Source organism: Winogradskyella haliclonae, assembly GCF_014635865.1.
Taxonomy (GTDB): domain Bacteria; phylum Bacteroidota; class Bacteroidia; order Flavobacteriales; family Flavobacteriaceae; genus Winogradskyella; species Winogradskyella haliclonae.
On the sequence record NZ_BMDQ01000003.1, the window covers coordinates 1 to 57671 of the forward strand.

The 57671-nt window shown below is 33.1% G+C and carries 61 protein-coding genes and 1 other RNA gene; 29 read left to right on the forward strand and 33 right to left on the reverse strand.

The annotated features are described in order from the left end of the window. The 8 genes from IEV10_RS10400 to IEV10_RS10435 form a co-directional block, all read left to right on the forward strand. A partial coding sequence (locus IEV10_RS10400) for a T9SS type B sorting domain-containing protein (protein WP_188374669.1) occupies nucleotides 1-1182 on the forward strand: 1182 nt, incomplete at its 5' end. 23 nt (nucleotides 1183-1205) lie between these two features. Continuing rightward, complete coding sequence (locus IEV10_RS10405; protein ID WP_188374670.1) at nucleotides 1206-2123, forward strand: PorP/SprF family type IX secretion system membrane protein; 918 nt, start codon at nucleotides 1206-1208, stop codon at nucleotides 2121-2123. Nucleotides 2124-2136: 13 nt separating this feature from the next. Further along, nucleotides 2137-4056: an OmpA family protein gene (locus tag IEV10_RS10410; RefSeq protein ID WP_188374671.1), complete on the forward strand. Its 1920-nt coding sequence runs from the start codon at nucleotides 2137-2139 to the stop codon at nucleotides 4054-4056. Between the two features lie 207 nt (nucleotides 4057-4263). After that, a complete protein-coding gene (locus tag IEV10_RS10415; RefSeq protein WP_188374672.1) occupies nucleotides 4264-4821 on the forward strand; it encodes a Crp/Fnr family transcriptional regulator in 558 nt (185 codons plus the stop codon). Between the two features lie 287 nt (nucleotides 4822-5108). Beyond that, a complete protein-coding gene (locus IEV10_RS10420; protein ID WP_188374673.1) occupies nucleotides 5109-5627 on the forward strand; it encodes a hypothetical protein in 519 nt (172 codons plus the stop codon). A 2-nt stretch (nucleotides 5628-5629) separates the two neighbouring features. Beyond that, nucleotides 5630-6541, forward strand: a complete 912-nt coding sequence (locus IEV10_RS10425) for a sterol desaturase family protein (protein WP_188374674.1) — start codon at nucleotides 5630-5632, stop codon at nucleotides 6539-6541. Continuing rightward, nucleotides 6534-6785 (forward strand): hypothetical protein, encoded by a 252-nt coding sequence (locus IEV10_RS10430; RefSeq protein WP_188374675.1) that lies wholly within the window; start codon nucleotides 6534-6536, stop codon nucleotides 6783-6785. Before IEV10_RS10425 ends, IEV10_RS10430 begins: the two co-directional genes overlap by 8 nt. Nucleotides 6786-6789: 4 nt before the next feature. Beyond that, on the forward strand, nucleotides 6790-7515 hold the full coding sequence (locus IEV10_RS10435) for a VOC family protein (protein WP_188374676.1): 726 nt from the start codon (nucleotides 6790-6792) through the stop codon (nucleotides 7513-7515). Between the two features lie 62 nt (nucleotides 7516-7577). On the opposite strand, the gene IEV10_RS10440 is transcribed toward IEV10_RS10435, so the two are convergent. From IEV10_RS10440 to rpsA, 7 genes are all read right to left on the reverse strand, one after another. Further along, entirely contained in the window at nucleotides 7578-8075 is a 498-nt protein-coding gene (locus tag IEV10_RS10440) for a CAP domain-containing protein (protein WP_188374677.1), read from the reverse strand. A 202-nt stretch (nucleotides 8076-8277) separates the two neighbouring features. Beyond that, nucleotides 8278-8925, reverse strand: a complete 648-nt coding sequence (pdxH, locus tag IEV10_RS10445; protein WP_188374678.1) for a pyridoxamine 5'-phosphate oxidase — start codon at nucleotides 8923-8925, stop codon at nucleotides 8278-8280. A gap of 60 nt (nucleotides 8926-8985) precedes the next feature. Further along, nucleotides 8986-9891, reverse strand: a complete 906-nt coding sequence (locus IEV10_RS10450; RefSeq protein ID WP_188374679.1) for a ribonuclease Z — start codon at nucleotides 9889-9891, stop codon at nucleotides 8986-8988. Between the two features lies 1 nt (nucleotide 9892). Then, the gene (locus IEV10_RS10455; RefSeq protein ID WP_188374680.1) at nucleotides 9893-10225 is read right to left on the reverse strand and encodes a ribonuclease Z; all 333 of its coding nucleotides are present in this window, start codon (nucleotides 10223-10225) and stop codon (nucleotides 9893-9895) included. Nucleotides 10226-10230: 5 nt separating this feature from the next. Further along, nucleotides 10231-11157: an aspartate carbamoyltransferase catalytic subunit gene (locus IEV10_RS10460; RefSeq protein ID WP_188374681.1), complete on the reverse strand. Its 927-nt coding sequence runs from the start codon at nucleotides 11155-11157 to the stop codon at nucleotides 10231-10233. Nucleotides 11158-11161: 4 nt separating this feature from the next. Then, a complete protein-coding gene (gene pyrR / locus IEV10_RS10465; RefSeq protein ID WP_188374682.1) occupies nucleotides 11162-11701 on the reverse strand; it encodes a bifunctional pyr operon transcriptional regulator/uracil phosphoribosyltransferase PyrR in 540 nt (179 codons plus the stop codon). A 126-nt stretch (nucleotides 11702-11827) separates the two neighbouring features. Further along, nucleotides 11828-13669, reverse strand: a complete 1842-nt coding sequence (rpsA, locus tag IEV10_RS10470; protein WP_188374683.1) for a 30S ribosomal protein S1 — start codon at nucleotides 13667-13669, stop codon at nucleotides 11828-11830. A gap of 273 nt (nucleotides 13670-13942) precedes the next feature. On the opposite strand from rpsA, the gene IEV10_RS10475 reads away from it, so the two are divergent. Then, complete coding sequence (locus tag IEV10_RS10475; RefSeq protein WP_188374684.1) at nucleotides 13943-14320, forward strand: LysM peptidoglycan-binding domain-containing protein; 378 nt, start codon at nucleotides 13943-13945, stop codon at nucleotides 14318-14320. Between the two features lie 44 nt (nucleotides 14321-14364). Here the strand turns inward: IEV10_RS10475 and cmk are convergent, their stop codons facing one another. The 3 genes from cmk to lon all read right to left on the reverse strand — a co-directional run bounded on the left by cmk (nucleotide 14365) and on the right by lon (nucleotide 18624). After that, the gene (gene cmk / locus IEV10_RS10480; protein WP_188374685.1) at nucleotides 14365-15054 is read right to left on the reverse strand and encodes a (d)CMP kinase; all 690 of its coding nucleotides are present in this window, start codon (nucleotides 15052-15054) and stop codon (nucleotides 14365-14367) included. Beyond that, entirely contained in the window at nucleotides 15051-16073 is a 1023-nt protein-coding gene (porQ, locus tag IEV10_RS10485; protein WP_188374686.1) for a type IX secretion system protein PorQ, read from the reverse strand. The genes cmk and porQ overlap by 4 nt, the downstream gene beginning before the upstream one ends. A gap of 97 nt (nucleotides 16074-16170) precedes the next feature. Beyond that, nucleotides 16171-18624 carry an endopeptidase La gene (gene lon / locus IEV10_RS10490; RefSeq protein WP_188374687.1) on the reverse strand — a complete coding sequence of 818 codons (2454 nt, stop codon included), beginning with the start codon at nucleotides 18622-18624 and terminating at the stop codon, nucleotides 16171-16173. Between the two features lie 228 nt (nucleotides 18625-18852). Between lon and IEV10_RS10495 the strand changes: the two genes are divergently transcribed. The 4 genes from IEV10_RS10495 to IEV10_RS14465 are packed head-to-tail and all read left to right on the forward strand — an operon-like array spanning nucleotide 18853 to nucleotide 21809. Further along, entirely contained in the window at nucleotides 18853-19404 is a 552-nt protein-coding gene (locus IEV10_RS10495) for an RNA polymerase sigma factor (protein ID WP_188374688.1), read from the forward strand. Nucleotides 19405-19407: 3 nt separating this feature from the next. Then, the gene (locus IEV10_RS10500) at nucleotides 19408-19959 is read left to right on the forward strand and encodes a hypothetical protein (protein WP_188374689.1); all 552 of its coding nucleotides are present in this window, start codon (nucleotides 19408-19410) and stop codon (nucleotides 19957-19959) included. Continuing rightward, entirely contained in the window at nucleotides 19937-21028 is a 1092-nt protein-coding gene (locus tag IEV10_RS10505) for a hypothetical protein (RefSeq protein WP_188374690.1), read from the forward strand. Before IEV10_RS10500 ends, IEV10_RS10505 begins: the two co-directional genes overlap by 23 nt. A 49-nt stretch (nucleotides 21029-21077) precedes the next feature. Further along, nucleotides 21078-21809, forward strand: a complete 732-nt coding sequence (locus tag IEV10_RS14465) for a head GIN domain-containing protein (RefSeq protein ID WP_443098487.1) — start codon at nucleotides 21078-21080, stop codon at nucleotides 21807-21809. A 60-nt stretch (nucleotides 21810-21869) separates the two neighbouring features. Here the strand turns inward: IEV10_RS14465 and IEV10_RS10510 are convergent, their stop codons facing one another. From IEV10_RS10510 to IEV10_RS10520, 3 genes are all read right to left on the reverse strand, one after another. Then, on the reverse strand, nucleotides 21870-22607 hold the full coding sequence (locus IEV10_RS10510) for a DUF5004 domain-containing protein (protein ID WP_188374691.1): 738 nt from the start codon (nucleotides 22605-22607) through the stop codon (nucleotides 21870-21872). A gap of 41 nt (nucleotides 22608-22648) precedes the next feature. After that, the gene (locus IEV10_RS10515) at nucleotides 22649-23974 is read right to left on the reverse strand and encodes an MFS transporter (protein WP_188374692.1); all 1326 of its coding nucleotides are present in this window, start codon (nucleotides 23972-23974) and stop codon (nucleotides 22649-22651) included. A 67-nt stretch (nucleotides 23975-24041) separates the two neighbouring features. Then, the gene (locus tag IEV10_RS10520) at nucleotides 24042-24869 is read right to left on the reverse strand and encodes a M48 family metallopeptidase (RefSeq protein ID WP_188374693.1); all 828 of its coding nucleotides are present in this window, start codon (nucleotides 24867-24869) and stop codon (nucleotides 24042-24044) included. A 121-nt stretch (nucleotides 24870-24990) separates the two neighbouring features. On the opposite strand from IEV10_RS10520, the gene msrB reads away from it, so the two are divergent. Together msrB and IEV10_RS10530 are read left to right on the forward strand one after the other, a co-directional pair. After that, nucleotides 24991-25476: a peptide-methionine (R)-S-oxide reductase MsrB gene (gene msrB, locus IEV10_RS10525; protein WP_188374694.1), complete on the forward strand. Its 486-nt coding sequence runs from the start codon at nucleotides 24991-24993 to the stop codon at nucleotides 25474-25476. Continuing rightward, entirely contained in the window at nucleotides 25473-26024 is a 552-nt protein-coding gene (locus tag IEV10_RS10530) for a DUF1572 family protein (protein WP_188374695.1), read from the forward strand. The genes msrB and IEV10_RS10530 overlap by 4 nt, the downstream gene beginning before the upstream one ends. Here the strand turns inward: IEV10_RS10530 and IEV10_RS10535 are convergent, their stop codons facing one another. Next, complete coding sequence (locus IEV10_RS10535; RefSeq protein ID WP_188374696.1) at nucleotides 26025-27308, reverse strand: NAD(P)/FAD-dependent oxidoreductase; 1284 nt, start codon at nucleotides 27306-27308, stop codon at nucleotides 26025-26027. A 106-nt stretch (nucleotides 27309-27414) separates the two neighbouring features. Between IEV10_RS10535 and lpdA the strand changes: the two genes are divergently transcribed. Then, entirely contained in the window at nucleotides 27415-28791 is a 1377-nt protein-coding gene (lpdA, locus tag IEV10_RS10540) for a dihydrolipoyl dehydrogenase (RefSeq protein WP_188374697.1), read from the forward strand. 51 nt (nucleotides 28792-28842) lie between these two features. Here lpdA and IEV10_RS10545 read toward each other — a convergent pair whose 3' ends face one another. From IEV10_RS10545 to IEV10_RS10555, 3 genes are all read right to left on the reverse strand, one after another. Further along, nucleotides 28843-29322, reverse strand: coding sequence for a hypothetical protein (locus tag IEV10_RS10545; protein ID WP_188374698.1), 480 nt, complete (start codon nucleotides 29320-29322; stop codon nucleotides 28843-28845). Between the two features lie 10 nt (nucleotides 29323-29332). Then, nucleotides 29333-29749 (reverse strand): type II 3-dehydroquinate dehydratase, encoded by a 417-nt coding sequence (gene aroQ, locus IEV10_RS10550; protein ID WP_188374699.1) that lies wholly within the window; start codon nucleotides 29747-29749, stop codon nucleotides 29333-29335. A gap of 77 nt (nucleotides 29750-29826) precedes the next feature. Further along, nucleotides 29827-30369, reverse strand: coding sequence for a hypothetical protein (locus tag IEV10_RS10555; protein WP_188374700.1), 543 nt, complete (start codon nucleotides 30367-30369; stop codon nucleotides 29827-29829). 214 nt (nucleotides 30370-30583) lie between these two features. Between IEV10_RS10555 and xerD the strand changes: the two genes are divergently transcribed. Then, nucleotides 30584-31504 carry a site-specific tyrosine recombinase XerD gene (gene xerD, locus IEV10_RS10560; protein WP_188374701.1) on the forward strand — a complete coding sequence of 307 codons (921 nt, stop codon included), beginning with the start codon at nucleotides 30584-30586 and terminating at the stop codon, nucleotides 31502-31504. 38 nt (nucleotides 31505-31542) lie between these two features. On the opposite strand, the gene rny is transcribed toward xerD, so the two are convergent. The 4 genes from rny to IEV10_RS10580 all read right to left on the reverse strand — a co-directional run bounded on the left by rny (nucleotide 31543) and on the right by IEV10_RS10580 (nucleotide 33957). Beyond that, nucleotides 31543-33120: a ribonuclease Y gene (gene rny / locus IEV10_RS10565; RefSeq protein WP_188374702.1), complete on the reverse strand. Its 1578-nt coding sequence runs from the start codon at nucleotides 33118-33120 to the stop codon at nucleotides 31543-31545. A gap of 57 nt (nucleotides 33121-33177) precedes the next feature. Beyond that, nucleotides 33178-33303: non-coding RNA, 6S RNA (gene ssrS / locus IEV10_RS10570), on the reverse strand. A gap of 60 nt (nucleotides 33304-33363) precedes the next feature. Then, complete coding sequence (locus IEV10_RS10575; RefSeq protein WP_188374703.1) at nucleotides 33364-33651, reverse strand: cell division protein ZapA; 288 nt, start codon at nucleotides 33649-33651, stop codon at nucleotides 33364-33366. Between the two features lie 15 nt (nucleotides 33652-33666). Continuing rightward, nucleotides 33667-33957 carry a coiled-coil domain-containing protein gene (locus tag IEV10_RS10580; protein ID WP_188374704.1) on the reverse strand — a complete coding sequence of 97 codons (291 nt, stop codon included), beginning with the start codon at nucleotides 33955-33957 and terminating at the stop codon, nucleotides 33667-33669. Nucleotides 33958-34234: 277 nt separating this feature from the next. On the opposite strand from IEV10_RS10580, the gene IEV10_RS10585 reads away from it, so the two are divergent. Beyond that, nucleotides 34235-35923: a M23 family metallopeptidase gene (locus IEV10_RS10585; protein WP_188374705.1), complete on the forward strand. Its 1689-nt coding sequence runs from the start codon at nucleotides 34235-34237 to the stop codon at nucleotides 35921-35923. Between the two features lie 11 nt (nucleotides 35924-35934). Continuing rightward, nucleotides 35935-38403, forward strand: coding sequence for a TonB-dependent receptor (locus tag IEV10_RS10590; RefSeq protein WP_188374706.1), 2469 nt, complete (start codon nucleotides 35935-35937; stop codon nucleotides 38401-38403). Here the strand turns inward: IEV10_RS10590 and IEV10_RS10595 are convergent. After that, the gene (locus tag IEV10_RS10595; protein ID WP_188374707.1) at nucleotides 38400-39545 is read right to left on the reverse strand and encodes a cysteine desulfurase family protein; all 1146 of its coding nucleotides are present in this window, start codon (nucleotides 39543-39545) and stop codon (nucleotides 38400-38402) included. The two genes, IEV10_RS10590 and IEV10_RS10595, sit on opposite strands and share 4 nt — an antisense overlap. A gap of 87 nt (nucleotides 39546-39632) precedes the next feature. On the opposite strand from IEV10_RS10595, the gene IEV10_RS10600 reads away from it, so the two are divergent. Continuing rightward, nucleotides 39633-40577: a hypothetical protein gene (locus tag IEV10_RS10600; protein ID WP_188374708.1), complete on the forward strand. Its 945-nt coding sequence runs from the start codon at nucleotides 39633-39635 to the stop codon at nucleotides 40575-40577. Here the strand turns inward: IEV10_RS10600 and IEV10_RS10605 are convergent, their stop codons facing one another. Continuing rightward, complete coding sequence (locus IEV10_RS10605; RefSeq protein WP_188374709.1) at nucleotides 40578-41138, reverse strand: DUF8465 domain-containing protein; 561 nt, start codon at nucleotides 41136-41138, stop codon at nucleotides 40578-40580. After that, complete coding sequence (locus IEV10_RS10610) at nucleotides 41128-41343, reverse strand: hypothetical protein (RefSeq protein ID WP_188374710.1); 216 nt, start codon at nucleotides 41341-41343, stop codon at nucleotides 41128-41130. The genes IEV10_RS10605 and IEV10_RS10610 overlap by 11 nt, the downstream gene beginning before the upstream one ends. A gap of 43 nt (nucleotides 41344-41386) precedes the next feature. On the opposite strand from IEV10_RS10610, the gene IEV10_RS10615 reads away from it, so the two are divergent. Both IEV10_RS10615 and IEV10_RS10620 read left to right on the forward strand, forming a co-directional pair. Beyond that, nucleotides 41387-41686, forward strand: a complete 300-nt coding sequence (locus tag IEV10_RS10615; protein WP_188374711.1) for a DUF2752 domain-containing protein — start codon at nucleotides 41387-41389, stop codon at nucleotides 41684-41686. Nucleotides 41687-41698: 12 nt separating this feature from the next. Beyond that, nucleotides 41699-42034 (forward strand): CCC motif membrane protein, encoded by a 336-nt coding sequence (locus tag IEV10_RS10620; protein ID WP_188374712.1) that lies wholly within the window; start codon nucleotides 41699-41701, stop codon nucleotides 42032-42034. Nucleotides 42035-42103: 69 nt separating this feature from the next. Here the strand turns inward: IEV10_RS10620 and rocD are convergent, their stop codons facing one another. The 3 genes from rocD to IEV10_RS10635 form a co-directional block, all read right to left on the reverse strand. Beyond that, complete coding sequence (rocD, locus tag IEV10_RS10625) at nucleotides 42104-43384, reverse strand: ornithine--oxo-acid transaminase (protein WP_188374713.1); 1281 nt, start codon at nucleotides 43382-43384, stop codon at nucleotides 42104-42106. A 177-nt stretch (nucleotides 43385-43561) separates the two neighbouring features. Beyond that, a complete protein-coding gene (locus tag IEV10_RS10630) occupies nucleotides 43562-43948 on the reverse strand; it encodes a DUF6768 family protein (RefSeq protein ID WP_188374714.1) in 387 nt (128 codons plus the stop codon). Further along, nucleotides 43938-44492, reverse strand: a complete 555-nt coding sequence (locus IEV10_RS10635; protein ID WP_188374715.1) for an RNA polymerase sigma factor — start codon at nucleotides 44490-44492, stop codon at nucleotides 43938-43940. Before IEV10_RS10635 ends, IEV10_RS10630 begins: the two co-directional genes overlap by 11 nt. A 150-nt stretch (nucleotides 44493-44642) precedes the next feature. Here IEV10_RS10635 and rlmD point away from each other — a divergent pair, with 150 nt between their 5' ends. The 3 genes from rlmD to IEV10_RS10650 are packed head-to-tail and all read left to right on the forward strand — an operon-like array spanning nucleotide 44643 to nucleotide 47411. Next, nucleotides 44643-46094, forward strand: a complete 1452-nt coding sequence (gene rlmD / locus IEV10_RS10640) for a 23S rRNA (uracil(1939)-C(5))-methyltransferase RlmD (RefSeq protein ID WP_188374716.1) — start codon at nucleotides 44643-44645, stop codon at nucleotides 46092-46094. A 2-nt stretch (nucleotides 46095-46096) separates the two neighbouring features. After that, nucleotides 46097-46672: a DUF6452 family protein gene (locus IEV10_RS10645; RefSeq protein ID WP_188374717.1), complete on the forward strand. Its 576-nt coding sequence runs from the start codon at nucleotides 46097-46099 to the stop codon at nucleotides 46670-46672. Continuing rightward, nucleotides 46653-47411 carry a DUF6048 family protein gene (locus IEV10_RS10650; RefSeq protein ID WP_188374718.1) on the forward strand — a complete coding sequence of 253 codons (759 nt, stop codon included), beginning with the start codon at nucleotides 46653-46655 and terminating at the stop codon, nucleotides 47409-47411. Before IEV10_RS10645 ends, IEV10_RS10650 begins: the two co-directional genes overlap by 20 nt. Here IEV10_RS10650 and holA read toward each other — a convergent pair. Continuing rightward, entirely contained in the window at nucleotides 47408-48412 is a 1005-nt protein-coding gene (gene holA / locus IEV10_RS10655; protein ID WP_188374719.1) for a DNA polymerase III subunit delta, read from the reverse strand. The genes IEV10_RS10650 and holA overlap by 4 nt on opposite strands. 83 nt (nucleotides 48413-48495) lie before the next feature. On the opposite strand from holA, the gene IEV10_RS10660 reads away from it, so the two are divergent. The 4 genes from IEV10_RS10660 (at nucleotide 48496) to IEV10_RS10675 (ending at nucleotide 51442) form a co-directional block, all read left to right on the forward strand. Then, the gene (locus IEV10_RS10660; RefSeq protein WP_188374720.1) at nucleotides 48496-48942 is read left to right on the forward strand and encodes a type I restriction enzyme HsdR N-terminal domain-containing protein; all 447 of its coding nucleotides are present in this window, start codon (nucleotides 48496-48498) and stop codon (nucleotides 48940-48942) included. After that, on the forward strand, nucleotides 48939-49487 hold the full coding sequence (locus IEV10_RS10665; RefSeq protein WP_188374721.1) for a hypothetical protein: 549 nt from the start codon (nucleotides 48939-48941) through the stop codon (nucleotides 49485-49487). The genes IEV10_RS10660 and IEV10_RS10665 overlap by 4 nt, the downstream gene beginning before the upstream one ends. 3 nt (nucleotides 49488-49490) lie before the next feature. Further along, nucleotides 49491-50495: a glycosyltransferase family 2 protein gene (locus IEV10_RS10670; protein ID WP_188374722.1), complete on the forward strand. Its 1005-nt coding sequence runs from the start codon at nucleotides 49491-49493 to the stop codon at nucleotides 50493-50495. An 89-nt stretch (nucleotides 50496-50584) separates the two neighbouring features. After that, entirely contained in the window at nucleotides 50585-51442 is an 858-nt protein-coding gene (locus tag IEV10_RS10675) for an OmpA/MotB family protein (protein ID WP_188374723.1), read from the forward strand. Between the two features lie 72 nt (nucleotides 51443-51514). On the opposite strand, the gene IEV10_RS10680 is transcribed toward IEV10_RS10675, so the two are convergent. The 5 genes from IEV10_RS10680 to IEV10_RS10700 form a co-directional block, all read right to left on the reverse strand. Further along, nucleotides 51515-53830, reverse strand: a complete 2316-nt coding sequence (locus IEV10_RS10680; protein ID WP_188374724.1) for a vWA domain-containing protein — start codon at nucleotides 53828-53830, stop codon at nucleotides 51515-51517. Between the two features lie 22 nt (nucleotides 53831-53852). Continuing rightward, nucleotides 53853-54449, reverse strand: a complete 597-nt coding sequence (locus tag IEV10_RS10685) for a vWA domain-containing protein (RefSeq protein ID WP_188374725.1) — start codon at nucleotides 54447-54449, stop codon at nucleotides 53853-53855. 91 nt (nucleotides 54450-54540) lie between these two features. Further along, complete coding sequence (locus IEV10_RS10690; protein ID WP_188374726.1) at nucleotides 54541-55623, reverse strand: AMP-binding protein; 1083 nt, start codon at nucleotides 55621-55623, stop codon at nucleotides 54541-54543. Further along, nucleotides 55623-56558, reverse strand: a complete 936-nt coding sequence (locus IEV10_RS10695) for a CPBP family intramembrane glutamic endopeptidase (RefSeq protein ID WP_188374727.1) — start codon at nucleotides 56556-56558, stop codon at nucleotides 55623-55625. Before IEV10_RS10695 ends, IEV10_RS10690 begins: the two co-directional genes overlap by 1 nt. Continuing rightward, complete coding sequence (locus tag IEV10_RS10700) at nucleotides 56558-57595, reverse strand: o-succinylbenzoate synthase (protein WP_188374728.1); 1038 nt, start codon at nucleotides 57593-57595, stop codon at nucleotides 56558-56560. The genes IEV10_RS10695 and IEV10_RS10700 overlap by 1 nt, the downstream gene beginning before the upstream one ends. Nucleotides 57596-57671 lie beyond the last annotated feature (76 nt).

The following is a 57671-nucleotide window of genomic DNA, read 5'->3' on the forward strand; positions in this document are numbered from 1 at the left end:
CCTGGTGATTGTCCTGGTAACTTTACAATTACTCGTACATGGACAGCTACAGATGAGTGTGGTAACGCAACATCTTTAGACCAAGTGATTACTGTTCAAGATACCACGGCTCCAGAGATTACAACGCCTGATGGTGACTTAGATGTAACTATAGAATGCTCAGATACTGATGCATTAGATAATGCACTTAATTTAGTACCAACAGTTACAGACAATTGCTCTAATAATATCATAACTACATTAGTTAGTGATGATACTGTTCAAGATTCAGATTGTGCTAATGCTTCAGTTAGAACAAGAACATGGACATTTGATGATGGATGTGGTAATATTTCTGAAGAATTCACTCAAATAATTACTATAGTAGACACTACTGCTCCAGTATTAATTACTACGGATTTTGATGAAAATATCAGTGCTTCATGTGACGCCATACCTGAAATACCTGAGTTAATGTTCGAAGACAATTGTTCTGCAGATGTTAATGTTGTATTTGATGAGCAAATAAACTTCTTCCCAAATACTGATGATTATGAAATTATTAGAGATTGGACAGTTGATGACGGTTGTGGTAATACCGTGACATTTACTCAGTTAATTTCTGTTAGTACCCCAACTATTGATGCAATTGATGGTGATAGATGTATTGACGATGGTGTAATTAACTTATTCGATTTCTTACAAGGCAATGTAGATACAAGTGGTACATGGTCTATAGTAATAGGAAATGGAATTAATCTTAACGGAAGCTTATTCGATCCTCAAGATGGTGGTGAAGTAAATGGTATATATACATTTAGATATACTATTGATGGTACTTGTAATACTCAAGTAGATGTAAATGTAACCTTAAATGACGATTGTATAGTTCTTCCTTGTGGAGAAGAAGATGTAAATATCTCTAAAACAGTTACTGCTAATGGTGATGGTGTAAATGAATTCTTCCGAATTACAGGTGTTGAAACTTGTGGATTTGTGACTGAAGTACAAATATTCAACCGTTGGGGTGCTGTAGTATACAAAAACAATAACTACCAAAATGATTGGAGTGGACAAACAATACGCTCATCAGTTGGTAGCTCTGGAAATGTCCCAACTGGAACATACTATTATGTAGTAACACTAAGAAATAGTGGTTTAGAACCATTTGCTGGTCCTATTTATGTAGTAACTGGCAATTAATTAAAAAGTAAAAACTGATACCTATGAAGTTAAATAAATTTTACGGCATTGCATTCATGTTACTGTTAACATCAGTAACCTTTGCTCAGCAGCTTCCGCAGTTTACGCAGTATATGTTTAATACCATTTCTATAAATCCTGCTTATGCTGGATCTAGAGAAACGTTAAGCGCTGTTGGATTGCACAGAAGTCAATGGGTAGGTCTTGAGGGTGGTCCCCAAACTCAGACACTATCTATACACGCGCCGTTGCGAAATGAAAAAGTTGGTCTTGGACTATCTGTAATTAATGACGAACTTGGATTTGAAAATTTCCAATATGTTTATGCGGATTTTTCATATACTATTCAAACTGGTGTAAATACCAAATTGGCCTTTGGATTAAAAGGTGGTATTACTGCTTATAACCTTGATGGTGACTATCAGGCATCAGAATCTCAAGATCCATTAATTTTTGGATTCGAAGACCGTCTTGATTTTAATATAGGTGCTGGTGTGTATTGGCATAGTGATAGATGGTACGTAGGACTTTCTGCTCCAAGAATTTTTACTAACGAATATACTGGCCAAGGTACTTTTGAAGCTCTAGAAAGAGTAAGTTATTACTTTACCGGTGGTTATGTTTTTGATTTAAGCGAAAGCGTAAAACTAAAGCCTTCTACCCTATTAAAAGCGACAAACGGTGCACCTTTATCATTCGATATTTCTGCTAACTTCTTATTCAACGAAAAATTTTGGATTGGTGGCGGATACCGAATTAATGAACAAGCAGCAGCTATTGGCGGAATTGCAGACTTTCAAGTCTCAAAACAATTGCGCATTGGTTATGCTTACGAATACCCAATTTCTGATATAAGACCATTTACGAGTGGTACTCATGAAATTTTGTTAATGTTCGAAATATTTAAGAGTCGTAGAATTAAATCACCTAGATACTTCTAAAATGCAGTTTACTATGAAAACAAGACTAATTTTAATACTATTTACACTCTGTTTTTCTTCAAGCTTTGCACAGTTGAAGTTAGCTGATAAGTTTTTTAAAGGCTATAGTTATATCAAAGCTATCGAGCTTTACGAAATAGCTGTGGAAAAAGGTGATAGTTCAATGCATGTCTTAACAAGGTTAGGTGATGCATATTACAACAATTCTAACACTGAAAAATCTGTTATATGGTATGGCCTTGCGGCAGATAAGTATGAAGACAAACTAGATTCTGAATACTTGTTTAAGTATATTCAATCTTTAGTAAGCACCAAGCAATATGACAAAGCTAAATTATGGGTGCAAAAGCTAAAAGATAAGCAAATTGAAGGTTCAGAAACCAATAAATACATTACGGAAAACTTTGATGTCTATACCGTTACTGGTATTGTAGACGAAAGACGTATAATTAAACTTAATAATCTAAACTTCAATACCGAATTTTCAGATTTTGGTGCTTATGTAAAAGATAATACGCTTTATTTTGCATCCTCAAGAGATGCATCTTCTGGAGTTTATGATTGGAATAAAGAACCTTTCTTAGACCTTTATCAAGTTGAAATTAATCGAGGAAACAAATCAATTAGCTTTGATGCGCCTCAAAAAATTTCGGCTAGCAAGATAAATACTGACTACCATGAAGCAAATGTTGCTATTACCAATGATGGTAAAACATTATACTTTACAAGAGATAATTTAACAAAAAGAAACAGATTAGAGTACACAAAAGATGGTACGACGCATTTAGAGTTATACAAAGCAACTTTAAATGCAGAAAACAATCAATGGGAAAACCTTGAAGCGCTTCCATTTAATGACGATGTGTTTTCTACTGGTCACCCAGCTTTAAGTCCAGATAACAAACAGTTATACTTTGCATCTGATCGCGAAGGTGGCTATGGTGCTTCAGATATCTATGTTGTAGATATTAATGAAGACGGTACATACTCAGAGCCTCGTAATCTAGGTGAAAATATCAATACTGCTGGTCGTGAGTTATTCCCATCTATTGACAATGAAGGTACGTTTTATTATTCTTCTGATGGCTTAATTAACTATGGACTTTTAGATATCTATAAATCAGATATTTTAAACAATCCTGATGCAAAAAGTGAAAACATCGGTGAGCCATTTAATACGGGTTATGATGATTTTGGTTATGTGTTTAATTCTGAGACAAAAGAAGGTTACTTATCGTCTAATAGAGAAGGCGGAAAAGGTGGAGATGACATCTATAGCTTTAATTCTTATGTATGTGAGCAAACCATAGAAGGTGTTGTAAGAGATGAATTAACTAATGAAGTAATGCCAGGAGCTACTGTACGATTAATTGATGAAACTGGTAAAGTAATTTCTGAGCTTACAACTGATGACCAAGGAAGTTACAAATTTGAGAAAACACTATGTGAAAAAACATTCACTGTAGTGGGGTCTAAATCCGATTATAAAGATGACCAAAAAACGGTGACGACTTCTGATGAAAATGAAAAAGTAAATGTGGCCGACTTACTATTAACGCCATTAATTATAGACAACCAAATTGTAATAAACCCTATTTTCTTTGATTTCGATAAATGGAACATAAGAACTGATGCGCAATTTGAGTTAGAAAACATTGTAGATGTGATGCGTAGACACCCAACAATGGTGATTAAAATAGAATCGCATACAGATAGCCGTGGTGGAGAGCGTTATAATATGAGGCTCTCAGACAGACGTGCAAAATCTACAAGAGATTATATCATATCTCGAGGCATTGAAGCAAATAGAATAGAGAGTGCTATTGGTTATGGTGAGTCTCAGCTATTAAACAGATGTTCTAACGGTGTAAAATGTAGCAAAGAAGAACACCAACTTAACAGACGTTCTTACTTCTATATATTACAAGATTAATGATACCTATAATTAATCCGCTTACAATAAAAAAGCTCAGCAAATTGCTGGGCTTTTTTGTTACAATTATCGTATAAGAAAAAGCATTAACTTTACAATTAATAGCAACACATTTATCTTCTATTCACATATTTTAGGAATAACAGAAGTATAAATTACCAAATAATAATTTCTGAAAAACCTTCAGACAAGAGCTAAGAAATCAACATGCAAAGTTTACTTCAGGAAATAAGTCAAAGATGTTTTTTAAGCCCAGAATTACAACAGCGAATTACAAAAGATTTTAAGGAGAAGAATACAAAAAAAGGAGAGAAAATTTTAATCCAAGGTAATAAAGCCAATTACCTCTATTTCGTAAAAAGTGGTGTGTTACATAATTACTACTATCATGATGGAAAGCAAATATCCTCATGGTTCTATAGCGTGAATCAGTTTATAACATCATGGTTTAGTTTTTATGCTCAAAAACCAAGCTTTGAGGAAATTGAATGTTTAGAAAATTGTGTTTTATTTAAAATAAGTTATAAAGATTATCAGAAACTAATAGCGGACTTTCCCGAATTTGGGAATTTTGCTCGCCTAATAGCCGAAGAAATGCTTACGTTTTTAGATGAATTCTCTAAAGGCTGGTCTTTTCTTACTGCCAAAGAGAAATACAACTTATTACTAACTTATTTCCCAAATATTGAATTAAGAGTGAAACTTGGACATATTGCCTCTTTTCTTGGTATTTCACAAGAGACATTTAGTAGAATTAGAAAATAATATTTTAGTAAATTCCAATCAGGAAACACTAGAAAACTATTTTAGCTCTTATGTTTATGGCCCTGGTCATTTACTTTGATAAGCAATAGTCTAGCTATCATTATTTTGCTAGGACTGTACATTTCGTTGAAAAGATTTCTAGTAGTGGTTCTCCAAAATTGTATTGATTTATGATTTTCATTTGGTCTTTGCTTACCCTCTATTCTATTTTAAGTTATTTGAAGATTTTGATATAAGTCAAAAAATGCAATTACAAACATTTCCATTTTTGTATAAATATTTATTTCATGAAAGACTCAACATTATTATTTAGAAGTTTAGCAGCTATAATTTTTATTACAGGAATTGCTCATTTAGCAAGTTATGCATCACAAAAAGATGATATAAATTATAGTTATGATGAATCAATTGATTCCAATCAAAAAAAAATATTTCCTGAAGAGGAAAAAACAAAATCAAATAATAATCCTGATACTGATTATATTGTTGGAAAATGGAAAGTAAATTATAACGTCGAAGATTTTAATGGGGCTATTTTTTATAACATTAAAAAAGAAGGGGAATATTTTAATGCTTATACTTATGAATATCAAGATAAAAATGGTAATTCAGAAAAAGCTATAGGTCTTAAAACTTTAGTCATTAAAAGTTTTGACGGTTACCAAGGTAAAGGTGTTTATTCAATTGAGTATGAACATCAGCAATATCAAGTTGATTGCCAAATTGATATGGTAGATAAAAATGCTTTTAAGTTGAGTTATGATTATTATGGTTATAGTGATGTAGAAACTTGGCAAAGACAATAATTATGATTGAATTCTTATCAAAAAAACTCGATTGGATAGATGTAGAATATTGGTTTTACATCTTAAATGACTTAAGCTTAGTATATATTATTGTTCCTTTTTTTGTATTGGAGTTAGTTCGGTATGCATATTTAAAAAGGCTAAATAAAGATTTGATTTTTGATAGTTTAGCAAACCTTATAACATTTGGAGCATTTTTCTTAATAGAAATTATTCTAGGATTTTTAGCCATAACTAAAGTTTATTTTTGGATCTATAATAACTTCAGTCTACCACATTTAGAATTAAACTGGATTACTATCATCACATGTATATTATTAGCAGATTTCGCCTACTATTGGGAACATAGAATGATGCATAGAATAGGCATTGGTTGGGCCACTCATACTGTACACCATAGTTCGCCTCATTTTAATATGTCTGTAGCATACAGGTTTGGACCTTTAGATGCAATTATGCCAATAATATTTTCTTTACCTATTGTTATGTTAGGTTATGATCCTATTTTAGTATTACTAGCTGAAGTATTCGTTCAAGTTTTCCAAACCTTATTACATACGGAAATAATAGGTAAGCTTATAAAACCTGTAGAATATATTTTCAATACGCCTTCGCATCATCGTGTTCATCATGGATCAAACAGGCAATATTGGGATAAAAACTATGCTGGTATTTTAATAATCTGGGATAGGATGTTTGGCACTTTCGAGCCCGAAGTTGAAAAAGTTCGTTACGGAATTTCAGAGCCTCTAAATAGTAATAATCCGATAAAGGTGTTTTTTCATGGAATCTCCCGTCTTATCATCAAATTGAAAAAAGTAGACGGAATTAAAAATAAACTATTGGTCTTTATAAAACCTCCAGATTGGATGCCAAACAGTTCTGACCTATTAAATGCCAAGAAGAATGACTGATTTAGCAACAAAAAAAGACTGGTTCAAGTTTGTTTTTGTGATGATTGTATTCATCATCGGAATGATAATTATGATGCTTCATGAGGTAAAAGGCTTTTGGATTTGGACTGCTTACGTAGCTATTTGGTGGTGGACAGAAATGATCATTGCAAAAAACATACATTTAAAATGGTATGTTTGGGTACTTATTTTACTAGGATTGACTATTATTGATGTAATAATTATTGCACTTATAAACAGTTAATAGTATGAAAATCAATGACATAATCTTTGCAGACTTATCGACGTATGCCCCAAAAGTGAGTATTGCTTTTTATGAACGTATTTTTGGATGGAAGTACTACAAGACTGAAGATTATTATACTGCATTTATAGGCAATAAAGAGGTATCTGGTTTATACGAAACTCCTGAAAAATTCAAACAAATGCGCATGCCTCATTTTTGGATGACTTATATTAAAGTAGCCTGTTTGAATACTACAATTAACAAGGCAATACATCTTGGTGGCATTATAGAAATGACCTACGAAATAGACGATATCGGTAAAGTTGCTTTAATTCGAGACCCTCAAGGTGCCGGTTTTACTATTTATGAAGGCGACAAACTAAAAAACACTAGAACAAAAAACACAGAAAATACACTCATCTGGAACGAATTACACGTTTCTGATGTAACAAAAATTATCCCATTTTATGAAGGAATTTTTAAATGGGATATTGTACAACGTGACGATGTATCGTATGATATATTAAATTCAAAAGGAAATTATATCGCAGATATAGTGAAAATACAAAACCAATTCAAAGGAAATTTTGAATATTGGGTATGTACCTTTGGAGTTAAGAATATCTCTACAGCTAAAAAACTAATATTGGAAAATGATGGTCATCTCATCAACGATGAAAGCAGCCGTATCCTATTTACTGACAACTCTAATGAAGCATTTTTTTTCATTAAACAGATTAAAAATTAATATCTAGGACAAAAAAAGACCGCATCATTGCGGCCTTAATTACATTATATAATTAAACTACTTTACTTTTTAATAAATATATTGGTGTAATACCAATCACCATCTGCATTTTGCTCTGCAGAAATATCAAAATCTGTATAATTACCTTCGATATTACTTCTATGAGATGCGCTATTCAGCCATGCGTTAACAAGTGACTCAGCTGAAGTATAGCCATAAGCTACATTCTCTGACACCACTTGTGCGTTTTGGTGTGTTTGTAAACTCTGCTTACGCGAGTAAAAATTATCGTGAGATACGTTATCAACGTCACGCATGTAATCCGTATGTGAGTAAGCAACAGCTTTTACGGTATTGTTATTTGTCAAAGCATTTAATCCTTGACTAATTCTATAATCGTTAATAAGCTCTAATACTTCAATTTCTAAAGGTTTAGCTTGAGGAGGATTTGTGATATCAACTGATAATACATCTTCTTCTGTTAAGTTCTCAGTAGAACAAGACGTAAACGATAGAAACGCACAAATTGCCAATACTGGCACTAATGTAGAAACTTTCATAAGTAGGTATTTTTATTGTTTGGGATTACTAAAGTAACCTACCTATGGCGTTAATATGTTAATAAAATGTTAAAATCGATAAAAAACATGCTTTTTATCGATTTTATATGTTTTTAATCGTTAAAAATAGAATTTGAAGTGCATTTTTTTGTTTTTAATCGAATATTTAATGCTTTTTAACGAATTAGAGATTTTGAATTTATTAGGGTGCTAGTCGCTCAATTTTCCAGGTAAAATCTTTCTCTAGTTTATAACGTATTCTATCGTGCAATCTATTTGGTCTACCTTGCCAAAACTCTAACTCAACGGGCTTCACAATAAAACCGCCCCAATGACTAGGTCTTTCTATCTCTCTGCCTTCATAGGCTTTTTCAAGTGCTTTGAGTTTATGTTCTAATTCTGCCCTGTCTTTAACTACTTCGCTTTGATTAGATACTATGGCACCTAACTGACTTCCTCTAGGACGAGATTCAAAATAACCATCACTTAAATTTTCTGCTATTTTCTCAGCCTTGCCTTTAATTATCACTTGACGCTCTGCAGCTGGCCAAAAGAAAGATAAACAAACACTTGGGTTATCTAATATGGCTTTACCTTTTTCGCTATTATAGTTGGTGTAAAAGATAAAACCTTCATGTGTATACTTTTTTAGTAGTACTACTCTACTCTTAGGGTAACCATCTAGACCATGTGTAGAAATGGTCATAGCATTTGTTTCACCTTGATTAAAATGTGTATCTACCTCTAAAAACCAATCTCTAAAAAGTTCAATAGGATTATCCGAAATATGTTTTAAAAGTAATTCTCCTTTCTCGTAGGACTCTCTATAATCGCTTAAATCGTTTTCCATATTTACTTTTTTGCAAAGTTAGTGCTTTAAATACATAGATATTTTAAAGAACCCATAAAATTAAAACTCAAAGATTTTCCCATCATCGGCTAACTCGACATGACTAAAAACTGTTTCAGCTTCGGTTTTAAATAGTGAGATATCGTCGTAACGTGTTGAGTAATGCCCTAATATTAACTTTCCTGCATTGGCTTTTTTTGCAATGGTAGCTGCTTGTATCGCAGAACTATGTTTTGTCTTCTCACAAAGATTTGCATTCTTTTCTAAAAATGTAGATTCATGATACAATACATCTACACCTTTAATTAAGGGAATTTTGGCTTCGTCATAAGCAGTGTCACTACAAAACGCATAACTCTTAGGTTTAGGTGGTGGCAATGTAACCGCATCATTTTTTACAAGCTTTCCCTTATTGTTTTCAACATCAAAACCTTGCTTTAGCTTTCTATAATAAGCTTGATTAATATCTTCGTTGCGTACAGCATTCATATCTAACTTACGTTCTCCTTCTTTTTCTTTAAACAAAAATCCGTTGGTATAGACACGATGCTGAAGCGGAATAGTGTAGACTTCAACCTTATCGTCTTCAAAAATTAATTCAGAGTCTTTGGAAGTTAATTCATGGAATATTAATTGGTAATTGGTCCATGAATCCGAAAGCTTCATTTGAAGTGTAATCACTTCTTTTAATCCTTTAGGGCCATATATATGTAGGTCAACTTCTCTAGTCAATAATCTAAACGTAGAAATAAGTCCTACCAAGCCAAAATAATGGTCTCCATGCAAGTGCGAAATAAAGATATGCTTGATTCTTGAGAACTTAATTTTGTTCTTTCTGAGTTGCACTTGCGTACCTTCTCCACAGTCTATTAAAAAAAGGTGATTATTTATTTCTAGTACTTGAGATGTCGGGTTTGTAAAAGTACGAGGTGTAGCACTGTAGCAGCCTAGAATATTTAATTTCATATCAGAATCCTAAATCGCGCTCTATATCTTCCATCTCTATAATATCATAAGCCTCTTGCATTGTTGGCACCACACAAATTTCGTCTGGCATCTCATCCAAATCTACTTTTTCTGATACAACAACAAAAGATTTCTTGTCAGCTCTATGTCTATTACTTACCCTGATAAACTCTATGATGTCTTCAAGCGTAATACTATCTAAACTAGAGAGATTAACAATAATATGGTCATTTTTATACGTATCGTAAACTTGCTCAATATTGTTCACTAATGTCTTTACAGATGCCTTCTCCTGCGTAATAATGGTAATATTACCGTCTTTATCAAAAATCATATCCGCTATTTTATTTTTGAAGCTAAAAGATAAATAACTGCCATCCTAATTGCAACTCCATTTTCAACTTGATTCAAAATAATAGATTGGTCAGAGTCAGCGACATCACTGGTAATCTCTACTCCGCGGTTTATTGGACCTGGATGCATGATGGTAATTTCCTTATCTAAACTGTCTAATAATGCTTTATTAACTCCGTATTGTTGTGCATACTCTCGTGTTGAAGGAAAATAACTAATATCCATACGCTCATTTTGGACACGAAGCATATTGGCTACATCGCACCAATTTAATGCTTGACGTAGGTTCGTTTCTACCTTAACACCTAAGTCTTTAATATACTTAGGCAGTAAGGTTTTAGGGCCACAAACCATGACATTGGCGCCTTGAAGCTTTAAAGCATATATATTGGACAAGGCAACTCGGCTATGCAAAATATCTCCAACAATAACCACATTTTTCCCTTTTACGCTTCCTAATGATTCTCTAATAGAATACGAATCTAATAAGGCTTGTGTAGGGTGTTCATGAGCGCCATCGCCGGCATTAACAATACTGGCATCTATATGTTTTGACAAAAATACACCTGCTCCAGGACTTGGGTGACGCATCACTACCATATCTACTTTCATAGATAGAATATTGTTTACCGTATCGATAAGTGTTTCTCCTTTTTTTACTGAGGATTGACTTGCTGAAAAATTTATAACGTCAGCAGAAAGTCTTTTTTCAGCCAACTCAAAAGAGAGCTTAGTCCTGGTTGAATTTTCAAAAAATAAATTAGCAATGGTAATATCTCTAAGTGACGGTACTTTTTTAATTGGACGATTAATGACCTCTTTAAATTGATCAGCAGTTTCAAAAATAAGTTGAATATCCGATTCAGTCAGATACTTAATTCCTAGTAAGTGATTGACACTTAATTGACTCATGCTATTATTTATTTATTAAGTAAACGGCATCTTCGCCTTCGTTTTCTTGCCAGTTTACTATAACTTTTTCTTTATTTATCGCATCTACTTGTCTTCCTCTATAATCTGGTTGAATAGGTAGATGGCGACTAAAACGTCTGTCGATAAGGGTTAATAATTCTATATGGTTTGGTCGCCCAAAAGATTGAATTGCGGTTAATGCTGCACGAATACTACGTCCTGTATATAAGACATCATCTACAAATACAACACCCTTATCCTCGACAATAAAATCTATAGCTGTCGTATTTGCTTCAAGAGGTTTTTCACCTCGGCGAAAATCGTCTCTAAAAAACGTAATATCTAAGTGACCATATTTAAGGTCTTTTACTTTATAATCTTCTTTTAGAATTTTTGCTAAACGGTCTGCCAAAAATTTACCTCTTGGTTGCAATCCTATGAGTACAGTATTAGAAAAGTCGTTGTGATTTTCAATAAGTTGACAAGCCAATCGGTGAAGGATTATGTTTACTTCTTTAGAATTAAGTAATACTTTTTGACTCATATAACTTCCAAACGCATTTGGTTGGCAAAGTTAATGTAAATAATTAGAGTATCAAATTTAAGAATAGTGATAAAAAAAGCCTCTCATTTCTGAGAGGCTTTTAAATATTATAAATATCTGGAAGAATTACTTCTTACCATCCATCTTATCTTTAAGCGCTTGTAATGCATCATTAGCATCACCTAAAGTAGGCTTAGCTTCTGCTGCTTGTGCTTCTGCTTTACGTACAGCTTGCTTTACAATCTTAGCTTCTTCTTCTCTAAATACAGCAGTATGAGATGCTACAACTCTCTTGAATTCTTTATTAAATTCAATGATTTTGAATTCTGCTTCTTCACCTTTCTTTAATTTAGAACCGTCTTCTTTTTCTAAGTGACGTTGCGGAACAAATGCTACGATATCTTCATTAAACTCAATAGTTGCACCTTTATCAACGATTTCTGAAATCGCTGCTTTGTGTACAGACTCTAAAGCAAACTCAGTTTCATACTTATCCCAAGGATTTTCAGTAGTTTGTTTATGACCTAGAGATAACTTACGTCCTTCTACGTCTAACTCTAACACAACTACATCTAACTTGTCACCTACATTACAGAACTCAGATGGGTGCTTCACTTTCTTAGTCCAAGATAAATCAGAGATGTAAATTAATCCATCAATACCTTCTTCTAACTCTACAAATACACCAAAGTTTGTAAAGTTACGTACAATACCTGTATGCTTAGAACCAACTGGGTACTTGCTTGTGATATCAGTCCATGGGTCTGGTGTTAATTGCTTAATACCAAGAGACATTTTGCGATCTTCTCTATCTAAAGTTAAAATAACTGCATCAATCTCATCGCCAACAGATACGAAATCTTGAGCTGATCTTAAATGCGTTGACCAAGACATTTCTGATACGTGAACTAATCCTTCAACACCTTCAGCTACTTCGATAAATGCACCGTAATCAGCAATTACAACAACTTTACCTTTTACTTTATCTCCAACTTTTACATCTTCAGCTAAAGCTTCCCAAGGATGCTTAGATAATTGCTTAAGACCTAATTGAATTCTTGATTTATTTTCATCAAAGTCAAGGATAACAACATTTAATTTCTGATCAAGTTCAACAATCTCATTTGGATGATTGATACGAGACCAAGAAAGATCAGTGATATGAACTAAACCATCTACACCACCAAGATCAATAAACACACCATAAGACGTGATGTTTTTAACAACACCTTCTAATACTTGTCCTTTTTCTAATTGGCCAATGATTTCTTTCTTCTGTTCTTCAATATCTGCTTCGATAAGTGCTTTATGAGAAACAACAATGTTTTTAAATTCGTGGTTGATTTTTACAACTTTAAATTCCATTGTTTTGTTTACATACTGATCGTAATCTCTAATAGGTTTTACATCGATTTGAGAACCTGGTAAGAACGCTTCAATACCAAATACATCTACAATCATTCCACCTTTAGTTCTGCATTTTACAAAACCATTTACGATTTCGCCAGTATCGTGCGCATTGTTTACACGATCCCATGCTTTGATAACACGTGCTTTTCTGTGAGATAATACTAATTGTCCTGTTGCATCTTCGCGAACATCAATTAATACTTCAACCTTATCACCTACTGCTAAGTTAGGGTTGTAACGGAACTCGTTAAGAGAAATTACACCTTCAGACTTTGCATTAATGTCAATAATTGCATCACGGTCTGTAATTGTAATTACAGTACCTTCTACAACTTGATCATCTAAAGTATCAACAAAGTTTTCAGATACTAACTTCTCGAATTCTTCAAGTTTAGTGTCTTCTACTTGCTCAATACCTTCTTCGTAATTGTGCCAATCAAACTCTTTTAAGAATTTTTCAGGGTTTGCCTGCGCTTCAGATACTACAGGTGCTTGGGTTGCTTTTGCTTCAGTTGCTTCTACTACTACTTCTGCTTCTTTTGTTTTGTTTTCAGCCATTGCTGATAAAAATTTGTATTCTGTACGGTTCGAAAGTTAGGGAGAAACTATACAGAAGTTATTAGTTAAAAATTTATAATTCCTTTTCAGCTTTCTAAAACTCCTTGAAAAGGAGCGCAAAAATACTATTAAATCTTAATAAAACCAAACATAAAAACACATGACAAATTCTTGCTAAAGAACTGAATACCATAATGATTAATATAAACTTAATTTTTGGCACATAAATTGGTATATTTACTATAGTATTAACACTTAAACATTATAACACTTATGTACAGAGCTAAATATCAAGCTGTATTAGACTTAGGAGAAGAACTAAACATCAAAGACGGAAAAGTGGAAGAAGCTGCAGATAAACTCAAAGTTTGGGGAACAGCAAACACTCCATATGAAAAAGACGCATTGTGGAATAAAATTAAAGAGATTGGTGGTGAAAACCCATCAGATATCATGGCAGATATTAAAGTTGCTGATGATTCTGTTTATGCAAGACACACTGTAGCCTCTGGAGAAACTTTAGGAGGAATTGCAAAACATTATTATGGTGACGTAATGAAGTATAAAGATATATTTGCTGCAAATACTGATATTCTTAAAAATCCAGATGTCATTCATCCAAATCAAGAGTTAATTATTCCAAACTTATAAGGAAATAATTATTACAAAAAAAAGCGACCATTAGGTTGCTTTTTTTATGCTAATTTTTCTTCAACCAACTGCCTAATTGCTTCAAGCTGTTCTTCTATAGTCATGGCAGAATTATCAAACTCAACGGCGTCTTCTGCTTTTATAAGAGGAGAATCTTCTCTTGTTGAATCTATTTCATCACGAGTTATCACATTCTGTAACACCTCATCATAGCTTAAGTTGTGACCTCTTTCTAACAACTCTTTGTAACGTCTAGTAGCACGTTTCTCTGCAGAGGCAGTCATAAATATTTTAAGTTCGGCATCAGGAAAAACGACGGTTGCTATATCACGACCATCCATAACAATACCTTTATCTCTTCCCATTAATTGTTGCTGCTGCACTAACTTTCTCCTGACTTCAGATATTTCAGCAATATGACTAACGTGTTGCGATACTTTAAGAGTTCTAATCTCAGATTCTATATTTAGGCCATTCAAATACACTTCTGCAAAACCTAAATCTGAATTAAATTTAAAAGTAATGTGGATGTTCTCCAGTTCTAAAATTAAACCTTCTCTATCTATAGTCTTTGTTTCAGAAACAAAACCATTTTTTAAAGCAAAATAAGTCACAGCTCTATACATAGCGCCAGTATCAACATATATATAGCCTAACTCTTTAGCTAATAGTTTTGCAACTGTGCTTTTCCCTGTGGAAGAAAATCCATCTATGGCAATGACAATCTTACTCATCTATTCAAATCAATTTGAAGTCCAAAAAAGCTCGTATTAGCTGAACCTGTATATCTGGCATGTGTGTAACTAAACTTCATTTTATTAATCTTAAGTCCTAATCCAAAAGACAAACCAGAAAAATTACGTTGATCTACAATTCTTAATTCTTCCGCACGCCTAAAGTTATAACCTAATCTTATATTAAACCCTTTATCTGGCCATAATTCTGCGCCTAATATCAAATGACGAAGCGCATTATTAAAAAACCCTACTTTTTCTTCGGTAAGATTTCCACTTAAATCTGTAGTAGCTCTAGCTGGATTAGAAACACCAATTGGCCATTCTTGCAAATTCTCCATGGTTAAATGCCAACGCAACGGAATGTACTCTAAAGTTTGAGACATTCCAAAATTAACTTCAAAAGGTAAGCGCTCATTTAAACCCGCATAGGTTTTGAACTGTGTTCCAAAGTTTCTAACAGTGAGCGCCGCATGAAAATCTAAATCTTCATTGATATACATCACGCCAAGGTCTAATGCACCTCCAATAGAATTATATTGCTCTAATTGAGATGTTATAACTTTTGCATTAGCGCCAACATAAAAATCTGTGAAAGGTATATTGTAATTATAACCAAATGAAAGTGCTACTTCATTGCCACTAAAAGAACCCGTAGAAACACCATTTAAATCATAGCCATCAAACTGGCCATAGTTAATATAAGTAACCCCAAAATGAAAAGTTTGCACTCGCCTATCCCAAGTATAAGCATAGGCTGCGGTACCATATGTAATGCCGCCTAAATAACTTGAAAAATTTAGTGCAGCTTGATTATGCATATCGCTGTTTATTGAAGCTGGATTATATAAAGCTTCCGTGACATCTTTATCGAAATTAGTAATGATTTTACCACCAAGAGCTGCTTGACGTGGAGAAGACACTAAGTTGAGGAATTGGTATGTTGACTCACCTCCCAATTGGGCGTAAGTAACAGTAGCACAACAAATAAAAAGTAGAGTTGTAATCCTCTTAGTCATAGCTTGCAAAATAACTAAATCTATCTTAGAACGCAGTTCTAATTCTTTTATTTTTTGAAAAGCAAAAACCTCAATATTTCTATTGAGGTTTTGTGTTTTATAATGCCTTAGGATTACTTACCTTCTGTTTGGTAATCGCTAAATCTAAAACCTCGTCCATGTTCGAAACATAATGAAACTTTAACCCTTTAAGATATTCTGGTTTAATTTCATCGATATCACGTTTGTTTTCTACACAAAGAAGAATTTCTTTGATTTTTGCACGCTTAGCAGCTAATATTTTTTCTTTAATTCCTCCTACAGGTAATACCTTACCTCTTAAGGTAATTTCCCCAGTCATCGCGATGCTCTTTTTTACCTTGCGTTGTGTAAATAAGGAAACTAATGATGTTAACATTGTTACTCCGGCACTTGGACCATCTTTTGGTGTTGCTCCTTCAGGTACATGGATATGCACATTGTACTTATCAAAAACCTCAGTCTTAATACCAAACTTATCTGCATTTGCTTTAATGTATTCCATAGCAATTGTTGCAGATTCTTTCATGACCTTACCTAAATTACCTGTAATAGAAAGACTTCCTTTTCCTTTAGACAAAATAGATTCTATAAATAATATATCACCTCCAACTCTAGTCCAAGCCAATCCTGTAACTACTCCAGCAACATTATTATTCTCGTATTTATCGCGTTCTAATCTTGGGCTTCCTAATACTTCAATAACATCTTCAGTAGATACTTTGACATTGTAATCTTCTTCCATTGCAATATTTTTAGCAGCATAGCGCACCATTTTTGCAACTTGTTTTTCTAATCCACGTACACCAGATTCTCTGGTATAGCCTTCTACTATTTTCTCTAATTGTGGTTTAGCAATTTTTAAGGCTTTGTCATCTAGACCATGCTCTTTTAATTGTTTTGGCAATAAATGACGCTTAGCAATCTCCACCTTTTCCTCTATGGTATAACCTGTAACGTTTATAATTTCCATTCGGTCACGTAATGCTGGCTGAATAGTATTTAAGCTATTAGATGTAGCTATAAACATGACCTTAGACAGGTCATAACCCATTTCTAAAAAGTTATCATAAAACTCGCTGTTTTGTTCTGGGTCTAAAACTTCTAACATTGCTGAAGATGGATCGCCTTGATGACCAGAAGACAGTTTATCAATTTCGTCTAAAACAAAAACGGGGTTTGAAGTTCCGGCTTTCTTTAAACTCTGAATAATACGACCTGGCATGGCACCAATATATGTTTTACGATGACCTCTAATTTCTGCCTCATCACGTAACCCCCCTAATGATATACGAACATACTCTCTTCCTAATGCCTCAGCTACAGATTTTCCTAAAGATGTTTTCCCTACTCCTGGAGGTCCATAAAGACATAATATTGGAGACTTCATATCATTTCTTAGCTTCAATACTGCTAAATACTCAATGATTCGTTTTTTAACATCATCTAACCCAAAGTGATCCCTATCTAGGATTTTCATAGCGCGTTTTAAATCGAATTGATCTTCGCTAAACTCATTCCAAGGTAAATCCAAAAATAAATCTAAGTAGTTGCGTTGAATAGAGTACTCTGCAACTTGAGGATTCATACGTTGCATCTTAGCCAATTCTTTATCAAAATGAGTTTTTACTTTATCATCCCATTTTTTTGACTTAGCACGATTACGCATGTCTTCAATCTCTTCGCCAGAAGACACACCACCACCTAATTCTTCTTGAATGGTTTTCATCTGTTGATGCAGAAAGTATTCACGTTGCTGTTGGTTCATATCACTTTGAACCTTATTCTGAATATCATTTTTTAGCTCAAGCTTTTGATACTCTAAATTCATATACTTTAGAGTAGCTAAAGCACGTTCTTTTAAATCATTAATCATTAACAATTTCTGCTTCTCTTCTACTCTTAGGTTCATATTAGAGGATACAAAATTGACCAGAAAAGAGTTACTCTCAATGTTCTTAATAGCAAAGCTAGCTTCTGAAGGAATGTTTGGGCTCTCTTTTATAATCTCTAAAGACAAATCTTTTATAGATTCTATGATAGCTTTAAACTCCTCATTATCTCTTGCTGGCTTAGCTTCAGCAATGTCAGAAATTGTTGCTGTCAGATATGGTTTTTCAGAAACGACTTCTTTAATCTGAAAACGCTTCTTACCTTGAATGATAACAGTTGTATTACCATCAGGCATTTTTAGCACCTTTAAAATTCGAGCCACTGTACCTGTTTTGTAGATATCTTTCTCGGTTGGATTTTCTACGTCTTCGTCTTTCTGAGAAACAACTCCTATTACTTTTCCACCATTATTGGCATCATTAATCAATTTAATTGAAGCATCTCTTCCTGCGGTAATAGGAATAACTACACCAGGAAACAATACCGTATTACGTAATGGCAATATGGGTAGAGACTCTGGTAAAACTTCTTTATTTATTAATTCTTCATCTTCTGGTGTCATTAAAGGAATTAACTCTGAATTTTCATCAAAATCCTGAAATGACAAACTGTCAAGCCCTAAAAATTTTTGTTTTGCCATACTATATTTTAAGCCATTCTGTCATTAAAAGACATAGAATGTACCGTTCTTTTGTTATACATTTTCTAACTTTACGCTAGATACTAAGGTTTTATGGTGCATAGCGCACTTTACCTTTTACATTAAATTCAATTGTTGTGCCATTCAGTTTTAAATTAATAAAACTTTTTTCTTTAAAACTGTAACACTCATCAAACAAGTCTATCTATAAGTAAAAGCATTAGTTTTTTGTCTACAACCAATCAAAATATAGAACAATTACTCGTGCTTTGTAGTACTGGTAATCAACGTGCACAATTAGAGATTTACAACCGCTATTACAAGGCTATGTATAACACATCTTTGAGGATTATAAGAGACACTTATAAAGCCGAGGATATTATGCAAGAGTCATTTTTAACAGCGTTTTCAAAACTAGAGCTATTAAAAGATAAATCTGTTTTTGGTTCTTGGTTAAAAAGAATTGTAGTTAATAACAGTATTGCAGAATACAATAAAACAACCAAAGAAGGTACTATTGCTTTAGATGATGTGAAGTACAAAGTAGAAGACACTATTGGATTAGAAGAAGAGGATACACAAAAAGACAAAGTAGCGTACATTTTGAAAGCTATTAAACAATTAAAATCTAATTATAGCGTAGGTTTAACATTACATCTAATTGAAGGTTTTGATTATGAGGAAATTGCAGGAATTATGAATATATCTCAAGGGAATTGTAGGACATTAATCTCAAGAGCAAAAGAAAGCTTGAGACAAAAACTAAGCGTAAGCGCATAAATTATGAGTAATAAAGACAATTTTGACAACTTATTTGAAAAGCTTCAAGGCCAGTTCGACCATGAAGAACCAAATAATGGGCATGAAACCCGGTTTTTAGAAAAACTACAAGCCCAAAAAGACGTAAAAAAAGGCAATGGCTTTAACTCTACTTGGAAGCCTTTTTTAGCAATCGCTGCTAGCATACTTATTTGTCTTTCGGTATTTAGCGGCTTAAATAATTCTAATGATGTTACAGATTTGGCAAGTGTATCTCCTGAGTTATCTGAAGCACAAGATTTTTTTACAGCTACAATTACTGAAGAGTTAAAAAAATTAGATGCTGAACGCTCGCCATTAACAGAACATATAATTTATGAAGCAGAACGCCAATTAAACACCTTAGAAGACGATTACATTATTTTAAAAAATGAACTGAAACAAACTGGAAATGATGAGCGAATCATATATGCTATGATATCTAATTTTCAGGATAGAATAGACATACTTAAAAACATCTTAGACAAAATTGAAGACTTAAAACATACAGAATATGAGACAACAAATACACTATAAATTATTAGCAGTTTTATTACTGTTACCTACATTTATTTTTGCGAATAGCATTATGGTTAATGATGATGTTACGACAAGAGAGCGTATCATTCAAAAATCCTATAATGTAGATAAAAATGCCACTTTAAAAGTGAGTAATAAATTTGGCAATGTAGATATTATTACTTGGGATAAAAACACAATAGAATTTGATGTTCTAATTAGAGTAAGCGGTAATGATGAAGATAAGGTGGAAGACCGCTTAGAAAGAATTGATGTGACTTTTTCTGCAACAAATAATTTAGTTTCTGCGATTACAAAAATTGAAAAAAATAAATCAAATTGGTGGAATTGGGGTAAAAAAATGAATCTAAAATTAGAAATCAATTATGTAATTAAGATACCAATTACTAATTCTATAAACATCAATAATGATTTTGGAAATGTAAATGTAGACACATTAAAAGGCGTAGCGAAAATAAATTGTGACCATGGAAATATCACCACTAAAGAACTTATGGCTGATGGTAACGAATTAAATTTTGACCATACTAAAGATTGCTATTTTGAATATATAAAGAGTGGAAAAATTAATGCTGATTTTAGTAGCTATACTGTTGCGAAAACTAAGGATTTAAATATAAGTGCTGATCATACATCTGGGCACATTGAAGCTGCAGAAAACATTGTTTACAATTGTGATTTTAAATCACTTAAAGTAGATAACGTTAATAGTATTACAGGAAATGCAGATCATTTGACACTAAGAATAGGAAACGTATTTAAAAACGCTTCCGTAAAATCAGATTTTGGGTCTGTAAAGATTGAAAAAATAGCTTCAAATGCACAAAACATAGAAATTGATGGAGAACACGCTGGCATTAGTATTGGCTATGACTCGGCTTACAATTTTAATTTCAATATTAATTTAGAACATGCATCTCTTAGAAATAGTGACAACTTTAATTTTACTAAAAAGAAAATTGATGGGTCAGACAAATACTATTCTGGAAGTTATGGAACTAATAACTCCCAAAATTTTGTGAAGATAGATTCTGAATTTGGAAGCGTAACATTTAAAAAACAATAAATTAATAATCAAAAATCGAACAGTGATGTTCATTATAAAATCAAATATTATGAAAACTCAAAAATTAACGTTAAGCCTTATCTTTTTATTAGCAATTACTTTTTCTCATGCACAATGGTGGGGAGGAAAAGGTGTAAAAGGAAATGGAAAGGTTACAACAATTACGAGAACTACTGGAGAGTATGACGCCGTTAAATGTGGTGGTTCTATGGACTTTAAACTTGTTGAAGGCGCAGAAGGAAAGATTACCATAAAAGGGGAATCTAACTTATTAGAGTACATTGTTACTGAAGTAAAAAACGGAACTCTAGTGGTTAAAGTAAAGAATGGAAAAAACATTAGACCTAGTAACAACAAAACAATAATGATTACCATTCCATATAGAGATATTGATGGTGTATCCTTAGCCGGTTCTGGAGATGTTTGGAATGAAGGTACAATTAAGTCTAAAGACTTTTCTGCTGCAGTTGCTGGTTCTGGTGATTTGATTTTAAATATTGATACTGATTATACTAAAGCAAGTGTTGCTGGTTCTGGTGATTTAACTCTAAAAGGAAAAGCAAATACTTTAAAAGCAAGTGTTGCTGGTTCTGGTGATATTCATGGATTTAAGCTAAATTCTGTAAATGTTGATGCAAAAGTTGCTGGTTCTGGTGATATCTCTGTGAATTGTTCTGGTGAATTGAAAGCACGTGTTGCCGGTTCTGGTGATATTGAGTATCGTGGTAACCCAACAAAAGAAGACACTAAAGTATCAGGTTCTGGAAGTATCGAGAACTAAGAAAAAACCTTAAAAGTAAAAAAGCCGCTTAATAGCGGCTTTTTTATTTACATAGTTTACCTATTGCTTGGTATATACAAAAATTAAGTCTTGAATAGTACTAACAGTAGCATCTTCTGTATTAATAACTGTAAAACCATCAGGAATAGTAGTTGATAAAGTATTACCATCTAACTCCCAATCAAAAGTCCCAAAAACGTCTGTAGTAGTAATAGTGCTACCAGATTGAGTCCATGTAAAATCAGTAGATTCATTTTCAAGAATACAATCTACAGTAAAATCAAATTCAGAGTCAGAACCATCTTCAAGAAATATTTCTATATCAGCAAATGATGTGCTCACGGTCATACCCGCATTGTCACTGTTAAATACCAGAGTTTCATTATTGTAACAATCCATTTCTTCAAGAAAGTTGGTATTCTCTGTACCATCATTATTTAAATCAATAGGCTCTTCACCTATCCAAGCTGTTAATAACCAAGTTCCAACAATGTCAGCTTCAGGAGTGGTTGTCATGGTACAATCACCTAATTGTTCTATAATAGCTTGCAAACTACCATCTTCATCACCACAAGCTAATATTTGAGCTTCAATTGCGGCTTTATAAGCATTACATATTTCTGTAAAAGTATCATCTCCTGCTCCTAAAAAAGCAAGAGCTGCTTCCGCTGTTTCTAATGTTGCAGCTTGGCATGCCGCAGCTTCATCAGAGATAAACTCTCCTTCTAAAGGCTCATCCTCACACTGGAAAGCAGAACAAATTAAAAACACACAAAATAAGGCTATAATTTTTTTCATAATTGATTTAGAATTGGGTTTTAAACTTACAAACATAACTTTTATTTTACATATTTCGTCTTTCCTATAGTGCTTAATACGACAAAAGAAATTAGAAAAAATACACCTAAACTTAGTACAGACCATTGCATAGAACCTGTAATAGAAATAAGTAATCCAAAAACAATCATGCCTAAAACTATAGCAATCTTTTCGGTCACATCATAAAAACTAAAGTAAGTAGCTGTATCATTTGTTTCAGGTAATAACTTTGAATACGTAGAACGAGAAATAGATTGAATAGCTCCTAAAACTAAGCCTAGTAAGCCTCCAAGACCATAAAAATATAATTCAACATTTTCTTGCGATTTATCAATCATAAATGCTATAAAACAAACCAAACACCATATCGCTATAGTGATTTTTAGAGTTTTAATATTTCCGATTCTGTTAGATAATCGAGAAAATAAATAAGCACCTACTACAGCAACTAGTTGTACGACTAAAATTGTAAGTATTAAATTCATTGTTGGCAACCCTAACTCATTGCTGCCAAAAATTCCTGCCATATAGATTATAGTTTGCGCGCCAACACTAAAAAGAAAGAAAGAAATTAAAAATGTTCTTAATTGTGGATAACCCACTATCTCATTAGCTACTGTTTTTAACTCTTTGAAACCGCTCCAAATTATAGATTGACTAGATGCTTTCTGACGCTCTCCCATAGGTAATTTAGAAAGCCTTTTGTATGTAATTTGTGCAAAACCAATCCACCAAATACCAACTAATAAAAAAGTAATTCGAGAACCAAATGCCTTATCATAAAGGCCAAAAACTTCAGTTTCTATTAACACCAAACTTAAAATCAATAATAACACAGAGCCTAAATACCCATATATAAATCCTTTAGCACTTACATTGTCCTGCTGTTCTGGATGAGCAACTTCAGGTAAATACGCATTATAAAAAACAATACTTCCCCAGAAACCTATACCTGCAGTAATTGTACATAAAATCCCAACCCAAAGCGTACTTTCATCTTTAAAGAAAAATAAGCAAGCTACTGATAGAGAACCTAGTAAACAAAAGAATTTAAGAAACTTGAGTTTATTTCCAGTGTAATCGGCAATACCTGATAGTATTGGAGAAATAAACGCTACTACTAGCATATAAAATCCTATCGTATAATTTAACAATGTTGTTGAATTCCATAATGTACTCAAAAATTCAATTTCCCCTTGGCTATTAGCCATGGCTGATGTCATACCATCATAATAAATTGGAAAAACTGCTGTACTTATTACTAAAGAATAAACCGAATTGGCCCAATCGTAAAACGCCCATGCATTGATAAGTTTTTTACTCCCTTTTTCTAATGTTCTTTTCATATAAATAAATATAAAAGCCGCTCTCATGAACGGCTTCTAAAGTAAACAATATATTGTTATCCAAAGATTAATTTATTGGTCTAAATTCTGTAACTCCAAATTTAGCAGCTTCTTGCTTTGCTGCAGGCGCCCATTGCTTCAAGTTTGCAATACGTGTGTCATTACTAGGATGTGTACTCATAAATTCTGGCGGCGCTTGTCCTCCACTTTTTGCCTTCATACGTTTCCATAACTCTGAAGCTTCATCAGGGTTATAACCAGCTAATGCCATTAATCTTAATCCTATTTCATCAGCTTGAGTCTCATGAGAACGACTAAAAGGTAACATTCCACCCACATTAGAAACAACACCATAAGATTGGTTAAAAATGTTTCTGCTTTTTGGGTCATTGGCTAATGCAACGTTCCCCGCCAACGCCAAACCTTGTTGAAGATAAGCTGCACTCATACGTTGCTGTCCATGATTAGCAAGTGCATGGGCAACCTCGTGTCCCATAATTGCAGCAACACCTGTTTCATTAGCTGCAATAGGTAAGATTCCTGTATAAAACGCAATTTTACCTCCTGGCATACACCAAGCGTTCACTTGCTCAGACTCTATTAAAGAATATTCCCATTTGTAATCTTTAAGATAGCCCTGATTTCCGTTGGCATTTAACCAACGCTCAGCAGCTACTGCAATACGTTGACCTACACGCTTTATCATTTCAGCATCTTTTGTACCAGTTACAACTTTATTTTCGCTTTTAACTTGGTTATACTGAGCAAAAGACGCTGGAAATAATTGTGCATTGGATACGAATGCCATAGTCTTCTTACCTGTAAAAGGATTTGTAGCACATGAAATAAAGACTATAATTAGCCCAAATAAGGCTATAGATTTTTTAATATTCATTATAGTAGATGATTTTTCAATTTTTTTAAAAATACAAAAATCATGTTAAAATCTGTAAACTAAAACCTTCAAATTCGACTTTGAATGTATATTTATATAAAGATCAAATTTAAATGTTGTCATGAGAAAAATTGCTCTATTTGCTATGATAAGTCTTTTTTTGGGTTGTAACAGTTCTGCTCAAAACTCTAAAAAGAAAGAAAAAAAAGAATTCCCAATTACCAAAACAGATTCTGAATGGAAGAATCAATTATCTGATATACAATATTATGTATTAAGAGAAGCAGGAACCGAACGTCCTTTTACAAGTCCTCTTAACAAAAACTATAAAAAAGGTGTGTACCATTGTGCTGCATGTGATACACCCTTGTTTAAAAGTGAACATAAATTTGATTCTGGAACGGGTTGGCCTAGTTTTGACCGTGAAATAAAAGGTAATGTAGCTTTCTCCACGGATTATAAAATTGGTTATGCACGCACCGAAGAACATTGTGCAACATGCGGTGGACATTTAGGACATGTTTTTAATGATGGTCCTAAAACTACAGGAAAACGCCATTGTATAAATGGTGTAGCGCTTAAGTTTATACCTTCTGAAAAAGGATGAAAAGCTATTTATCAAGCTCAATAAAACAATTTCAATACTACAAAAACCTTGGAGACAAAACCATCTTGCAATTGTCTTTTGAAGAATTGAAGAAAGAATTTGATAAGGATTCTAATTCGATTGCAATTATTGTAAAACATTTAGCAGGTAATATGCTAAGTCGTTGGACAAATTTTTTAATTGAAGACGGTGAAAAAGAATGGAGACATAGAAATCAAGAGTTTATAAATACATTCTCTTCTAAAGAGGAATTGATTAAGACATGGAATACAGGTTGGACTTGCTTATTTGAAGCTATTAGACCTTTAATTGATGATGATTTAGATAAGATTATATATATCAGAAATCAAGGACATACTGTTACAGAAGCTATAAATAGGCAAATGATGCATTACGCCTATCATGTGGGTCAGATTGTTTTTTTAGGTAAATTAATAAAAGGGAGTAATTGGCAATCTTTATCAATTCCAAAAAACAAATCCGAGGATTATAATAAAGATAAATTTCAAAAAGTAAAAAGTCGTAGACATTTTACTGAAGATTTATGACTATGATTTATGACTCTTTTTATAAGGTCTTATGATTAATCGTGCTTCTCTATCAAATCTAATGTAGTTGTATACCCAATTGATAAATACTATTATACGGTTTCTGAACCCAATTATAAAGAACAAGTGCACAAACATCCACACATACCAAGCAAAAACACCTTGGAACTTAAACTTTTTTAAATCCACTACAGCCTTATTCCGACCTATTGTTGCCATTGAGCCTTTGTCTTTATATACAAATGATTTTAGTGGTTTCTTTTTTACGATTCTTATCAGGTTTTCCCCTAAAAGTCTACCTTGTTGTATGGCAGGTTGAGCAACCATGGGCAACCCATTGGGAAACTTTTTGGTTTTCATAAATGCGATATCCCCAATAGCAAAAATATCTGAAAATCCCTTTACCTGATTAAATTCATTAACCATAATACGGTTACCTGGTCCTATTAAATCCTTTGCATCAATACCATTAATAGTAGCGCCTTTTACTCCTGCTGCCCATACCACAGTAGCTGTTTCAAACGAAACGTCACTATTGGTAGTTACGGTAGTCCCATCATAATTTGTGACTCTTAGATTTTTCCATACATGAACCCCTAATTTTTCTAAAAATTTCTCTGCTTTTTCCGAAGACTTATTGCTCATACCATACAACAGACGATTCTCACCCTGTACAATATGTATTTGTGCTAAACGTGTATCTAAATCTGGATAGTCTTTAGGTAAAATACCTTTTTTAATTTCTGCTAAGGCTCCAGCCAATTCCACACCAGTAGGACCACCTCCAACAATTACAAAATTCATTAATGCATTTCGCTCATTCAAGTCAGGAGTCAATAAGGCATCTTCAAAATTTTCGAGAATTAAACTTCTTAAATTAAGTGATTGTGGTATGGTCTTCATAGCCATGCTATGCTTCTTTATCTCACTATTGCCATAATAATTGGTTTGTGATCCAGATGCAATGACTAAATAATCAAAATTGAGTTCACCTATGTTAGTATTTACTAGTTTATCCTGATGATTAATACTCTCTACATTAGCTAATCTAAAGTAAAAATTAGGGAAATCTTTCAATATTTTTCTAATAGGATATGCAATAGAATCAGGTTCTAATCCTCCAGTAGAAACCTGATATAACAAAGGTTGAAAAGTGTGGTAATTATTCTTATCTAAAAGTATAACTTGTACTTCTTGTTTTGATAATTTTTTAGCTAACGCTATACCTGCAAAACCACCGCCAATAATTACAATTCTAGGAAAGCTTGTCTTAGGAATATTCATATAAATTATATTTTGTAAAGATAATGAATTTATAGGGCACTAAATTCATTATTCTAATTCGATTTTGTAAATTCGTAGCTTAAAATTTCAACTAAAAAACTTACCCATGAGTAAATACGATATCATAGTTTTAGGAAGTGGCCCAGGTGGTTATGTTACTGCTATTAGAGCTTCGCAACTCGGCTTTAAAACTGCAGTTGTAGAAAAAGAAAGTTTAGGTGGTGTATGCTTGAATTGGGGTTGTATTCCAACAAAGGCCTTATTAAAATCTGCTCAAGTTTTCGAATATCTTAAACATGCTGAAGATTACGGCTTAAAAGTTAAGGATGCTCAGCATGATTTTGATGCTGTGGTAAAACGTAGTCGAGGTGTTGCTGACGGTATGAGTAATGGCGTTAAATTTTTAATGAAAAAAAATAAGATTGACGTCATAGAAGGTTTCGGAAAATTAAAACCTGGAAAGAAAATTGATGTAGATGGTACGGAATACTCTGCAGATCACATCATTGTAGCAACTGGAGCTCGTTCTCGTGAGCTGCCAAGTTTACCTCAAGATGGTAAAAAAGTGATTGGTTATCGTCAAGCGATGACACTAGCTACCCAACCAAAGAAAATGATTGTTGTTGGATCAGGTGCTATTGGTGTTGAGTTTGCATATTTTTATAACTCTATGGGGACAGAAGTTACCATTGTTGAGTACATGCCAAAAATTGTTCCTGTCGAAGATGATGAAGTATCAAAACAATTAGAGCGTAGTTTTAAAAAATCTGGAATTAAAATTATGACTTCCGCTGAAGTAACTTCAGTAGACACATCTGGTAAAGGTGTTAAAGCCACTGTGAAAACTAAAAAAGGAGAAGAAGTTCTAGAAGCTGATATCGTTTTATCTGCTGTAGGTATTAAATCTAATATAGAAAATATAGGTTTAGAAGATGTAGGTATTGCTGTAGATAGAGATAAAATTTTGGTAAACGATTATTACCAAACTAACATTCCAGGTTACTATGCCATTGGTGATGTGACACCTGGTCAAGCCTTAGCTCACGTAGCTTCTGCTGAGGGCATACTTTGTGTTGAAAAAATAGCCGGACAGCATGTTGAAGCTTTAGATTACGGAAACATTCCTGGTTGTACATATTGCTCACCAGAAATAGCGAGTGTTGGTTTAACTGAAGCTCAAGCTAAAGAACAAGGTCTTGATGTGAAAATCGGAAAATTCCCATTCTCTGCATCAGGAAAGGCAAGTGCAGGCGGCAACAAAGATGGTTTTGTAAAAGTGATTTTTGATGCTAAATATGGCGAATGGTTAGGTTGCCATATGATTGGTGCTGGCGTAACCGATATGATTGCAGAAGCTGTTTTAGGTCGTAAACTTGAAACTACCGGACATGAAGTATTAAAAGCTGTGCATCCTCATCCAACCATGAGTGAAGCTGTCATGGAAGCTGTGGCTGATGCTTATGATGAGGTTATTCATTTATAATTAGAAAAAATTATTGTAAAAAAACGCTCAATTCATAAATTGAGCGTTTTTTTATAGCCTGTATCCCAAACCTATAAAAAGTATGTTAGGTGATATTTCCTCAAAACCAATAGTGTATTTGAGATTTATATCTAAGTCTTCCGAAATATCATAAGCCAAACTTACATCTGCTCTAACTCTGAATTTATTACTAAAAAAATTGAAAAAATAATTAAGGCTTGGTCCTGCCAATAAATGAAAATTATTATCTACATCGTATTTAAGATATATTGGTGCATTTAAAAACTCAAAATCTCCAATACCTTTGTAAACAAATTCAGGTTGAATATGAAACCCTTTATCTATTATGATATCAAGGAAAACACCACCGAAATAACCGACTTCGGTTTCTGGATTCTCTCCAAAAATACCATTATCTTCATTAAAGAACGTTAAACTAGCACCTCCTTTAATTCCAAAACTAGTTTGCGCATTTATATTACTAGAAACACCAAGAGCAAGTATAAGTAGTATAGGCAAATAGTGCCTCATAATTTTAAGGTTAAAGTAAGCTTCTTATAGCCAATTCATAACTCTGCAATCCGAAGCCAATGACTATTCCTTTTGCATTAGGCGCAATAAAAGATTTATGCCTAAACTCTTCTCTTGAATACGTATTTGATATATGGACTTCAATAACTGGAGTTTTAATACTGGCAATAGCATCTCCAATACCTATCGAAGTATGCGTATAAGCGCCGGCATTTAAAATAATACCATTATAAGAGAAACCAATTTCATGTAATTTATTAATGAGTTCGCCTTCTATATTGCTTTGATAGTATTCTAATTCTATACCTTCAAAGTGATGCTTAAGTGATTCGAAATAATCCTTAAAGGTCTGATTGCCATAAATCTCAGGTTCTCGCTTTCCAAGCAGATTAAGATTTGGACCATTAATAATAATGAGTTTCTTCATGCAGTAAAGGTATAAAAATTGGATATAAAAAAACCGAGACTAAAGCCTCGGTTCTTAATATTTGTCTATTATTCTAATTATAAGAATAATGTAAAACCAATGTTAAACTGGAAAACACCTTCGTCAGAAAAATCTTCATTTAAAGATAGGTTATAACGTAATCCTGGCTCAATTGCAATATTATCGGCAACAAACCAAGCATAACCACCTTGAAGACCTAACCATAATGGAGTTTCACCTGCACCGTTCTCAGCACCATCACCTGAAGCACCTGTTAAATCTACTCCGATAGGAAACTCACCACCTAGATAGTACTTAGCTCCTAATCTGTATGAAAATGCGCTTACACTATCTCCTACATCTGGGCTGATTCCACCAAAACCTAAACCAGCTTTTATAGCTAGGTTATCAGAAATAAAGTATCCTCCATCTAAACCTAAATTATACTGAGAAGTACCATCTGATGAAGCAAACATAAAAGATGTAGAACCAAGCATTGCATTACCAGTATTAGCTTCAATTAGCCAAGTACCTTCTGAAGTCGCTGAACCACCTTCATCTTGGGCGTTAGAAAAACTAAACGCAAATACAGCTAAAGCTGCAAAAAATAATTTTTTCATAATGTATAAGTTTTTAAAATTGATAGTGCAAACTAAATACTTTTTCATTTAAAAAAGAAGCATTTATCTAGGTTTATTAACATTTTTATAAACATAAAATATAAAATATTGATTTTCAATTATTTATACTATTTGTTATTAACAATTTAGAAATATGATAAATAATATTCTTAAAAAAAATGTACTTTAAACGGTAAATTTATGCGCATAAACGATGAAATGGAGCACTTATCTTGTTGATTTTAAGACCTATTTGAGGCTTGAAAGAGGCCTATCTGATAACACCATTGACAACTATGAATATGATATTAAACGCTTAATTTCTTTTCTAAATGATAACCAAAATTCTGTATCCCCAATTACTATAAAAAAAGAAATAGTTCAGCAATTTATTTACAAAATATCTAAAGATTTGAGCCCAAGAACTCAAGCTAGAATTATTTCTGGATTACGAAATTTCTTTGATTACTTAGTTTTTGAAAACTATAGAGAAACTAATCCTGTAGACTTAATTGAATCTCCCAGGTTAGGTCGCAAACTGCCTGATACACTTTCGGTCGAAGATATAGACAATATTATATCTGCAATAGATTTAAGTTATGAGTTTAGAGGCATAAATCTAGGGCATCGCAATAAAGCTATTTTAGAGAGCCTTTATAGTTGTGGCTTGCGTGTTAGCGAACTAACCGACTTAAAAATTTCGGATTTATATTTTGATGAAGGGTTTATTAAAGTAAGTGGAAAAGGAAATAAAGAACGTTTTGTCCCAATTGGTAAAGCAACACAAAATTTAATAACTATTTGGTTAGATATTAGAAGTAATATTAATATAAGCACAGAATCTAAAGACATATTATTCCTCAATTATAAAGGCAACAAGCTCACACGAGCTATGGTATTTACAATTATTAAAAAACTAGTAAACAAAATTGGACTTAAAAAAACTGTATCTCCTCATACATTTAGACATTCGTTTGCCACACATCTACTAGAAAACGGTGCAGATTTAAGAGCGATACAAATGATGCTCGGTCACGAAAGCATAACGACTACAGAAATATACACGCATATCGATAAATCTCATCTTAATAAGGTTATAAATACCTTTCATCCTAGAAAACAAAAAACACTCTAATTAGAGTGTTTTTTTCTGTATATGTATTGCAAAATATTCTATTTAGCGATATTAACTGCTCTAGTTTCTCTAATTACAGTGACTTTAACCTGACCAGGATAGGTCATGTCGGTTTGTATTTTCTGTGAAATCTCAAAAGATAAGCTTGCAGCTTTATCATCAGATACTTTTTCACTTTCTACTATAACGCGTAATTCTCTACCTGCTTGTATTGCATAAGCTTTCTTCACGCCAGTAAAACCAAAAGCTACGGCTTCTAAATCTTTAAGACGTTGTATATAAGAATCTAATACTTGTCGTCTTGCGCCTGGGCGTGCTCCAGAAATTGCATCACAAACCTGAATGATTGGTGATAATAGTGTAGTCATTTCTATTTCGTCATGATGGGCACCAATAGCATTACAAACTTCTGGTTTTTCTCCATGTTTCTCAGCCCATTTCATACCTAAAATTGCGTGAGGGGTTTCTACATCTGCTTCCGCATCAGGAACTTTCCCTATATCGTGTAATAAACCTGCACGTTTGGCGAGTTTAGGGTTTAGTCCCAATTCTGCAGCCATAACACCACAGAGTTTTGCCACTTCACGTGAGTGTTGCAGTAAATTTTGACCATAAGAAGAACGGTATTTCATACGACCTACCATCTTAATTAGTTCTGGATGTAAACCATGAATTCCTAAATCGATAACTGTTCGCTTACCAACCTCTATAATTTCTTGCTCAATTTGCTTTTGCGTTTTACGTACGACTTCTTCAATACGTGCTGGGTGAATACGTCCATCCGTAACCAGTTTATGTAATGATAAGCGTGCAACCTCACGTCTTACAGAATCAAAACAAGATAAAATAATAGCTTCTGGTGTGTCATCTACAATAATCTCAACACCTGTCGCTGCCTCTATGGCACGAATATTACGCCCTTCTCGACCAATAATTCTGCCTTTTACATCATCAGATTCAATATTAAATACAGATACACAATTGTCAACAGCCTCTTCTGTACCTATACGCTGAATAGTATTAATAATAATCTTTTTAGCTTCTTGCTGTGCCGTAAGTTTAGCCTCTTCTACTCTATCTTGCACAAAAGCCATAGCATCGGTCTTAGCTTCTTCTTTAAGCGACTCTACTAATTGTTCTTTTGCTTCATCAGCAGATAATGCAGATATGACTTCTAATTGTTTTATTTGACTTCTATGTGCTTTTTCTAGTTCATCCTTCTTCTTTTCTACAAACTCAAGTCTAAAATCATAATCTTTAATTTTATCATCTAGAGATTGGTTAGATTTTTTTGCTTTGGATAATTCGTTAGAAATCTGAGATTCTTTGTCTCTAATTCGCTTCTCAGCTTCAGCCATTTTTTTATCTCTCGATAAAATTACTTTTTCATGCTCTGCTTTAAGCTCTATAAATTTTTCTTTGGCTTGGAGTATTTTATCTTTCTTTAATGCTTCTGCATCTAACTTAGCCTGTTTAAGAATGGTTTTAGACTCGCTTTCTGCTTCAGATATTAATTTTGAAGCTCTTCCTTTTTCTAAGGATTTAGCTATTATAAAGCCTATTACCAATCCCAAAACAACAGCTCCAGCAATATATATAATAGTGTTAGTGTCCATGTTTATAGTTTAGTTTTAGTATATAAAAAAAGCCTACATCAGTTTTGGATTCTGTATAAACTCCTTAAAAACAAGTTTAGGGCTAACAAGTTGCTCAAAAATCTGCCTAGATTCTAAATGAATAGAAACAGCAGCGCGATTTTACAACTTCAACTCACCCTTTTTAAAGAATTAACGTTGAGTTTATCAAAAAATATAACTAATGTAGGCAGTAACCTTTGTTTATTTTAAAGAACGTACGAGTTAAATATGGTTGTGCAAAAGTTCGTTTAAAGCTTCTAACTTTTCCTGAACTTCTTCATTTACATATTCCTTGTCTATTGTTTTTTGCTCTACTTGAGCTGCAAATTGTAACGCACACATGGCTAATACATCTTGCTTATCTCTTACAGAATAGCTTTGCTCAAATTGCCCAATCATTGCCTCAATCCTTTTTGCCGCTTTACGCAATCCCTCTTCTTGGCTTGGGTTTATTGTCAATGGATATACACGATTAGCTATTGAAATTTTTATTTTAAGCTGATTTGACATCCACTATGTTTTACACTACTCAGACAATTGTGCTATACAATGGTCAATATCTCTGATTAGCGAATTTATTTTGAGCTTTGTTTCTCGTTTATTTTCGTCACTACCAAGCATTGCATTTGCTGTTTTGAGTGTTTCATATCTATCAGACCATTCACTTATTTGCTCTTGATATTCAAGGACTTGCTTTTGATAGTTTTCTAATTGCTCCGAAAGTTTTGCATTTGTTTGTTTAAGCACTTCTTGCTTATGCAAAACCTTAGAAATTCGGTTTTCTAACGTATCTACAATGTCTTCAATTTTACTCATTTGCGTCTTACAACACTATGTAACAAAGTTAACATACCTAATCTAAAAACCCAATTGTTTTACAATTATTTTTGATTTACATAACATCAATAAGATTAAAACGTTAAGGAATTACCAGAGATAAAAGACGCTTTAATTATAACCTGAAATGATAATTTTCTTCATTAAAGATTCAAGATATCAAACAAAAACTTTAAATTTCTGTATTAAAAATAATACAGTTTTAACACTTGACATTCGTATTCAAATTAATATTTTAGCCTCAATGGAATCCTAAATGAAAAAAATCCTTTTCTTTTTCTTAATTAGTTCAAGTCTATATTCGCAATCCGAATACCCTCAAGATTATTTTAGAGACCCATTAGATATTACTCTAGTGCTGTCTGGCACTTTTGCAGAATTAAGGTCAAATCATTTTCATTCGGGACTTGATATAAAAACTCAGCGCAAAACTGGTCTCAAAGTATATACTTCAGCTATGGGCTATGTGAGCCGAATTAAGATATCTCATCACGGTTATGGAAAAGCCTTGTATGTCACACACCCTAATGGATATACAACTGTTTATGGTCATCTTAAAAAATTTTCACCTAAAATAGAAGCCTACATTAAAGAGTGTCAATACGAAAAAGAGAGTTATGAAGTTGAGATGTTTCCTAGTACTAAAGAACTTTTAGTTGACACTGATGAAGTTATAGCATTTTCAGGAAACACAGGTGGTTCTGGAGGACCGCATTTACATTTTGAAATTAGAGATAATGCAGAACGCCCTATAAACCCAATGCTTTTTGGTATTGATATTAAAGACAGTAAAAAACCTTTTATTTCATCGGTTTATGCCTATCCAAAAGATGAGAACTCTTTCATTAATGGTAAAAATGAACGAATTCCACTACGTCTTATCCCTCAGAAAAATGGAGATTATAAAGTAGAAAAAATTACTGCTTATGGAGATATTGGGTTTGGCGTTGTGAGTTACGATAAGCAGGATTTAGCACCAAATAATAATGGCGTAAGTAATATTTCGTCTTTTTTGAATGGTAATAAAGTGTTTGAAATGGATTTTAAACGTTTTAGCTTTAGTGAAACGAAACACCTTAACCGCTATGTCGATTTTGAACTGTGGAAAACTAAAAAGACACGAAGCCAAAAATTATTTATTGAAGAGAACAATCCATTAAGCATGTATAAAAATGTAGTTGACAATGGCTACATTAAAATTGAAGATAGTACATCTTCAGTATACAGAATTGATATCAAAGACTATAAAAACAATACGACTCAATTAAAAATACCAATTGTTGGAAAACTAAAAACAGTAAAAACTAAAAATGATACAACCCCTACAGAAAAGCACTTAATAAAAAATCAAGGTACAACTGTTTTAAAAGAGCAAAATACACAAATTACATTTTACTCAAATTCAGTTTATCAAGATATTTTAATGGATTTTAAGGTAAGTTGTGATACTATTTATCTCCATAAAGATACAGTACCATTACAAAAAAGCTTTGTTGTTGATTTTGATATTAGTAAATATAAAGATGTAGACAAAAGCAAATTATTTATTGCTAGACTTTATGGTTATTATAAAAAGCCAAGTTATGTGAGTACTAAACGTAAAGGAGACACACTAACTGCTAGGAGTAAAACCTTGGGGCTTTATACTTTGGCTACAGACACTATTTCTCCAGAAATTAAACCTGTAAATTTCACCAACAAAAAGTGGTTAAGTAAGTATAGATACCTTAAGGTGAAAATTAGTGATGATTTATCAGGAATATCTAAGTATAGAGCTACAGTTAATGGTAAATGGATTTTGATGGAATACGATTATAAAACCAATACATTAACGCACGATTTTAATGATAATGTCGTTACTGATACAGAAAACAATTTAAAAATTATTGTAACTGATAATGTTGGAAATAGTTCTACATTTGAAGCAACATTTTTCAGAAAATAAAACCTAATTATTTGAAACCGCTACAAAACTTACTTTTAGTATTCTTTTTATTCTCTTCATTTATAGCCCTATCACAGTCTGCTACAATTAGAGGAATTATTCTCGATGAGAATAACTTACCAATTGAAGGTGTTAACATTAAAGCGAGTACCGGACAAGGTGCTACAACCAACTCTAACGGCTTTTATGAGCTAAAAATTACAGCTAATATAGAAGTAACGGTTGTTTTTACACATTTATCACACAAACGTGTTGAAGCAAAATTTAATTTAAAAAATGGAAGTGAGATTGAATATAACCCTGTTTTAAAAACAGACGTAGAGCAAATAGCTGTTGTGGTCATAAATAGTAACACACGCCAAAGTCGTGACGGTGTCGTTACAATCTCTCCCAAAGTTATCAGAACCATAAAAGGTGCACAACCTGGTGTAGAAAACATATTAAAAACACTTCCAGGTGTTAATATATCCAACGAGTTGAGTACACAGTACTCTGTTCGCGGTGGTAACTTTGATGAAAATTTAGTGTACATTAATGAGATTGAAGTGTATCGCCCATTTCTTATACGTTCTGGTAATCAAGAAGGCTTAAGTTTTGTAAATACGGATTTGGTGTCCAATGTAGACTTTTCTGCCGGTGGGTTTCAAGCTCGATATGGAGATAAGCTTTCTTCAGTTTTGGATATCACATATAAAAAGCCTTCAAAGTTTGGTGTTAGCACAGATTTAAGCCTTTTAGGTGGAAGCCTTGCTGTTGAAACAGCATCTAAAGATGGTAAGTTTTCGAGTATTACTGGTGTTCGGTACAGAGACAATAGCCTTGTATTAAATAGTCTTGAAACTAATGGTAATGTTGAACCTGTATTTGCTGATGTTCAAACGTATTTAACCTATCGCTTTTCCGATAAATTTCATTTGAATTTTCTAGGGAATATTTCCTTAAATCAATATAATTTCGAACCTGAAAACAGACAAACCAATTTTGGCACAATAGACGAACCTGTTGCTTTGCTAGTATTCTATGAAGGTCAAGAACAAACCGAATACCAAACCTATTTTGGTGCTTTTAAGGCCAACTATTTTTTAAATGACAAAACCACTTTAAAACTTATTGGTTCTACATATCATGCTACTGAACAAGAGTATTTTGATATTTTTGCGCAATACCGCCTTGGAGAAGTAAACACTAATATAGGCGATGATGATTTAGGAGAAGTTGAATTTAGTGAAGGAATCGGCTCACAACTAACTCGTGCACGCAATGATTTAGATGCACTTATTTATAATCTAGAGCATCGTGGTGATTATAATATTAATGACGACAGTAATCTTGAGTGGTCAGTAAAGTACACACGTGAAGATATCCGAGATCGTTTAGTAGAGTCTGAAGTTATTGATTCTGCTGGTTTTTCTATCCGTCCACCTTCAGTAACACAACTTAACTTTCAACCGGGCACCCCTTTTAATGGACCATTAACTGCTTTTCAGAATATTAGAGCATTTAATCAAGTAAAGATAGACCGACTTCAAGCGTTTCTTCAATATAAGAAGAGTACAAAGATTGGGGAGCATGATGCGTATTATAACATCGGAGTAAGAGCACACAACTGGAATATTTCTGGAGAAGGCATAGAAAGTAATTCTCAAACCGTTTTTAGTCCACGTGCGCAATTTGCTATAAAACCCAATTGGGATAGCGATATGCTGTTTAGAGTTGCAGGTGGTTTGTATTACCAGCCGCCTTTTTATAGAGAACTGAGAGATTCGTCTGGAATTGTACGACCAAATGTAAAAGCGCAAAAGTCTTTTCACATTGTTCTAGGAAATGAGTATAGCTTTAAGATGTGGGATAGACCATTTAAATTAGTCACTGAGGCTTATTACAAAGGATTATCAGATGTAAATCCATATACTTTAGAGAATGTTCGTATTCGCTATCGTGCAAATAATAATGCTAAAGCTTATGCATATGGTTTAGACATGCGCTTAAATGGTGAATTTGTACCTGGTACTGAATCATGGTTTAGTTTTGGCTATCTTAAGACTGAAGAAAACATTGATAATCGTGGCTATATATCAAGACCAACGGACCAGCGTTTAAAATTTGGCGTACTTTTTCAAGATTATGTACCAAACATGCCTGACTTAAAAATGTATCTCAACTTGGTTTACAACACAGGATTACCAGGAGGCTCTCCAAGTTATGCGGATCCTTATGATTTTCAATTTAGACTTCGAGATTACAGACGTGCGGATTTAGGAATCTCCTACGAGATTGTAAACCCTGAAAAAACATACTCGTCTAAATGGAAACAAAGTTTTAGAAACTTGTCATTAGGTATAGAAATCTATAACATGTTTAATAACCAAAATGCTATTACAAATACTTGGGTAAGAGATGTTAATAGTAAACGTCAGTTTGCCATACCAAATTTTTTAACACCAAGAGTATTTAATGTGAGATTGTCCGCGAAACTTTAAGATTTAGCAAACTCGCAAAGTGTCTCAACCACATAATCAATCTCTTCCTTTGTATTGTACTTACTTAAAGAAAAACGCACAGATGGACGTTGTAAGCGTTCTTCTGTTAAAAAGGCAGATAATACATGTGAAGCCATAGAACTACCACTTTGGCAAGCACTGCCTTTAGAGCATGCTATCCCTTTTAAATCTAATTGAAATTGAAGCATTGCTGCTTTTTCTGGTGGTAATGGCAAACAAACATTGATTAATGTGTAAGTACTTTTGTCTAAATCTCCTGAGGCACCATTAAAATGACAACCTGCAAGCTTATTATTTAAACTATCAATAAAATACTTTTTTAAGTCTTTGACATAAGCACTTTCAGATTCTATATTTTGGTATGCAAATTTCAATGCTTCATCCATACCTACAATATTATGCAAACTCTCTGTGCCAGCTCGGTAACCTCGCTCCTGCTCTCCTCCAAAAATCAAAGGCTTTAATCCAGACTCTTTTCTTATAAAGCAAAAACCCACACCTTTTGGTCCATGAAATTTATGGGCACTTGCTGCCATAAAATCAATTTTGATATCTTGCAAATCTATATGGTAATGTCCAACAGACTGTACTGTGTCTGTATGAAACAAAGCATTATTTGCTATACATAAATCAGCAACACGTTTGATGTCTAAAATATTACCAATCTCATTATTAATATGCATTAAGGTGACTAGTTTTTTAGTATCACCTTTTAATAACACCTCCAGGTGGTTATAATCTACTGTTCCGTTATCATCTAATTCCACATAAGAAACCTTAACACCATACTCTTTTTGTAATTGCTCTGCAGTATGCAAAACCGCATGATGTTCTATTTTTGAAGTTATAATTTCGATAACTCCCAAATCTCTTACTGCGCTTCTTAAAGCAAGGTTATCCGCTTCTGTACCTCCAGAAGTGAAAATTATCTCAGCTGCAGACACATTAAAATATGATGCAATAGTCTTTCGGCATTGTTCCATAATAGATTTTGATGAGCGGCCAAAACTATGCGTAGACGACGCATTCCCGTAATTATTATGTAAAACTTCAGTCATCTTGTCTATGACTTCTGGACGTAAAGCAGTCGTTGCAGCGTTATCAAGATAGATATTTTTCATAATGCAAAAGTAAGGCATAAAATTATTTTATATAAGCCACGTTATAATTTGATAAATGATTTATTTTTGTTGAAAACTAAAGAGCTTATGCGTAATATTTTTGTGGTTTTATTTGCTGTATTTTTAACGACGTCTTGTGATGATGGAGACATCATTACTGTTGATTTATCTTTTGACCAAGAATTAAGCATTTGCGAAAACAATACAGAATCTTATATCGTTTATGATTTAAGAAATGACCCAAGTGAATCACTGTCTTTACTTTTTCCTAGAGCAGGTAATGAGTCATTATTTACTGACCCAACTCCTGAAAATACACCTACTATGTTGTCCATAAATGGTACAACAATACGATTTATATATAGAACATATAATAGAGATATTGTTGATATAGTTACTAACCAAGAGTTTTGCAATACTTTAACGCCAGCAGACTTGGTCATTCTTGAAGATTATGAAGCATCTAGTGGAGATGTTGAAGTGACTGTTACAATTGTAGACGATGATAATGATGGTGTTCCTACAGCTTTTGAAGGTGCAGACCCAAATGGTGATGGTGACTTTTCAGATTCATTAGATACCGATGGAGATGGGATTTTTGATTATTTAGATGAAGATGATGACAATGACAATGTAAAAACCATTAATGAGATAGATAATACTGACGGAGATAATGACCCAACCACAAATCCTATGAATACTGATTTTGGTTTAGTAAATGGTGATGATATCCCCGATTATCTTGATACTGATGATGATGGCGATTTGATTCCTACTATAGAAGAAGATGAAGATGGGGACTTGAATCCTAGAGATGATTTGGCAAATAATGCAGATAATATAATGGTCCCTCACTATCTAAACACTATAGAGACTATAAGTTATGGTAATCCGGGTAATACTTCAAATAATATCTATACAAGAACAGTAACTACCAGTTTCTTAGTTAAGAATATAGATATAGAAATCTTAAGAACTGATAATATAGACTTAGGCACCTTAATTTCAACAATCGATATAGAACAAGAATAATTAATTTACCGCATTCTGAAATATTTTTACTTCTGTTGCACCTAAGCCATATTCTTTATAATCTGCATCATAGAATGTTACTTTATTGTAACGCCTGAGAACAGTATGCAATTCCTGTTTTAAAACACCTTCTCCTACGCCATGAATAAAAACCATTTTTGGCATGCGCTCTCTAATAGCAAATTCTAATTGACCTCTAGCAGTATCTAATTGTAAATTCAACATGTCGAAATTGGTCATCCCTTTTATTGAATCTGTTAACTGATGGATGTGTAAATCGACAACAAAAGTTGGTCGATGACGTTTTTTTGGTTTGACTGTTGAAATTTTTCGTTTTGGAAAGCCTTCTTTTTCTTTAGCAATGTCATTAATACTGCGATTGGTTAAAGATCCTAAATTTATAGACTCATCAGTATTAAGTTTTATCAATTCATCTATAGCAAATTCAAATTCAAAACCATCTTCGCTTTCAATAATAATGGTGTGACCCTCAATTTTTATAACTGAGCCTTTTATGGCATCATCAATGGTTTCTACTATATCTCCAACCTTAATCGTCATCTTCTTCAGTCTGTATAAATGACTCTTCTTTTGGATTATCAAACTTACTAGGTACACCTCTTGAGGTTCTATAAATACCAAACATTAAAAGTACAATACCACCCACTAGAACATAACTATTTTGTTGCGCTTCGGCATTAGCATATATAGCCACAGCGCCACCAATGATGATACAAATAATATTGATATATCGAGATAAATTCATACTACAAAAGTAATCTATTCTTTAAAACATTTATATTTGAAATATGAAGTTATTCCTTCTACAACCTGAAGATTATATGCTACCATGCCTTAATAAAAGTATTTTTGGTTTTGACTGTATGGGTTGCGGTATTCAGCGGTCTCTACATCTTCTATTTCACGGCGAATTTATTGCTGCATTCTACATGTATCCTGCTATTTATCCTTTGTTAGGATTATTTACCGTGATAGGGATTAACATTTTTAAAAAAATAAAATATTTCAATAAAATAATTACTATTTTGGCTATTATTACTGTAGCTACAATTATGGTAAGTTTTACAATTAAAACCTTAATCAACTAAAAGAAAACAAAAATGGAAAAAGAAAAATTAAATCCCGCCTTGGTCTATGTACTAGCAATAATAGGTTTATTATGTTGTTGTTTCGGTGGATTAGGCTTTATATTAGCTGGTGCTGCGTATTTTATTGCACATACCCAACTAAATAAAGTTGCAGATAATCCTGAAGCATATGATTTAGATTCTGCTAAGGCTATGAAAACTGCAAAAATTGTAGCACTTGTAATACTTATAATTAATATTCTATACTTAGCATGGTCAATTTACTCAATACAAGCTATGGGTGGCTGGGATGTTTATATGGAAAAAATCAATGAAATTATAGAAGAAGCCCAGAGAAATCAAGGTTAAATATTATATCCTTATCAAACAAAAGCCTTTTCAAATTGAAAAGGCTTTTTGTTTAGTAGTTATCCTTATTTAAGCTTCAAATTCTTGAAGCGTCGATATAATTATAGAAACACAATCTAATAATTGCTCCTTATTCATAACCAAAGGTGGTGCAAAACGGATAATATTTCCATGTGTTGGCTTTGCTAATAAGCCATTATCTCTAAGTCTAAGACAAATGTTCCAAGCTGTATCACTTTCTTCAGAATCGTTAATTAAAATGGCATTTAATAAGCCTTTACCCCTAACAGCATTAACGATAGAACTGTTCTCTATATATTTGGACATTTCTGTTCTGAATACTTTACCTAGCTCATCAGCATTATGAGCTAACGCTTCGTCTTTAATGACTTCCAAAGCAGCCATACCTATTGCAGCTGCTACTGGATTACCGCCAAATGTACTTCCATGATTTCCTGGTTTAATGACATTCATAATATCATCATTCGCTAAAACAGCAGACACTGGATAAGCTCCGCCAGACAATGCTTTTCCTAAAATCAAAATATCTGGTTTTACTTCTGGAGTTCCTGAACAATGTTTGTCTGCACAAGAACAATTACCACAAGTAGCTAAAAGACGTCCAGTTCTTGCAATACCTGTTTGTACTTCATCAGCAATAAACAATACATTGTGTTTTTCGCATAAAGCTTTTGCAGCTGCTAAATAGCCTTCACTAGGTACATATACACCTGCTTCCCCTTGAATTGGTTCAACTAAAAAACCTGCAACATTATTGTTACTATTAAGTGCATCTTCTAAAGCCTGAAGATTATCATACTCAATTTTAATAAACCCATCGGTATATGGTCCAAAGTTTTTACGAGCTACAGGATCGTTTGAAAAAGAGATGATAGTAGTCGTTCGCCCATGAAAATTATTTTCGCAAACTATGATTTGCGCCTCATTTTCATGAATGCCTTTGACTTCGTAAGCCCATTTACGACATAGTTTTAACGCAGTCTCCACAGCCTCTGCACCGGTATTCATTGGTAATAGTTTATCGAAGTTAAAAGTTTCTGTAGCAAACTTTTCAAACTTCCCTAACATATCATTATAAAACGCACGAGAAGTTAACGTAAGTGTCTGAGCTTGATTAGTCATTGCGTCAACAATTTTTGGGTGGCAATGTCCTTGGTTTACTGCAGAATATGCAGACAAGAAATCATAATATTTCTTTCCTTCTACATCCCAGACATAAACGCCTTCACCTCTACTTAATACTACTGGTAACGGATGGTAATTGTGAGCTCCATACTTGTTTTCTAAATCTATCGCTTGTTGCGATGTTAATTGGTCTAAAACAGCCATTCTAAAAGTTTTTAGTTAAAAATCCACTTAAACTAAGTCAAGAGTTAGATTTGCCAAATCTCGCTTAGCGAGTTCCTGTTCTACCTTTATCCTTTCGAGAAGTCCGAAAATTCAGCGTGGGAAAGAAATCATCCCTAGAGCTTGCAAATTACTAAATAATCTTTTTGGTAAAAAATACTAATCCAAAATTTTATTAGAAAGTGAGGATACTTGAAGTTCAAGCCTTTTTAACTCTCTAATAATTGCTTTTTTATCCATTTGCATCCAAGAAAATAATTTTAGCATACTCGAGGCCATTATACTTAATGCTCCAAAAATTCCCCATTTAATAAGCGCATTTGTCTCATCGACGTTAAAGAACTGAATGGCACAATAAATAAATATGCCAAAAAATCCTACCTGGACAATACTCATTAGAATAACCACCCAGCTATTTTTCCCAGAAAAGATACCTAATGCCATTTGCAATAGGTTTTGCTCTTCTAACTCATTATAAAACTTCACTTCTTCTTCTGTCAAAGTTTCTTTTATTAGTTTGTCTATGTCTTCCATATTAGTTTTCATAATTTCTAGTTTTTAAAATTATTTTTAATTTTTCTCTGGCATAAAATAAGCGTGACTTTGCAGTTCCAACAGATATGTCTAGCATTTTACCTATCTGTTTTAAACTGAATTCTTGCAAATAAAAAAGCTGAATAACCACTTTCTGATTATGTGGCAAATCTTTTATTGCTTTTGACATCGCACTTTTCAGCTGTTGATTTTCTGAATAATTATCATCATCAGATTTGATATCTATAATAAGCTTTACTGTTTTTTTACGCTGTCTAGATTGTAAACGTAACCAATCAGTAGATTTATTTACAACTATTCTATAGGCCCAATACTTAAACTGTTCAGGATTTTTAAGATTATTAATTTTATCCATTATCACTAGCCAACTCTCTTGTGCAATATCTTTTGCAATGTCCTTGTCTTTAACCAACCAATACGCCTTTTCACAAAATAACTTGTGCCATTTCTTAACTAAAAATGTAAGGGCGTTTTTATCTCCAGATTGTAACCTTTGGATTAAAAAAGCATCACTTTGATTTTGTTTTGTTGGCATTTAGATTAGGTTTCTATTACTAATGACGAGAAAGACTATAAAAGGTTCAATCCATAGAAAGATAAGATTAATTATAATCTAAAACGGAAAATTAAATTATGAGTCGATTATTACAAAATGCAATTATCTTTGCATTCTAATTTTTAATAGATGCCACGGAGAGAACGAAACAAATTTGTAAAACGCGGACAAGTCCTTGAACTTTTAATAGAAGACTATGCTTATGGCGGAAAAGGAATTGCACGTATAAGAAATGAACATGGCGAATTTGTAGTCTTTGTCCCTAATACTTTACCCGGACAATTGGTAAAGGCACAAGTAAAAAAATCCAGTAAAACATACGCAGAGTGTAAGCTATTTGAAGTTCTAAAAGCGTCAGAAGATGAAATAGATGTACCATATCAAGATATACCCGGTGCGCCATACATAAAATTACCGATAGAAAAGCAGCACGCCTATAAAAAACAGAGCACTATAGAACTCTTTAAACGTATCGGAAAAGTAAAAGATATCGAAGATAAGTTTGATGAATTTGTAACATCACCAAATACGTTTCATTATAGAAATAAAATGGAATATGGATTTTCGGCAATTGGTTATAATCATGAGTTAAAAACAGATGTTGACGAATTTACTTTAGGATTTAAAAAGCGAGGAACTTGGTGGTGTGGTGATAATCTTAATAATGATTCTGGCTTATTTGATACCGAATTTGAAAACCATCTAAAAGACATCAGAAACTATTGTCAGAATACTGGTTTAGCACCTTGGCATGCTCCAAAAAAAGAAGGTTTCTTTAGATATTTTGTAGTTCGTAAATCTTATAAGACCAATAAACTACTGTTTAATCTAGTCACAACTTCTTACGATCTGCAAAAGTTTGATTTAGATCAATTTGCAAACTATTTGGTTGCGCTTTTTGGTGACCGCGTCGCTGGTTTATTACATACTATAAATGACGAAATTGGAGACAGAACCATTGCTACTACTGGTAGTATTAGATTGATTTACGGTGAAGACAAAATCGTTGAACAATTACTAAACCTTAACTTTGAAATAAGCATGAAAAGCTTTTTTCAAACCAATCCAAAATCGGCAGAAAAGCTCTATACAAAAGTTATTGATTATGCTTTAGAGAATAAAGAGGCCATAGATAATACTGTTGTTATGGATTTGTTTTGTGGAACAGGTACGATTGGTCAGATACTAGCATCTAGAAGTGAAAATGCAAAAATTGTAGGTGTTGATATTGTAGTTTCTGCTATAGAAGATGCAAAAGAAAATGCCAAGCGTAACGACATTGAGGGTTTAAAGTTTTATGCTGCAGATGTTGGTAAATTCTTAAATGAGCACCCAGAATACACCAACAAAATCCGAACTATTATTTTGGATCCAGCACGTGCTGGGATTGCGCCAAAGACTCTTAAAAAAATAATAAACCTCAATGCGGAACGTTTGGTTTATGTATCTTGTAATCCAGCGACACAAGCTAGAGACACAGAGCAATTAATGCATGCTGGATATAATATAAAAAAGTTTAGTTTAGTCGATCAGTTTCCACATACATCACATATTGAAACTGTAGTTTTATTCGAAAAATAATAATGAGATATTACAAATATTCTTTTCTATTTATAGCTTTAATATTGTTAGGCTGCGAGCGTGACGATATTTGTGCTGAAGGCACACCAACTACACCAAGATTATTAATTGAGTTTTTTGATGCTATAGATACGGAGACACTAAAAAGCGTGACTAGACTGTCTGTATATGGTGAGGACTTGGTGACGGAAAATGGAGCAATTGTATTGCCAGAAGTGTCGACGAGTGCTTCGTTAATATTCAATTCAAACTCTAACGCTATCGAATTACCACTACTTGTAGGTGAAGAAGGTGTAGAAATAACAACACGTTACATCTTAGAGAAAGACACAAATCTTAGAATAGACGGTGATGTTGCTACAGATTCTAATGTTGATATTTTAGTCGTAAGATACATTCCGCAATTTGTATATGTCTCTAGAGCTTGTGGTTTTAAAAGTATTTTTACAAATTTAGAAGTCTCTATTGAAAGTAATGATGCTAGCCAATGGATACAAAACATAGCTTTTGCAAACACAACAGATACACAAATAATAGTTGAAAACGAAGACGCAACACATGTACAAATATTTCATTAAGAGTTTAGTCATATTATTAGTGTGTTTTTCGTCTGTATTTGCTCAGGTTGAAGCACAAGAGAAAACTCAAGATACTACAGTTTTTAAACAAAAATACGGTCTTAGATTAGGTGCTGATATTTCTAAACTGATACGTTCTGCCATAGATAATGATTATCAAGGGTTTGAAATTAATGGAGATTACCGTTTAACACAACGTCTATATTTAGCTGGTGAATTGGGTAATGAAGAACGAACATTAGATAGTGAAGCTTTAAATTCTACTGCAAAAGGAAGTTATTTTAAAGCTGGTGTAGATTATAACTTATACCGAAACTGGCTAGATATGGAAAATATGATTTATTCAGGTTTTAGAGTTGGCGCAAGTTCATTTAGCCAAACCTTGAATAGTTACACTATATATGATGTAAATAATCAATACTTAGGCCAACAAATAACTATAACAGACCCTGAAGAGTTTGATGGACTTACAGCTATTTGGGGCGAAATTATTTTGGGTATTAAAGCTGAAGTCTTAACCAATCTTTTTATGGGACTCAATGTGCAAATGAAGTTTTTGGTTTCAGAAACGAGTCCAGATAATTTTGAAAACCTATATATTCCGGGATTTAATAGAACTTATGATAGTGGTATCGTTGGTGCCGGTTTTGGTTATAACATTTCGTATTTGATTCCTATTTACAAGAAAGCGAAACCAGTTAAAAAAGAGGTAGAAGAAGCAATTGAAGAAGATAACTAGCCAAAAATCTTAACTAAAAGTTCTTTTAGTAAATCGCCTTGTGGTGTTGCATTAGCGCCTACACCTTTTCCTTTAACATCAAAATCTCTAAGTATAGCCACTGCTCTGCTCACATTTTTCATCGGGAAGTTTCGTGCAGCACTTGTATATTCATTCACAAAATAAGGGTTAATTTTTAATGCTGATGCCACACTTCTTGGTGACTTATCATTTAATCCGTGGTATTGTAAAAGTTGTGAAAAGAAATTAAAAAGTAAGGATACTGTAACTACCATTGGATTATCCTTTGGGTTATCACCAAAGTATTTTACAATTCTAAAAGCCTTTGCCATATTGCGTTCACCAACAGCTTTACGCAATTCAAAATTATTAAAATCTTTACTGATGCCTATATTCTCCTCAATAGCTTCAGGCGTAATCTGAGAATCTTTAGGCAATACTATTTTTAGTTTATTAAGCTCATTCTCAATTTTAGACAAATCGGTTCCTAAAAATTCTACAAGCATTTGGGAAGCCTTAGGCGTGATGGTATAACCCTGTCCAGATAAAACGCGGCGAATCCAATCTGGCACCTGATTATCGTATAGTTTTTTACTTTCTAGTACTAAACCAGTTTTTTGCAAAGCTTTATATAATGCTTTACGCTTATCAATCTTTTTGTACTTATAATTAATTACAAGAACCGTAGTTGGTTGAGGATTATTCGCATAATCTACTAGCTTTTCAATAGTACGGCTTAAGTCTTGCGCTTCTTTTACAATAACAACTTGTCGTTCTGCCATCATAGGATAGCGTTTGGCATTACTTACAATGTCATCAATAGAAATATCACGCCCGTATAATACCATCTGATTAAACCCTTTTTCAGCCTCATCCAAAATATTATTTTCAATAAAATCTGAAATCTTATCTATATAATAGGCCTCTTCTCCCATCAAAAAGTAGATAGGCTTGATATCGCCTTTTTGTATGGCAGTAACTATTTGTTTTGCTTCTTCCAAAAATTGGTTAATTTGGCTATTACTTCTCGATAAATTTTCTAGGAAAACCTCTCAAAGTGACGTTAAAATTTTAATTTTGTGTAGTGCAAGATCTTAATTTTCCAAAGTTCGACTACCGTTTCAAAAGTACAGAAAATAAAGTTTCTATTTTTGATATCATCCGCAAAAAATTTGTGGTTTTACAACCTGAAGAATGGGTAAGACAACACTGTGTGCATTATCTAATTTCCGAAAAGAACTATCCAAAATCTTTAATCAATGTAGAGAAAGAACTCACTATCAATAATTTAAAAAAGCGGTATGACATCGTTATCTTTAATCCTGATGGTTCTATTTTTTTGATTGTAGAATGCAAAGCCCCAAAAATTAAGATTAGTCAAAATACGTTTGACCAAATTGCACGTTATAACTTAGCATTAAACGCCACTTATTTGATGGTGACCAACGGAATTAATCACTATTATTGTCAAACAGACTTAGAAGCAGAGCATTATTCATTTTTAAAGGATATTCCAGATTATAATAAATGAAGAAAATCTTCATGAAGATATCGATTGCAATTATTCTCATCATATTGGTAGTTTATTCTGATATGTTTGATAGAGGTTTATTACAAAAAAAGTATATGCCAGTTGATGAGGTAGCCGAATTTTATCTTCAAGAGAATGTAAATAAAATACAAACAGCTTTTGAGGATAATTTTGATAATCCAAAATATAAATTTCCTCGTTCTGAAGTGCATAAAATTAAAGTTCTAAAAAATGTTCCTTTTCTAAGTAGACTATCAACAGTAACAATAACAGATGAATCAAAGATTGACTATATTATAACATTCTTTAATGACCCTAAAAATTTTGATTGGGGTGAAACTACTTGGGCATTAAATGAATCAAATTATATTTTTCGATTTTATAACGAAAATGATATAAAGGTTGGAGAGATTTGGTTATGTTCTGATCACTGTTCAAACATAGAATCTATTCCCTTTTCTCCTAATATGAAATTTGGAGGTATTAGCGAAATAGGTAAAGATAATATGGATTTAATTTTGAATAAAATAGTTAGGCCTTTGTAATAAATGAATTACAACACAAAAGATATCGCTGTTGTTATCCTTAACTGGAATGGAAAAGCGCTTTTAGAGCAGTTTTTGCCTTCGGTAACTTCATTTTCTGATGAAGCTAAAATCTATATCGCTGATAATGCATCAACAGACAAATCAATTGATTTTATTTCTAAAAGCTATCCTGAAATTAAAATTATTCAAAATGCTGAGAATGGTGGTTATGCCAAAGGCTATAACGATGCTTTAAAATATGTTGAAGAACCTCTACTCTGTCTTTTGAATAGTGATATCGAAGTTACAGAAAATTGGTTATCACCAATTGTGATGGCCTATAATTCTGAAGAAGACGTTGCTATAATTCAACCAAAACTATTAGATTATAAACAAAAAACTCATTTCGAATATGCTGGTGCAGCTGGAGGTTTTATTGACAAATATGGGTATCCGTTTTGTCGTGGCCGCATTTTCAATACTATAGAAGAAGATCGAGGTCAGTATAATGATACTATTGAAATCTTCTGGGCTTCTGGCGCCTGCTTCTTTATAAAGCATAAAGTGTTTAAATCTCTTCATGGTTTTGACAACACTTATTTTGCGCATATGGAAGAGATTGATTTATGCTGGCGAGCATTTAACGCTAATTATAAAACACTCTATGTTGGTGCATCAACAGTGTTTCATGTTGGTGGTGCAACATTGCAAGATACAAGCCCAAAAAAGACCTATCTCAACTTCAGGAATAGCTTGTTCACATTAGTAAAAAATACTGATAGAAATGTCTTTGGACGTGTAGTTACAAGGCTAATTTTAGACGGTATTGCTGGCATCAGATTTTTAGTCCAAGGCAAACTGTCGCTTTGTTTTGCGACCCTTAAGGCTCATATTAATTTTTACAGAAACTTACCTAGACTATTAAAGCAACGCAAGCATATAAAGCAGATGCCAAACTATAATAATCGTACGTCAATCGTTTGGGATTATTTTATAAAAAAGAAGCAAAAATTTGACTGTTTATAAATCTGTTAAAAATTTTGTTAATCAGTCTATCATTAGCTTTTCTTTTCTATAATTTTGTCTCGGTTTATAATAACAAACTATAATTGATTATGAAGAAAACGATTCTGCTTAGTATTTGTGCAATGTTGGTACTTACTGCATGTGTATCAAAGAAAGACTATTTGGCACTACAAGAAAAACAAAAAGAAACCCAAGATTTATTAAATACGGCTACCGTAAAATTAAATGCTTGTTTATCTGACCAAGCTGCAGCTAATGCGCGTTTAGAAGGTCTTAAAGAACAGTTAGCCGATATGCGTCGTAGTAATGAAGCTTTAATTAAGAGTTCTCAAGACTTAACTGAATTGACTAGTAAAGGTGCTGAAAACCTTGAAAAATCTCTTGAATCTTTAAAAGAACGTGATTTAAAGATTACGCGCTTACAAGATGCTCTAACTAGAAAAGATAGTGTTACGCTTGCCATAGTGACTAGTTTAAAGAAAGAAGTGGGTATTAATGACCCAGACATTGAGGTAAATGTAGAAAAAGGTGTCGTTTTTATTTCTATTGCTGATAAGTTGTTGTTTAAGAGTGGTAGCTATAATGTTACAGACAAAGCCAACGAAGTGTTGGGTAAGGTTGCTAAAGTAATTAATAGCAAGCCAAACTTTGAAGCCATGGTTGAGTCTCACACAGATAATGTATCTTATAGTAAACCACCACTATTAGACAATTGGGATTTAAGTGTAAAACGAGCTACTTCAGTAGTCAGAGTTTTGGAAAGCTTAGGTGTTAATTCTCAACAGCTTATCGCTGCTGGTCGTAGTTCTTATGTGCCATTAGTAGAAAACGATACGGCTGAGAACAGAGCAAAGAATAGACGTACACGTATTGTAGTATTACCAAAGATTGATCAATTTTATGAAATGATTGAAGAAGAAATGAAAAACCTTTCTGCTGGTAACTAATTATTTCTTTGTATTAAATATTAAAAACCCCGATGCTGAGCATCGGGGTTTTTCTTTTGTATGGATATAAACTTAATCTAAATGATCATAAGACTTTACAAGTCTTATAAACTCTGCCCTGTATCCTTGTTTATCTTTTGCTCTACCATTTTCTGCTAATTCAATAACCTTATCAATCGATGCATTATTATAATATTGAGAAGTTCTCAATTGCATTCCGAATAAAGCTACTGCAGATGCAAAATTCATATCTTCTGTTGGTTTGGTAATTTCTGTAGTTTGGACATGTACCATTTCTATACTTTTTGAAGCATCTGGTTTCTTATATCTAAACTTAACAGTGAATAATTCATTGGAATAATCATCAATTGTTTTAGTTTCAGTGTATTTTAAATCTGCAACATCATTTAAATATTCGGTCTCAATTCCTGTTGGCACTACTTCATATAACGCTGTAACTGTATGACCACTCCCTAATTCCCCTGCATCTATAGCATCATCAACAAAATCTTCATCATTAAGTAATCTATTCTCATAACCAATAAGTCGATAGGCTTGCACTTTTTTGGGGTTAAACTCAACTTGAATTTTTACGTCCTTAGCAATTGTATATAATGTGCCTCCAAATTCTTTACCAAATACTTTTTGAGCTTCTTGCATCGTATCTATATACGCATGATTTCCGTTTCCTTTATCTGCTAAAGTCTCTAGTTTTGAATCTTTATAATTCCCGTAGCCAAATCCTAAAACTGATAAAAAGACACCTGATTTGCGCTTCTCTTCAATAAGCTCCTCCATAGCTTTATCACTTGATGCGCCAACATTAAAATCACCATCTGTTGCTAAAATCACTCTGTTATTTCCATTCTTTTTAAAGTTCTTTTCTGCTAGCTTATATGCCAATTCAATACCTGCACCACCAGCAGTTGATCCACCAGAATTTAAATTATCTAATGCCCTTATAATTTTATCTTTTTTGTCACCAGAAGTAGGCTTTAAAACAACACCTGCAGCACCTGCATATACAACTATAGAAACTTTATCTTGTTGACGCAATTGATTGACTAATAATTTAAAAGCCGATTTTAAAAGCGGTAGTTTATTACGATTACCCATTGAGCCTGAAACATCAATTAGAAAAGTAAGATTAGATGCTGGTAAGTCTTCATTTTTATAGGTTTTACCTTGCAAACCAATTCTAACCAAATTGGTATTATCATGCCAAGGTGTTTTTACCACTTCAGTAGTTATGGAAAATGGATGCTCATCTGTTGGCTGAGGGTAATCATAATTGAAGTAATTAACCATTTCTTCAATCTTTACAGCATCTGGTTGAATTGTCTCTCCATTATTAATCATTCGTCTAACATTACTATAAGACGCTTTATCTACATCGATAGAAAATGTTGACAATGGAGAAAGCGTCGTTCTTTCAAAACTATTTTCTTCAATTACTGCGTAGGTCTCATTAGATTGAATCCTAAAATTGCCCTTATGCGTAGTAATAACAATACAGCCATGTTTGGCAATCTCACCAAACTTCTTTCTTGCTTCTGCTTTTGAATATTCCTTTTTTGTATCAATTAGTGAATCTGCAAGACTTTCGATAATCAAATTATCTTCTTTTTTTACAGGTATTCCATCTATGATATATAAAACATCTTTATTCTTTGTTTTTGCTTTTGTAGTAGTCACTACTATAACTCCACCTGTAGCTCGGCTACCGTATATTGCAGTAGCATTAGAATCTTTTAAAACTGAAAGTGACTTTATATCTTTATGATTAAGATGTCTAAATGTATTAGCATTAACAGTAACTCCATCAACTACATATAACGGCTCTCTGCCTTTTGATAAAGAAGCATTACCTCTTATGATAACCTGAGATGTTTGACTAGGCTGACCAGAACCTGTATTAACTAAAACACCACTAGTTTGACCTTGCAATGTTTGTGAAATGGAATTACTCTGTATTTGGCTAGCTAATTTATTGTGATATGCCTTTTGTTCTCTTCGTTTTAATTGTGCTTTTGAAGGCGCAGAATAACTTCGAGTTGATTTTGAATATCCTGTAATGACTACTTCATCTAATGCAGAAGAATCATCTGCCATAACTAAATTTATAACGTTACTGGTTCCTACTGTCCTTTTTTCAGTTTTCATACCAACAAAAGAGAATATCAAAACATCACCAGTATTAGCTTTAATGGAATATTTCCCATCAAAATCGGTTTGTGTACCATTTGAAGTTCCTTTAACAATGACAGTTACACCAGGTAAAGGCAATCCATCACTGGCTGCCGTTACTACACCAGAGATGTTCCTTTGTTGTGCTTGAAGCTGAAATGCCACAAATAAAATTGTGAAAATTTGTAATACGTGTTTCATGATTTAATTGCTTTATTGATTTTTAATTTTTAATTACTGCAATAATTTCTGGTAATAATGTAAGAGCGCTTAAGACTATAGCTGTTCCGTTACCTTTTTTATTGCCTGCGATATTATTTGCTAATGGTGCTAAAGGTTTTATACCTTGACGCTCAGGAAGCCTTATCATAATGACTTTATTATCATAGTCTTCTTCGTATATCTCATTAGCATATTGGTATGCTAACTCAATACCATCTTTAGCAAAAGCTTTAATACTTTCTTTTGGGTATTCTATTGTGTAAAGTATTTTCTTTAAAGCTTTTGGAGATGTTTTTCTCAGAGCTATACCGCTATAATTATGATATGTGGCAATACTTACATAATCATCTTCACTAAGACGTTTTGAGAGTAGTTTAAAGGTTTGTTTTAGGATAAACTTATCTTCTTCGGAAAAATCGCCTTGATGCGTTTTTAATAGGAATGAAATATTTTGTGGGTGACCATCTTCTTCAAAATGGTCTACAATAAATGTAAAGAGGTTCTCTAAAGTAACTGATTCTGTTTCAACGCTTCTTTCTTGACTGTTTAGTTGCACTGCACAGAACAGTATCGCAACATATTGGATTAGCTTTTTCATTAGTTCTGCATTTAAAAGTTTCGATAAAACTAAATGCATTACCGTTGCTATAAAACACAGAATGAGTGAAATGGAACTCTTAGTGAGTAAACTATCCTAAAACCAATTGAATAGTTCTTTGGCGTTGTACTTTCCCATTAAAAGTATCAACGAATTGGTCTGTAGTATAAATATGCTTAGGTATTTCGTACTTATGAAGTGATTTCGTAGTGTAGATTTTGGTCTTCAGTTCTTCAGAGATATTGTCCGTTGTTTCGACTATTAAAATCACTTTTTCTCCAAATTTATCATCAGGTTCTGCACAAACAATAATACGTTTCTTGATAATTGGAAGTAATTTTTGTTCTATCTGCTCTGGAAATAATTTAACACCTCCAGAGTTAATGACATTATCAAAACGCCCTAACCATTTGAATTCTTTATCGGATTTTAATTCAACAACATCGTTTGTAATCAAAGGTACATCCATCAATTTTGGTGCATCTATAATTAAGCAATCACGCTTGTCTTGGGTGAACTTGACCGTTGGCAGTGCCTTAAAAAAGTCTTCTCCTTTTTGAGTTAAAGTTTCTAATGGTTTTATCGCAATGTGAGTAACCGTTTCTGTCATACCATAGGTCTCGTAGAATTTTAATGGACTATTTTTTATCCTCTCTAATAAAGAAGGAACTATTTTAGAACCACCAATGATAATCGTTTTTATAGTATCTAATTTCTCTATTGATTCTGAGACCTGCATCGGAACCATAGCACAGAAATCATAACCTTTATTAGTATCAAACAATGGTTTGGAGTCTGGTGTTTCGCAATCAATTTCCAAACCCAAAATCATTGCTCTTACAAGCATCATTTTTCCTGCAATATAGCTGCTAGACAAACAGTTTAATGCCTTGTCTCCTGGCTTTAAACCAAAAAAATCTCCTGTCGCAATGGCAGAATTTACCATGGCTTGTTTTTGAAGCTTTATGCGCTTGGGTACTCCTGTTGATCCAGAAGTTTCTGCAAAAACAAAATCATCATCATTAAGCCAATCGATTAAGAAATCACCAGTAATGCGTTCGTGATAATCGCCTTCTTTTATAAGACTATATGCGACTTCTTTAAATTCTTCATGACTAAAATGATGCCCATTAAATTTAAATCGGTTGTGAATCTTATTAAAACTTGGCGTCATTAATCAAGTACTTTATAATCTTCTTTAGGTGGTGGTGATACTTTGCCAAACAACTTGTCTTTCCAATTTGTCCATCCATATTTTTTAGATAGAATAAAGAGAAGTATTGGATAGACTATTATTACTGGAGCCAAAATCTCAGTAATAGAACTTATTCCTTGTTCTGCAGTATTCTTAAAAATAGCATCTGTTTGTAATGCCGACCAATCTGAAGTAATTAGTAATGCTGCCAATAAATTATTACCAAGATGAAATCCTAATGCAAGTTCTAAGCCTTCGTCCATTAATGTCATTATACCAAGAAGTAATCCTGTACCAACATAAAAAATCATCATTTTAAAGTAACCAATCTCAGCAACTTCTGGATTAGAGCTATGCATAATCCCAAAAAGCACAGAAGTCAATATTAACGGGAACCATTTATTTTTTACTATGACTCCAATATGTTGCATTAAATATCCTCTAAAGAGGTATTCTTCTAATCCTATCTGAAAAGGAAATAAAAGAACACATATTAGAAACAGAATTGCAAATCTTCCTGGATTAAATTGATAAACAATATCTGAAGAATCGTAATAATAGCTAATAAAAAAAGTAACTAAAGTAAAAACAACCACTAGAAAGAAGGTGAAAAATATTCGCTTAAAATCAACTTTAGGTCGTGATGTCGTTAAAGACAATATACTACGCTGATGCACATATTTTACAAACACAAAAAGTAACAATATAAGTGGAACAAAAAGTCCCAAATTCAAAATCAAAGTTAAATTAGGGTCCCAACTTTTCATTAAATCATAGGATGCTTCTAAGTCTTCCGGTGAAGAAAATAGGTAGAAAATAAAATTTAGTACAAATATACCTGACACAACACATGTTGTAATTATTACCATCCATGCTTCTAACTTTCCTTTATAGGCCTGCTGAATATAATTCATTATATAATATTAAGTTTCCAATTTGTATTTATATCGTATTGCAAAGTACCATTTTTTACTGTTAATGGCGAATGAAAATTATTAGTATACAAACTGCCGGTTCCCAGACCTTGCGGCATTTTATTATTTAATGTATAGGTCCATTGCGCTATGGCATTTAATCCAATATTACTTTCTAAAGCACTTGTAATCCACCATTTAACCTGATGTTTCTCAGCAATATCAATCCATTTTTGGCTACCTAAAAAACCACCTATTAAACTCGGCTTGAGGATGATATATTGAGGCTTTATACTAGAAATAACGTTCTCTTTTTCGGTATCAAAAAACACACCTATAAGTTCTTCATCTAATGCAATAGCTATTGGAGAAGCTTCACAAAGTTTTGCCATAGCTTCGTATTGCATAGGTTTTATAGGTTGCTCTATTGAATGCAATTGATATTCTGAAAGCTGTTTTAATTTGTCTAAAGCCTCATTCTCATTAAATGCGCCATTAGCGTCTACTCGCAATTCAATATCTGAAGCTGAAAACTCTTTCCGAATGGATTTTAAAATATCCAATTCTGTTTGAAAATCAATTGCGCCTATTTTAAGTTTAATACAATCAAACCCAGCTTCAATTTTTTCGGTAATTTGCTTTCGCATAAAGGCGTCATCTCCCATCCAAACCAGTCCATTAATAGGAATACTATCCTTTCCTTTAGTAAATTCAGATGGAAATAAGTTGAATTTACTATCTACTTGTAAAGATTTAAAAGCTGTCTCCACACCAAATTGTATACTTGGAAATTCAACAAGAACGTTAAGTAATCTTTCTAGTCCTAAGTTAATATTGGCACATACCCATTTTAATTTTTCCTCATAATCTGGTCTGTCGTCTATAGAAAGCCCTCTTAGAATGCCACATTCACCAACACCAATTTTACCATTCTCTTCAAGACTAATAAACCAGGTTTCCTTAGTTGTCATAACACCACGAGATGTACCGCTGGGACGCTTAAAATTTAAAACATAACGTAGATAATTAGCTTTCATAAGAGTTTCAAAAATACTTATAATTCTCCCTTTTTAAATGAAATATATCATAATCATTTTACAAATTCGTATTTTC

What these genes read in the sequence shown, in the direction of transcription:
- IEV10_RS10405 (WP_188374670.1), top strand. Translation starts at nt 1,206, where the DNA reads ATGAAGTTAAATAAATTTTACGGCATTGCATTCATGTTACTGTTAACA.
- IEV10_RS10410 (WP_188374671.1), top strand. Translation starts at nt 2,137, where the DNA reads ATGAAAACAAGACTAATTTTAATACTATTTACACTCTGTTTTTCTTCA.
- IEV10_RS10415 (WP_188374672.1), top strand. Translation starts at nt 4,264, where the DNA reads ATGCAAAGTTTACTTCAGGAAATAAGTCAAAGATGTTTTTTAAGCCCA.
- IEV10_RS10420 (WP_188374673.1), top strand. Translation starts at nt 5,109, where the DNA reads ATGAAAGACTCAACATTATTATTTAGAAGTTTAGCAGCTATAATTTTT.
- IEV10_RS10425 (WP_188374674.1), top strand. Translation starts at nt 5,630, where the DNA reads ATGATTGAATTCTTATCAAAAAAACTCGATTGGATAGATGTAGAATAT.
- IEV10_RS10430 (WP_188374675.1), top strand. Translation starts at nt 6,534, where the DNA reads ATGACTGATTTAGCAACAAAAAAAGACTGGTTCAAGTTTGTTTTTGTG.
- IEV10_RS10435 (WP_188374676.1), top strand. Translation starts at nt 6,790, where the DNA reads ATGAAAATCAATGACATAATCTTTGCAGACTTATCGACGTATGCCCCA.
- IEV10_RS10440 (WP_188374677.1), bottom strand. Translation starts at nt 8,075, where the DNA reads ATGAAAGTTTCTACATTAGTGCCAGTATTGGCAATTTGTGCGTTTCTA.
- pdxH (WP_188374678.1), bottom strand. Translation starts at nt 8,925, where the DNA reads ATGGAAAACGATTTAAGCGATTATAGAGAGTCCTACGAGAAAGGAGAA.
- IEV10_RS10450 (WP_188374679.1), bottom strand. Translation starts at nt 9,891, where the DNA reads ATGAAATTAAATATTCTAGGCTGCTACAGTGCTACACCTCGTACTTTT.
- IEV10_RS10455 (WP_188374680.1), bottom strand. Translation starts at nt 10,225, where the DNA reads ATGATTTTTGATAAAGACGGTAATATTACCATTATTACGCAGGAGAAG.
- IEV10_RS10460 (WP_188374681.1), bottom strand. Translation starts at nt 11,157, where the DNA reads ATGAGTCAATTAAGTGTCAATCACTTACTAGGAATTAAGTATCTGACT.
- pyrR (WP_188374682.1), bottom strand. Translation starts at nt 11,701, where the DNA reads ATGAGTCAAAAAGTATTACTTAATTCTAAAGAAGTAAACATAATCCTT.
- rpsA (WP_188374683.1), bottom strand. Translation starts at nt 13,669, where the DNA reads ATGGCTGAAAACAAAACAAAAGAAGCAGAAGTAGTAGTAGAAGCAACT.
- IEV10_RS10475 (WP_188374684.1), top strand. Translation starts at nt 13,943, where the DNA reads ATGTACAGAGCTAAATATCAAGCTGTATTAGACTTAGGAGAAGAACTA.
- cmk (WP_188374685.1), bottom strand. Translation starts at nt 15,054, where the DNA reads ATGAGTAAGATTGTCATTGCCATAGATGGATTTTCTTCCACAGGGAAA.
- porQ (WP_188374686.1), bottom strand. Translation starts at nt 16,073, where the DNA reads ATGACTAAGAGGATTACAACTCTACTTTTTATTTGTTGTGCTACTGTT.
- lon (WP_188374687.1), bottom strand. Translation starts at nt 18,624, where the DNA reads ATGGCAAAACAAAAATTTTTAGGGCTTGACAGTTTGTCATTTCAGGAT.
- IEV10_RS10500 (WP_188374689.1), top strand. Translation starts at nt 19,408, where the DNA reads ATGAGTAATAAAGACAATTTTGACAACTTATTTGAAAAGCTTCAAGGC.
- IEV10_RS10505 (WP_188374690.1), top strand. Translation starts at nt 19,937, where the DNA reads ATGAGACAACAAATACACTATAAATTATTAGCAGTTTTATTACTGTTA.
- IEV10_RS14465 (WP_443098487.1), top strand. Translation starts at nt 21,078, where the DNA reads ATGAAAACTCAAAAATTAACGTTAAGCCTTATCTTTTTATTAGCAATT.
- IEV10_RS10510 (WP_188374691.1), bottom strand. Translation starts at nt 22,607, where the DNA reads ATGAAAAAAATTATAGCCTTATTTTGTGTGTTTTTAATTTGTTCTGCT.
- IEV10_RS10515 (WP_188374692.1), bottom strand. Translation starts at nt 23,974, where the DNA reads ATGAAAAGAACATTAGAAAAAGGGAGTAAAAAACTTATCAATGCATGG.
- IEV10_RS10520 (WP_188374693.1), bottom strand. Translation starts at nt 24,869, where the DNA reads ATGAATATTAAAAAATCTATAGCCTTATTTGGGCTAATTATAGTCTTT.
- msrB (WP_188374694.1), top strand. Translation starts at nt 24,991, where the DNA reads ATGAGAAAAATTGCTCTATTTGCTATGATAAGTCTTTTTTTGGGTTGT.
- IEV10_RS10530 (WP_188374695.1), top strand. Translation starts at nt 25,473, where the DNA reads ATGAAAAGCTATTTATCAAGCTCAATAAAACAATTTCAATACTACAAA.
- IEV10_RS10535 (WP_188374696.1), bottom strand. Translation starts at nt 27,308, where the DNA reads ATGAATATTCCTAAGACAAGCTTTCCTAGAATTGTAATTATTGGCGGT.
- lpdA (WP_188374697.1), top strand. Translation starts at nt 27,415, where the DNA reads ATGAGTAAATACGATATCATAGTTTTAGGAAGTGGCCCAGGTGGTTAT.
- IEV10_RS10545 (WP_188374698.1), bottom strand. Translation starts at nt 29,322, where the DNA reads ATGAGGCACTATTTGCCTATACTACTTATACTTGCTCTTGGTGTTTCT.
- aroQ (WP_188374699.1), bottom strand. Translation starts at nt 29,749, where the DNA reads ATGAAGAAACTCATTATTATTAATGGTCCAAATCTTAATCTGCTTGGA.
- IEV10_RS10555 (WP_188374700.1), bottom strand. Translation starts at nt 30,369, where the DNA reads ATGAAAAAATTATTTTTTGCAGCTTTAGCTGTATTTGCGTTTAGTTTT.
- xerD (WP_188374701.1), top strand. Translation starts at nt 30,584, where the DNA reads ATGAAATGGAGCACTTATCTTGTTGATTTTAAGACCTATTTGAGGCTT.
- rny (WP_188374702.1), bottom strand. Translation starts at nt 33,120, where the DNA reads ATGGACACTAACACTATTATATATATTGCTGGAGCTGTTGTTTTGGGA.
- IEV10_RS10575 (WP_188374703.1), bottom strand. Translation starts at nt 33,651, where the DNA reads ATGTCAAATCAGCTTAAAATAAAAATTTCAATAGCTAATCGTGTATAT.
- IEV10_RS10580 (WP_188374704.1), bottom strand. Translation starts at nt 33,957, where the DNA reads ATGAGTAAAATTGAAGACATTGTAGATACGTTAGAAAACCGAATTTCT.
- IEV10_RS10585 (WP_188374705.1), top strand. Translation starts at nt 34,235, where the DNA reads ATGAAAAAAATCCTTTTCTTTTTCTTAATTAGTTCAAGTCTATATTCG.
- IEV10_RS10595 (WP_188374707.1), bottom strand. Translation starts at nt 39,545, where the DNA reads ATGAAAAATATCTATCTTGATAACGCTGCAACGACTGCTTTACGTCCA.
- IEV10_RS10600 (WP_188374708.1), top strand. Translation starts at nt 39,633, where the DNA reads ATGCGTAATATTTTTGTGGTTTTATTTGCTGTATTTTTAACGACGTCT.
- IEV10_RS10605 (WP_188374709.1), bottom strand. Translation starts at nt 41,138, where the DNA reads ATGACGATTAAGGTTGGAGATATAGTAGAAACCATTGATGATGCCATA.
- IEV10_RS10610 (WP_188374710.1), bottom strand. Translation starts at nt 41,343, where the DNA reads ATGAATTTATCTCGATATATCAATATTATTTGTATCATCATTGGTGGC.
- IEV10_RS10615 (WP_188374711.1), top strand. Translation starts at nt 41,387, where the DNA reads ATGAAGTTATTCCTTCTACAACCTGAAGATTATATGCTACCATGCCTT.
- IEV10_RS10620 (WP_188374712.1), top strand. Translation starts at nt 41,699, where the DNA reads ATGGAAAAAGAAAAATTAAATCCCGCCTTGGTCTATGTACTAGCAATA.
- rocD (WP_188374713.1), bottom strand. Translation starts at nt 43,384, where the DNA reads ATGGCTGTTTTAGACCAATTAACATCGCAACAAGCGATAGATTTAGAA.
- IEV10_RS10630 (WP_188374714.1), bottom strand. Translation starts at nt 43,948, where the DNA reads ATGAAAACTAATATGGAAGACATAGACAAACTAATAAAAGAAACTTTG.
- IEV10_RS10635 (WP_188374715.1), bottom strand. Translation starts at nt 44,492, where the DNA reads ATGCCAACAAAACAAAATCAAAGTGATGCTTTTTTAATCCAAAGGTTA.
- rlmD (WP_188374716.1), top strand. Translation starts at nt 44,643, where the DNA reads ATGCCACGGAGAGAACGAAACAAATTTGTAAAACGCGGACAAGTCCTT.
- IEV10_RS10645 (WP_188374717.1), top strand. Translation starts at nt 46,097, where the DNA reads ATGAGATATTACAAATATTCTTTTCTATTTATAGCTTTAATATTGTTA.
- IEV10_RS10650 (WP_188374718.1), top strand. Translation starts at nt 46,653, where the DNA reads ATGTACAAATATTTCATTAAGAGTTTAGTCATATTATTAGTGTGTTTT.
- IEV10_RS10665 (WP_188374721.1), top strand. Translation starts at nt 48,939, where the DNA reads ATGAAGAAAATCTTCATGAAGATATCGATTGCAATTATTCTCATCATA.
- IEV10_RS10670 (WP_188374722.1), top strand. Translation starts at nt 49,491, where the DNA reads ATGAATTACAACACAAAAGATATCGCTGTTGTTATCCTTAACTGGAAT.
- IEV10_RS10675 (WP_188374723.1), top strand. Translation starts at nt 50,585, where the DNA reads ATGAAGAAAACGATTCTGCTTAGTATTTGTGCAATGTTGGTACTTACT.
- IEV10_RS10680 (WP_188374724.1), bottom strand. Translation starts at nt 53,830, where the DNA reads ATGAAACACGTATTACAAATTTTCACAATTTTATTTGTGGCATTTCAG.
- IEV10_RS10685 (WP_188374725.1), bottom strand. Translation starts at nt 54,449, where the DNA reads ATGAAAAAGCTAATCCAATATGTTGCGATACTGTTCTGTGCAGTGCAA.
- IEV10_RS10690 (WP_188374726.1), bottom strand. Translation starts at nt 55,623, where the DNA reads ATGACGCCAAGTTTTAATAAGATTCACAACCGATTTAAATTTAATGGG.
- IEV10_RS10695 (WP_188374727.1), bottom strand. Translation starts at nt 56,558, where the DNA reads ATGAATTATATTCAGCAGGCCTATAAAGGAAAGTTAGAAGCATGGATG.
- IEV10_RS10700 (WP_188374728.1), bottom strand. Translation starts at nt 57,595, where the DNA reads ATGAAAGCTAATTATCTACGTTATGTTTTAAATTTTAAGCGTCCCAGC.